Annotated in this window: 52 protein-coding genes and 4 pseudogenes (1 of these 56 running past the window's edge); 26 read left to right on the top strand and 30 right to left on the bottom strand. The window is 69.1% G+C overall.

The features are described 5' to 3' along the window. Together NB3_RS13160 and NB3_RS13165 are read right to left on the bottom strand one after the other, a co-directional pair. A pseudogene (locus NB3_RS13160) lies at positions 1–813 on the bottom strand (NlpC/P60 family protein); the annotation flags it as partial. A gap of 386 nt (positions 814–1,199) precedes the next feature. Further along, complete coding sequence (locus NB3_RS13165) at positions 1,200–1,793, bottom strand: Rv1476 family membrane protein (protein ID WP_067801752.1); 594 nt, start codon at positions 1,791–1,793, stop codon at positions 1,200–1,202. A 286-nt stretch (positions 1,794–2,079) separates the two neighbouring features. On the opposite strand from NB3_RS13165, the gene NB3_RS13170 reads away from it, so the two are divergent. Both NB3_RS13170 and NB3_RS13175 read left to right on the top strand, forming a co-directional pair. After that, entirely contained in the window at positions 2,080–4,899 is a 2,820-nt protein-coding gene (locus NB3_RS13170; protein ID WP_067801753.1) for an aconitate hydratase, read from the top strand. Positions 4,900–5,104: 205 nt separating this feature from the next. Further along, on the top strand, positions 5,105–5,671 hold the full coding sequence (locus NB3_RS13175) for a TetR/AcrR family transcriptional regulator (RefSeq protein WP_067801764.1): 567 nt from the start codon (positions 5,105–5,107) through the stop codon (positions 5,669–5,671). Positions 5,672–5,683: 12 nt separating this feature from the next. Here NB3_RS13175 and NB3_RS13180 read toward each other — a convergent pair whose 3' ends face one another. Further along, the gene (locus NB3_RS13180; protein ID WP_067802243.1) at positions 5,684–6,478 is read right to left on the bottom strand and encodes a hypothetical protein; all 795 of its coding nucleotides are present in this window, start codon (positions 6,476–6,478) and stop codon (positions 5,684–5,686) included. A 159-nt stretch (positions 6,479–6,637) separates the two neighbouring features. Then, positions 6,638–7,144, bottom strand: a complete 507-nt coding sequence (locus NB3_RS13185; protein WP_174553197.1) for a MarR family winged helix-turn-helix transcriptional regulator — start codon at positions 7,142–7,144, stop codon at positions 6,638–6,640. A 71-nt stretch (positions 7,145–7,215) separates the two neighbouring features. Here NB3_RS13185 and NB3_RS13190 point away from each other — a divergent pair, with 71 nt between their 5' ends. From NB3_RS13190 to NB3_RS13200, 3 genes are all read left to right on the top strand, one after another. Next, positions 7,216–7,719: a cupin domain-containing protein gene (locus NB3_RS13190; RefSeq protein WP_067801770.1), complete on the top strand. Its 504-nt coding sequence runs from the start codon at positions 7,216–7,218 to the stop codon at positions 7,717–7,719. A 370-nt stretch (positions 7,720–8,089) separates the two neighbouring features. Next, positions 8,090–8,545, top strand: a complete 456-nt coding sequence (locus tag NB3_RS13195) for a hypothetical protein (protein ID WP_067801773.1) — start codon at positions 8,090–8,092, stop codon at positions 8,543–8,545. A gap of 44 nt (positions 8,546–8,589) precedes the next feature. Next, positions 8,590–9,519, top strand: coding sequence for an MvdC/MvdD family ATP grasp protein (locus NB3_RS13200; RefSeq protein WP_244891888.1), 930 nt, complete (start codon positions 8,590–8,592; stop codon positions 9,517–9,519). 401 nt (positions 9,520–9,920) lie between these two features. Here NB3_RS13200 and NB3_RS13205 read toward each other — a convergent pair whose 3' ends face one another. After that, complete coding sequence (locus NB3_RS13205) at positions 9,921–10,151, bottom strand: helix-turn-helix domain-containing protein (protein ID WP_067801778.1); 231 nt, start codon at positions 10,149–10,151, stop codon at positions 9,921–9,923. 81 nt (positions 10,152–10,232) lie between these two features. Beyond that, positions 10,233–11,864: an ABC-F family ATP-binding cassette domain-containing protein gene (locus NB3_RS13210; protein ID WP_067801780.1), complete on the bottom strand. Its 1,632-nt coding sequence runs from the start codon at positions 11,862–11,864 to the stop codon at positions 10,233–10,235. Between the two features lie 167 nt (positions 11,865–12,031). Here NB3_RS13210 and NB3_RS13215 point away from each other — a divergent pair, with 167 nt between their 5' ends. Continuing rightward, positions 12,032–12,796, top strand: coding sequence for an SDR family oxidoreductase (locus NB3_RS13215; protein ID WP_067801782.1), 765 nt, complete (start codon positions 12,032–12,034; stop codon positions 12,794–12,796). 22 nt (positions 12,797–12,818) lie between these two features. Here the strand turns inward: NB3_RS13215 and NB3_RS13220 are convergent, their stop codons facing one another. After that, complete coding sequence (locus NB3_RS13220) at positions 12,819–13,628, bottom strand: hypothetical protein (protein ID WP_067801787.1); 810 nt, start codon at positions 13,626–13,628, stop codon at positions 12,819–12,821. Between the two features lie 104 nt (positions 13,629–13,732). Continuing rightward, complete coding sequence (locus tag NB3_RS13225) at positions 13,733–15,943, bottom strand: MMPL family transporter (RefSeq protein WP_067801792.1); 2,211 nt, start codon at positions 15,941–15,943, stop codon at positions 13,733–13,735. Between the two features lie 388 nt (positions 15,944–16,331). Between NB3_RS13225 and NB3_RS13230 the strand changes: the two genes are divergently transcribed. Both NB3_RS13230 and ku read left to right on the top strand, forming a co-directional pair. Further along, positions 16,332–17,444, top strand: a complete 1,113-nt coding sequence (locus NB3_RS13230) for a lycopene cyclase family protein (protein WP_067801794.1) — start codon at positions 16,332–16,334, stop codon at positions 17,442–17,444. Then, entirely contained in the window at positions 17,441–18,409 is a 969-nt protein-coding gene (gene ku, locus NB3_RS13235; RefSeq protein WP_067801796.1) for a non-homologous end joining protein Ku, read from the top strand. The genes NB3_RS13230 and ku overlap by 4 nt, the downstream gene beginning before the upstream one ends. Before the next feature lie 25 nt (positions 18,410–18,434). Here the strand turns inward: ku and NB3_RS13240 are convergent, their stop codons facing one another. Further along, positions 18,435–19,046, bottom strand: a complete 612-nt coding sequence (locus NB3_RS13240) for a hypothetical protein (protein ID WP_067802247.1) — start codon at positions 19,044–19,046, stop codon at positions 18,435–18,437. Between the two features lie 107 nt (positions 19,047–19,153). Then, positions 19,154–20,485 (bottom strand): NAD(P)/FAD-dependent oxidoreductase, encoded by a 1,332-nt coding sequence (locus NB3_RS13245; protein WP_244891889.1) that lies wholly within the window; start codon positions 20,483–20,485, stop codon positions 19,154–19,156. A 150-nt stretch (positions 20,486–20,635) separates the two neighbouring features. Between NB3_RS13245 and NB3_RS13250 the strand changes: the two are divergent. Then, positions 20,636–21,070 (top strand): annotated as a pseudogene (locus NB3_RS13250) (methionine ABC transporter permease); the annotation flags it as partial. A gap of 1 nt (position 21,071) precedes the next feature. Here the strand turns inward: NB3_RS13250 and NB3_RS13255 are convergent. The 10 genes from NB3_RS13255 to NB3_RS13300 all read right to left on the bottom strand — a co-directional run bounded on the left by NB3_RS13255 (position 21,072) and on the right by NB3_RS13300 (position 30,219). Continuing rightward, on the bottom strand, positions 21,072–21,500 hold the full coding sequence (locus NB3_RS13255; protein ID WP_067801798.1) for a DUF4189 domain-containing protein: 429 nt from the start codon (positions 21,498–21,500) through the stop codon (positions 21,072–21,074). A 311-nt stretch (positions 21,501–21,811) separates the two neighbouring features. Next, entirely contained in the window at positions 21,812–22,150 is a 339-nt protein-coding gene (locus NB3_RS13260; RefSeq protein WP_084486224.1) for a metal-sulfur cluster assembly factor, read from the bottom strand. Between the two features lie 72 nt (positions 22,151–22,222). Next, entirely contained in the window at positions 22,223–22,690 is a 468-nt protein-coding gene (sufU, locus tag NB3_RS13265; RefSeq protein ID WP_067801801.1) for a Fe-S cluster assembly sulfur transfer protein SufU, read from the bottom strand. A gap of 3 nt (positions 22,691–22,693) precedes the next feature. Beyond that, positions 22,694–23,947, bottom strand: a complete 1,254-nt coding sequence (locus NB3_RS13270; RefSeq protein WP_067801803.1) for a cysteine desulfurase — start codon at positions 23,945–23,947, stop codon at positions 22,694–22,696. A gap of 1 nt (position 23,948) precedes the next feature. After that, entirely contained in the window at positions 23,949–24,725 is a 777-nt protein-coding gene (sufC, locus tag NB3_RS13275) for a Fe-S cluster assembly ATPase SufC (protein WP_067801806.1), read from the bottom strand. 37 nt (positions 24,726–24,762) lie between these two features. After that, entirely contained in the window at positions 24,763–25,941 is a 1,179-nt protein-coding gene (gene sufD / locus NB3_RS13280; RefSeq protein WP_067801809.1) for a Fe-S cluster assembly protein SufD, read from the bottom strand. Next, positions 25,941–27,377, bottom strand: a complete 1,437-nt coding sequence (gene sufB, locus NB3_RS13285) for a Fe-S cluster assembly protein SufB (protein ID WP_067801810.1) — start codon at positions 27,375–27,377, stop codon at positions 25,941–25,943. The genes sufD and sufB overlap by 1 nt, the downstream gene beginning before the upstream one ends. Further along, positions 27,374–28,183, bottom strand: a complete 810-nt coding sequence (locus NB3_RS13290; RefSeq protein ID WP_067801812.1) for a helix-turn-helix transcriptional regulator — start codon at positions 28,181–28,183, stop codon at positions 27,374–27,376. The genes sufB and NB3_RS13290 overlap by 4 nt, the downstream gene beginning before the upstream one ends. 296 nt (positions 28,184–28,479) lie before the next feature. Beyond that, positions 28,480–29,499, bottom strand: a complete 1,020-nt coding sequence (locus tag NB3_RS13295) for a zinc-dependent alcohol dehydrogenase (protein WP_067801816.1) — start codon at positions 29,497–29,499, stop codon at positions 28,480–28,482. A 27-nt stretch (positions 29,500–29,526) separates the two neighbouring features. Beyond that, positions 29,527–30,219, bottom strand: a complete 693-nt coding sequence (locus NB3_RS13300) for a TetR/AcrR family transcriptional regulator (RefSeq protein WP_084486203.1) — start codon at positions 30,217–30,219, stop codon at positions 29,527–29,529. 94 nt (positions 30,220–30,313) lie between these two features. Here NB3_RS13300 and mptB point away from each other — a divergent pair, with 94 nt between their 5' ends. From mptB to tsaA, 8 genes are all read left to right on the top strand, one after another. Then, positions 30,314–31,996: a polyprenol phosphomannose-dependent alpha 1,6 mannosyltransferase MptB gene (gene mptB, locus NB3_RS13305; RefSeq protein ID WP_067801820.1), complete on the top strand. Its 1,683-nt coding sequence runs from the start codon at positions 30,314–30,316 to the stop codon at positions 31,994–31,996. Then, on the top strand, positions 31,993–32,925 hold the full coding sequence (locus NB3_RS13310) for an ABC transporter ATP-binding protein (RefSeq protein ID WP_067801822.1): 933 nt from the start codon (positions 31,993–31,995) through the stop codon (positions 32,923–32,925). Before mptB ends, NB3_RS13310 begins: the two co-directional genes overlap by 4 nt. Next, positions 32,922–33,713, top strand: coding sequence for an ABC transporter permease (locus NB3_RS13315; protein ID WP_067801825.1), 792 nt, complete (start codon positions 32,922–32,924; stop codon positions 33,711–33,713). Before NB3_RS13310 ends, NB3_RS13315 begins: the two co-directional genes overlap by 4 nt. 66 nt (positions 33,714–33,779) lie before the next feature. Then, on the top strand, positions 33,780–34,754 hold the full coding sequence (locus NB3_RS13320; RefSeq protein ID WP_067801827.1) for a COX15/CtaA family protein: 975 nt from the start codon (positions 33,780–33,782) through the stop codon (positions 34,752–34,754). 232 nt (positions 34,755–34,986) lie between these two features. After that, a complete protein-coding gene (locus NB3_RS13325) occupies positions 34,987–36,168 on the top strand; it encodes an NAD(P)/FAD-dependent oxidoreductase (protein ID WP_067801829.1) in 1,182 nt (393 codons plus the stop codon). Further along, positions 36,165–37,082, top strand: a complete 918-nt coding sequence (sigJ, locus tag NB3_RS13330) for an RNA polymerase sigma factor SigJ (RefSeq protein ID WP_067801832.1) — start codon at positions 36,165–36,167, stop codon at positions 37,080–37,082. Before NB3_RS13325 ends, sigJ begins: the two co-directional genes overlap by 4 nt. 77 nt (positions 37,083–37,159) lie before the next feature. Then, positions 37,160–37,702 carry a YceI family protein gene (locus tag NB3_RS13335; protein ID WP_067802253.1) on the top strand — a complete coding sequence of 181 codons (543 nt, stop codon included), beginning with the start codon at positions 37,160–37,162 and terminating at the stop codon, positions 37,700–37,702. A 95-nt stretch (positions 37,703–37,797) separates the two neighbouring features. Beyond that, positions 37,798–38,202, top strand: a complete 405-nt coding sequence (gene tsaA / locus NB3_RS13340) for a tRNA (N6-threonylcarbamoyladenosine(37)-N6)-methyltransferase TrmO (RefSeq protein ID WP_067802256.1) — start codon at positions 37,798–37,800, stop codon at positions 38,200–38,202. A 51-nt stretch (positions 38,203–38,253) separates the two neighbouring features. On the opposite strand, the gene NB3_RS13345 is transcribed toward tsaA, so the two are convergent. Then, on the bottom strand, positions 38,254–38,601 hold the full coding sequence (locus NB3_RS13345; protein WP_067801835.1) for an alpha/beta fold hydrolase: 348 nt from the start codon (positions 38,599–38,601) through the stop codon (positions 38,254–38,256). 337 nt (positions 38,602–38,938) lie between these two features. Next, positions 38,939–39,631 (bottom strand): annotated as a pseudogene (locus NB3_RS36160) (SDR family NAD(P)-dependent oxidoreductase); the annotation flags it as partial. Positions 39,632–39,866: 235 nt separating this feature from the next. On the opposite strand from NB3_RS36160, the pseudogene NB3_RS13355 reads away from it, so the two are divergent. Both NB3_RS13355 and NB3_RS13360 read left to right on the top strand, forming a co-directional pair. Then, positions 39,867–40,103: pseudogene (locus NB3_RS13355) on the top strand (prolyl aminopeptidase); the annotation flags it as partial. 138 nt (positions 40,104–40,241) lie between these two features. Further along, a complete protein-coding gene (locus NB3_RS13360) occupies positions 40,242–41,126 on the top strand; it encodes a universal stress protein (protein WP_067801841.1) in 885 nt (294 codons plus the stop codon). Positions 41,127–41,172: 46 nt separating this feature from the next. Here the strand turns inward: NB3_RS13360 and NB3_RS13365 are convergent, their stop codons facing one another. From NB3_RS13365 to NB3_RS13375, 3 genes are all read right to left on the bottom strand, one after another. Next, on the bottom strand, positions 41,173–43,407 hold the full coding sequence (locus tag NB3_RS13365) for a serine/threonine-protein kinase (RefSeq protein ID WP_067801844.1): 2,235 nt from the start codon (positions 43,405–43,407) through the stop codon (positions 41,173–41,175). A gap of 784 nt (positions 43,408–44,191) precedes the next feature. Further along, positions 44,192–44,344 (bottom strand): hypothetical protein, encoded by a 153-nt coding sequence (locus NB3_RS13370; protein ID WP_157111780.1) that lies wholly within the window; start codon positions 44,342–44,344, stop codon positions 44,192–44,194. 68 nt (positions 44,345–44,412) lie between these two features. Further along, positions 44,413–44,871: a DNA-directed RNA polymerase subunit beta gene (locus NB3_RS13375; protein WP_067801851.1), complete on the bottom strand. Its 459-nt coding sequence runs from the start codon at positions 44,869–44,871 to the stop codon at positions 44,413–44,415. Positions 44,872–45,317: 446 nt separating this feature from the next. On the opposite strand from NB3_RS13375, the gene NB3_RS13380 reads away from it, so the two are divergent. Continuing rightward, a complete protein-coding gene (locus NB3_RS13380) occupies positions 45,318–46,658 on the top strand; it encodes a helix-turn-helix domain-containing protein (protein WP_157111781.1) in 1,341 nt (446 codons plus the stop codon). A gap of 138 nt (positions 46,659–46,796) precedes the next feature. On the opposite strand, the gene NB3_RS13385 is transcribed toward NB3_RS13380, so the two are convergent. Further along, the gene (locus tag NB3_RS13385) at positions 46,797–47,429 is read right to left on the bottom strand and encodes a TetR/AcrR family transcriptional regulator (protein WP_067801856.1); all 633 of its coding nucleotides are present in this window, start codon (positions 47,427–47,429) and stop codon (positions 46,797–46,799) included. 75 nt (positions 47,430–47,504) lie between these two features. Here NB3_RS13385 and NB3_RS13390 point away from each other — a divergent pair, with 75 nt between their 5' ends. The 3 genes from NB3_RS13390 (at position 47,505) to NB3_RS13400 (ending at position 50,614) form a co-directional block, all read left to right on the top strand. After that, positions 47,505–48,392, top strand: coding sequence for an alpha/beta hydrolase (locus NB3_RS13390; RefSeq protein ID WP_067801859.1), 888 nt, complete (start codon positions 47,505–47,507; stop codon positions 48,390–48,392). A gap of 16 nt (positions 48,393–48,408) precedes the next feature. After that, positions 48,409–49,971 carry a class I adenylate-forming enzyme family protein gene (locus tag NB3_RS13395; protein ID WP_067801862.1) on the top strand — a complete coding sequence of 521 codons (1,563 nt, stop codon included), beginning with the start codon at positions 48,409–48,411 and terminating at the stop codon, positions 49,969–49,971. A 73-nt stretch (positions 49,972–50,044) separates the two neighbouring features. After that, positions 50,045–50,614, top strand: coding sequence for a flavoprotein (locus tag NB3_RS13400; RefSeq protein ID WP_195042683.1), 570 nt, complete (start codon positions 50,045–50,047; stop codon positions 50,612–50,614). Between the two features lie 13 nt (positions 50,615–50,627). On the opposite strand, the gene NB3_RS13405 is transcribed toward NB3_RS13400, so the two are convergent. Together NB3_RS13405 and NB3_RS13410 are read right to left on the bottom strand one after the other, a co-directional pair. Further along, positions 50,628–51,419, bottom strand: coding sequence for a transporter substrate-binding domain-containing protein (locus NB3_RS13405; RefSeq protein ID WP_067801867.1), 792 nt, complete (start codon positions 51,417–51,419; stop codon positions 50,628–50,630). 3 nt (positions 51,420–51,422) lie between these two features. Further along, positions 51,423–51,773, bottom strand: coding sequence for a hypothetical protein (locus NB3_RS13410; protein ID WP_067801870.1), 351 nt, complete (start codon positions 51,771–51,773; stop codon positions 51,423–51,425). A gap of 61 nt (positions 51,774–51,834) precedes the next feature. On the opposite strand from NB3_RS13410, the gene NB3_RS13415 reads away from it, so the two are divergent. Continuing rightward, entirely contained in the window at positions 51,835–52,800 is a 966-nt protein-coding gene (locus NB3_RS13415; protein WP_067801874.1) for a quinone oxidoreductase family protein, read from the top strand. 42 nt (positions 52,801–52,842) lie between these two features. Here NB3_RS13415 and NB3_RS13420 read toward each other — a convergent pair whose 3' ends face one another. Continuing rightward, entirely contained in the window at positions 52,843–53,439 is a 597-nt protein-coding gene (locus NB3_RS13420; RefSeq protein WP_067801877.1) for a TetR/AcrR family transcriptional regulator, read from the bottom strand. A 90-nt stretch (positions 53,440–53,529) separates the two neighbouring features. Between NB3_RS13420 and NB3_RS13425 the strand changes: the two genes are divergently transcribed. After that, positions 53,530–54,945 carry an FAD-dependent monooxygenase gene (locus NB3_RS13425; RefSeq protein ID WP_067801878.1) on the top strand — a complete coding sequence of 472 codons (1,416 nt, stop codon included), beginning with the start codon at positions 53,530–53,532 and terminating at the stop codon, positions 54,943–54,945. Here NB3_RS13425 and NB3_RS13430 read toward each other — a convergent pair. Beyond that, positions 54,938–55,927, bottom strand: coding sequence for a heme o synthase (locus NB3_RS13430; RefSeq protein WP_067801881.1), 990 nt, complete (start codon positions 55,925–55,927; stop codon positions 54,938–54,940). The two genes, NB3_RS13425 and NB3_RS13430, sit on opposite strands and share 8 nt — an antisense overlap. A gap of 867 nt (positions 55,928–56,794) precedes the next feature. Between NB3_RS13430 and tkt the strand changes: the two genes are divergently transcribed. Beyond that, positions 56,795–57,671, top strand: partial view of a transketolase gene (gene tkt, locus NB3_RS13435; RefSeq protein WP_067801884.1) — the 5' end (the start) only. 1,265 nt of this gene lie beyond the right edge of the window; only the first 877 of its 2,142 coding nucleotides appear in the window; its start codon is at positions 56,795–56,797; its stop codon lies beyond the right edge, outside the window.

Here is a 57,671-nt window from a genome sequence, read left to right on the forward strand (position 1 = left end):
GCGCATGGCGTCCCAGGCCAGGTACGCCTCGCGCTGGTCCTGCAGGCCCGCCACGTTCTGCCGCGCTTGATCCAAGCGGCCCTGCGCGTCCTGGCGCCGGCGCAGCAGGTCGTCGCGCTGGGCGGTCTGCCGGTCGAGTTCGGCCTTGGCCGCGGCGACCGCGTGCTCGGCATCGGCCTTGCGCGCGGCGGCGACGGCGGCGGCCGCGTCGGCGTCCGCTTTCGCCCGCCGCGCGGTCGAGTTCTGGTTGCCTTGGTCGATCTGCGCGCGCCGCAGGCCGTCCAGCACCTGCTGGCGGTTCTTGGAGACCAGCGCGAGGAGCTGGGCGCGGTCCAGTGCGACCGCGGGGGTGGCCGCGGCGAGGTAGGTGACCATCGAGTCGGAGCCCGGGTTGGTATAGGCCTGGGTGGCGAACTGGTCGAAGTTGCGCCGCGCCTGGCCCACCTTGGCCGCGGCATCGGACAGGGCCAGCTGGGTGTCCACCACCCCGACGGCGGCCGCGTCGGCGGCGTCGCGCGCGGTCTGCAGGTCCACCAGCGCTCTGTTGACGTCCTCCCGGCGCTGCGCCACGGCGTCGTCGAGCTGCCCCAGCTGCTGATCGACCACGGCCACCTGATTGATCAGGGTGCCGACCTCGGCGACACCGGCGTCGACCTGCGCGCCCGCCTGCGCGATCTGGCCGTCGCTGGGATTCGGCGGAGGAGGCGGCACAGCGACTACCGGCCCAGCTGTGACCACTACAGCGACCGAGATCAGCAAACCAACAGCGACCGATAGTCGGCGCCGAGCGATCAGCCCGCCGTCGTTGCGCATCGCACCTCCAAGGGACCGGATACCGGCAATCCTCAAGGCATCAGACGAACCATCTCGCACTTTGGTCGACAGATGGCCTCTGAAGACACATATTCCCCATCAGGGACGAATCGAACCGTATGCCACTTACGTCACTCTCGCGCGCATTTTCTTCATTGCCCGAAATTTGCCAAACCTTGAACTATCTTTTCGTGGCAGAAGCAGACCAACCGTCCGGAAAAGTAGCGCTATGGATGCTGCCGCCCCGGTAGAGCCCTAGGTGACCCATCGGGTGCCTTCGCATCCAGCGAAGGCCGCCGGGGCGCGCTCGGAACCGCCCGGCGATGAGCGACCGCCGCGAGACAACCCAGCCGAGGCAGGCCGGGTGAAGTTCGGCGCCGCAGCGCTCAGCGAGTACGGGCCTCCGGCGACCGCTGCTCGGCGGCATCCCGATCGACCGCCACCCGCTCCGGCTCCGTGTCGTTCGCCCCCCGCCGCGCCTTGACCCAGTACAGTCCGGCGATGACCGCCACCGTCCCGGCCAGCAGCACGCAGGTGATCGCGGTCCAGGACATCGACTCCGGGGTCTCCAGGCGACCGGCGAAGATGCTCGCGGCCTCCCCGCTCTTGCCCTGCGTGCCCTTGGCGGCATCCTCGGCCCACTCCAGCCGCACGCGGCTGATCGTGTCGCTGTAGGTGCCCACCCAGTCGTCACTGAAGACGACAACGGTGCCGTGCTGCGTCTTGCCCACTTCGGTGGCCAGGTCCCGTAGGCTCGAGTCGTGTCCTGGATTGCCGGGGACGACCACGATGCTCAGCGGGATTCCGTGCGATCGCGCCTCCGCGGCGATGGCGGCCAGTTCGGTCTTGTCCTTCCCCGTCAGCGTTGCCACGTGATCGTCGGCCAGATCGGCGTTGAGCGTGCGCACGGTATCGGCGGTGACATTGGGCGGCAATTCGGCGGCCATAGGGGTGAAAACCGAGTTGAGCGGGGCGGTCATCTTCCATCCGGTCTGTCGAGCCGCATCGGCAACCGAAGCGACGGGCATCCAACACTGCAGGGCGAGCAAGATCCCCCTTGCTGGCTCGAATGCACAGTACGCGACGGAGTGTCGCATCCCGCGCGCACGGCACGCCGAACCGCCCCCTGGTGTTTCACAGGACAAGCGTACTGTTAAGGTCGTAGCCGCGAGGAACCGGCGCCCGAGCGGCGCAGGAGCACCTCCGAAGACTCGGCCGCCGGCACAGCCCCGCCGGTGGCCGCCCTCACAGACGAGTGGAGCTGACGTGACGACAAGTATCGATACTTTCGGCGCCAAGGGCACCCTCGAGGTGGGAAGCAACTCCTACGAGATCTTCCGCCTCTCCGCCGTGCCCGGCACCGAGAAACTCCCCTACGCACTGAAGGTCCTCGCGGAGAACCTGCTCCGCACCGAGGACGGCGCCAACATCACCGCCGATCACATCCGCGCCATCGCGAACTGGGATCCGACGGCGCAGCCGAACACCGAGATCCAGTTCACGCCGGCCCGCGTCATCATGCAGGACTTCACCGGCGTGCCGTGCATCGTCGACCTCGCCACCATGCGCGAGGCCGTGGCCACCCTCGGCGGCGACCCGGACAAGGTGAACCCGCTCGCGCCCGCCGAGATGGTCATCGACCACTCCGTCATCATCGACGTCTTCGGCCGCGCCGACGCTTTCGAGCGCAACGTCGACATCGAATACCAGCGCAACGGTGAGCGCTACCAGTTCCTGCGCTGGGGCCAGACCGCGTTCGACGACTTCAAGGTCGTCCCGCCGAGCACCGGCATCGTGCACCAGGTCAACATCGAGCACCTGGCCCGCGTCGTCATGGTCCGCAACGGCCAGGCCTACCCCGACACCTGCGTCGGCACCGACTCGCACACCACCATGGTCAACGGCCTCGGCGTCCTCGGCTGGGGCGTCGGCGGCATCGAGGCCGAGGCGGCCATGCTCGGCCAGCCCGTCTCGATGCTGATCCCGCGCGTCGTCGGCTTCAAGCTGACCGGTGAGATCCAGCCGGGCGTGACCGCCACCGACGTGGTGCTCACCGTCACCGACATGCTGCGCAAGCACGGTGTGGTCGGCAAGTTCGTCGAGTTCTACGGCAAGGGCGTCGCCGAGGTGCCGCTGGCCAACCGCGCCACCCTGGGCAACATGAGCCCCGAATTCGGTTCCACCGCGGCGATCTTCCCGATCGACGACGTGACCGTCGACTACCTGCGCCTGACCGGCCGCTCCGACGAGCAGGTCGCGCTGGTCGAGGCGTACGCCAAGGAGCAGGGCCTCTGGCACGACCCCGACACCGAGCCCGCCTACTCCGAGTACCTCGAGCTGGATCTGAGCACCGTGGTGCCGTCCATCGCGGGCCCGAAGCGCCCGCAGGACCGAATCCTGTTGTCGGAGTCGAAGATCGCGTTCCGCAAGGACATCCACAACTACACCAACGACGCGGAGAGCGGCCCCGCCGCCGACACCCCGCACAGCAAGCTGGACGAGGCCGTCGAGGAGTCCTTCCCGGCCAGCGACCCGGCCGTGCTGTCCTTCGCCGACGACGGCGCCGAGTCGGTTGCGTCGGCCGCCAACGGCGCCGAGGGCCGTCCGTCCAAGCCGGTGCGGGTGCGCAGCGAGGAGTACGGCGACTTCGTGCTCGACCACGGCGCCGTCGTGGTCGCCTCGATCACCTCCTGCACCAACACCTCCAACCCGTCGGTCATGCTGGGCGCCGCCCTGCTGGCGCGCAACGCGGTGGAGAAGGGCCTCACCCGCAAGCCGTGGGTCAAGACCTCCATGGCCCCGGGCTCGCAGGTCGTCAACGGTTACTACGAGAAGGCCGGCCTGTGGCCGTACCTGGACAAGCTGGGCTTCAACCTGGTCGCGTTCGGTTGCGCCACCTGCATCGGCAACACCGGCCCGCTGCCGGAGGAGATCTCCAAAGCGGTCAACGACAACGACCTCACCGTCACCGCGGTGCTGTCGGGCAACCGTAACTTCGAAGGCCGCATCTCCCCCGACGTGAAGATGAACTACCTGGCCTCCCCGCCGCTGGTCATCGCGTACGCGCTCGCGGGAACCATGGACTTCGACTTCGAGAACGACCCGCTCGGCAAGGACACCGAGGGCAACGACGTCTTCCTGAAGGACATCTGGCCCTCGCCGCAGGAGATCCAGGACACCATCGACCGGGTCATCAGCCGCGACATGTTCCTCGAGGACTACAAGGACGTGTTCCGGGGCGACGAGCGCTGGCGCAGCCTGCCCACGCCGGAGGGCAAGACCTTCGAGTGGGACGCCGAGTCGACCTACGTGCGTAAGCCCCCGTACTTCGAGGGCATGCCGCAGACGCCGGAGCCGGTCACCGACATCAAGGGCGCCAGGGTGCTCGCGCTGCTGGGCGACTCGGTCACCACCGACCACATCTCCCCTGCGGGCAACATCAAGCCGGGCACCCCGGCCGCGCAGTACCTGGAGGCCAACGGCGTCGAGCGCAAGGACTACAACTCCTACGGCTCGCGTCGCGGCAACCACGAGGTGATGATCCGCGGCACCTTCGCCAACATCCGGCTGCGCAACCAGCTGCTCGACGACGTCTCCGGCGGTTACACCCGCGACTTCACCCAGCCCGGTGGTCCGCAGGCGTTCATCTACGACGCCTCGCAGAACTACCAGGCCGCGGGCATCCCGCTGGTCGTGCTCGGCGGCAAGGAGTACGGTTCGGGCTCTTCGCGCGACTGGGCCGCCAAGGGCACCAGCCTGCTGGGCGTGAAGGCGGTCATCACCGAGTCGTTCGAGCGCATCCACCGCTCCAACCTCATCGGTATGGGCGTCATCCCGCTGCAGTTCCCGGCCGGCGAGTCGGCCGCGTCGCTGAAGCTGGACGGCACCGAGACCTTCGACATCGAGGGCATCACCCAGCTGAACGAGGGTGTCACCCCGAAGACCCTGAAGGTCACCGCCACCAAGGAGAACGGTGACAAGATCACCTTCGACGCGGTGGTTCGCATCGACACCCCCGGTGAGGCCGACTACTACCGCAACGGCGGCATCCTGCAGTACGTGCTGCGCAACATGATCCGGGCCTGATAGCTCCGCTTCGACGGCGCGTGTTCGTAAGACTCGCTCCCGGCGAAGAGTTGCGATCGCGCAAGCGACGACGGCTCCATGAGCGCCAGTGCTCCGGATCCGTTGTCGCGTCGCTCGGATCACGCTCGCCTCGCTCGTACTGTGAGAACCCCCGCATCGGTGGACCGCCGATGCGGGGGTCCGTGTTTCCCCGCTGGAGGATTCCGTGCCCAAGGTCAGTGACGATCACCTCGCCGCCAGGCGCAGCCAGATCCTCGACGGAGCGCGCCGCTGCTTCGCCGAGTACGGCTACGACGGCGCCACCGTGCGCCGGCTCGAGGAGGAGATCGGGCTGTCCAGGGGCGCCATCTTCCACCACTTCCGGGACAAGGACGCGCTGTTCTTCGCCCTCGCCCAGGAGGACGCCGAGCGCATGGCCGACGTGGCGGCCAACCAGGGCATCGTGCAGGTGATGCGCGACATGCTCGCCCACCCCGAGCAGTTCAACTGGCTCGGAACGCGTTTGGAGATCGCGCGGCGGCTGCGCACCGATCCCGAGTTCCGGGCCGGATGGACCCAGCGTTCGGCCGAACTCACCGCGGCGACCCTGGCCCGCCTGGAACGGCGGAAGGCCGCGGGCGCGCTGCGCGACGACGTGCCCACCGACGTGCTGCTCGGTTACCTCGACCTCGTGCTCGACGGGTTGATCGCCCGCATCGCCTCCGGTCACACCAACGAGAACCTCTCCGCCGTCCTGGATCTGGTCGAAGCCTCCGTCCGCCGCAAGCAGTGACGACTGGTCCGGCTAGTACGTCGCGTTGAGGTACTCCGCGGCGTGGGTGGTCCACAGGACGTTCGTGCCCGGCATGTTGTGCCCGGAATAGAGCACGTGCTGTCCGTCGGGCCACGGCGTCAGATAGCCGACGACACCGCGCACGGCGGTCGTGTAGCGCCCGAGGTTCGCGATCGGGTCGCGCAGCAGGATCTCGAGCAGTTCGGCGAAGATCAGCGGCGCGACGTTGCCGATCCGGGCGCCTTCCACGAAGGAGAACGGCGAGATGCCCACGTCGATGATGCGCAACGGCGAATCCGCAGGCGACGCGGTGATGATGTCGCCGGGGTTGGCGTACTCGCGGACGTCGACCGAGGCGGGCCACGCTCCCCGCTGCCCGTGCAGGCCGAAGGTGTTCGGCGGGCAGAGGTTCGCGACCGACTGCCCGGCCCGGCGCAACGGATTGGCGATGTTCACCACGAAGGCGATCTCCAGCGGCGAGCCGTCGGTGTTCTTGTACTTTCCCGACCGGACGCCCTCCAGGATCCGGCTGGCGCAGATGCCGCCGAGCGAATAGCTCAGCAAGCCGCAGACATTCGGCGAGTCCTGGATCGCCCGCACTCCGGCGGCGACGCCGAGCCGCACCGAGGTCTCCAGCGAAGAACCCCAGACCTCGGGCACGGGGCCGACGGAAGCGGGCCAATCCGGTTCGAAGCAACTGAACTTGCCGGTGTCGAGTAGTTTCGCGACGTCGTGCAGCATGCCCGCGGGCGTTCCGTCGGAGTTGCGCGGCTCCCCGGTGCCGCGGAGAGTGATGATGTCGATCATCGTGGCCTCCTTGCCCACCGCACCGACCCCTTCGGCGCGGAATCTCAAGGTAGAGCAGGGACGCCGTCTCGGCACGAGTATCGGGCTACCTCATCGCGGCACGAGTTCTCGCATGTAGAGCGCGATTCGGCGACCCGAAGGGTGCGTGAGCTACCGCGGCTACGCGTCCGGCTCCATGCTGCTGAGCAGGATGCGCGCGAGCCGGTCCAGTTCCTGCCGTTCCCCCGCGGTGAGCACCGACAGCATCCGCGTCTCGTTGGCGGTGTGCTCGGTGACCACGGTGTCGACCAGTTCCCGCCCCGCGTCGGTGAGCCCGACGCGCACCGCCCTGCGGTCCCGCGCGTCCGCGACGCGCCGTACCAGCCCCGCGGACTCCAGCCGGTCCAGCCGTCCGGTCATGCCCGCCCTCGACAACATCAGCGTGTCGGCGAGCACCGACGGATTCAGTTCGAACGGCGCGCCCGAACGCCGTAGCGCGGCAAGCACGTCGAACTCGCCGCGCTGCAAGCCGTGCTTGCCGAACACCGCCTCGATCTCCCGCTGGGCCACCAGCAACAGCCTGCCCAGCCGTCCGGCCACGGCCATCGCCTCGAGATCGAGGTCGGGTCGTTCCCGCTTCCACTGCGCCACGATCGCGTCTACGGCGTCCGTTTTCCGCTCGGTCATGGACAGGATCTTATTCGTCAGGATATAGTTTGGCAGCGAATTATCAATCACCGAATCAATTGGAGGCTCCGATGACCATCCCCGCAGCGCGTAAGGACGTCGCGATCCGTCAGCCACAGGACGCGGAGACGCTGCGCACCACCTCGGTCACCATGCGCCTGCTGATCGACGCCGAGGAGGCGGGCGGTGGGCTGAGCACGCTCGAGGTCGCGATGGATCGCGGAGCGGACGGCGCGGCGCCGCACTACCACACGCTGTCCGACGAGTTGTTCTATGTCGCGGAAGGCGAACTGCAACTGCTCGCGGGCGACCGCATCGTCACCGTCGGCGCGGGCGGTTCGATCGTGGTACCGAAATTCATGCCGCACGCCTTCGGCGCCGCACCCGACAGCACGGCGCGAATCCTCATCGCGCTCACCCCGGGCGTACAGCGCTTCGAGTACTTCCGGCTGCTGGAACGAATCGCCGCGGGCGAATCCCCGATGACCGATCTCGCCGCCGCGCAGGACGAGTTCGACAATCACTTCGTGGACGCCCCCGCGTGGTGGGCCGAGCGCAACGCGAACCGGAACTGAAGTCGGCGCGCGATTCGGATCCGGCTCGCCCGCAGGCGATTTCGCGCGAGCCGGGCACGACATCGGGCGGCCGGGCGCATGCGGCCACCCCACGCCGGGTGCGCCGAGCAGGACGAAAGCACAGATGCACAGCCGCCAATACCGGGCTATGAGCAGCGTCCACGCATTGCCGGAGATCAGCTTCGCGCTTGCTCCGTAAGTATTTCCAGGCTACCGGAAAACTTTCGACAGCTGGCCGGTATAGATCGGAATTCCGTTTGCCACGAGCCGCAAAATATCGCGATCCGAGCCGATCACACCACATATCGCGATATGATCGCTCACACGCTTGGGGGTCGTGGCAAATCGTGAGCAGATCGGAGAAACGGCTATGACCGACGCAATCCACCTTCCCGGGACGACGCCGAAAGCCGACCGCGTTCCTCCGCTCCAGGGCCTCCTGGTCGCGGAATCGGACCGGCAGATCAGCGTGCGCGTCGCCGAGGGAACGTGGACCTTCAGTCGGTCCGATGTGCTGCGCGTGGTCGATTCCGCCGCGCCGCACGCCGAGCAGGACGGGCGTCCGGTACTGGTGGACATTCGCGCGGGCGCCACCGCCGATTTCACTCGCAGGCTGCGGATCGACCTGGTCGATCGGCCGATGACCATTCCGGAGTCGCCGTCGGAGGCGCTCGGCGACGAGCAGTTGCGTCAGCTCACCGAAACCTGGGCCGACCGGCTGCAACTCGTCGACTGCCCGGGTGCGGGCGGAGCGACGTTCACCTACTGCCAGACCAAGTCGATGAACGGCAGCGACGACGGCACCAACTGCGACAGCCTCGACTGAGCGGCAGGCGGATGGCCGCACGCCTACGCGGTTCGGTCCTGATCGTGTCCGAATCCGATGATCTACACGCCACCGCGATGGCGGCGACGCTGCGAGAACACCACGGGCTCGCCCCGATCCACCTCGACCTGCGCGACTTCCCCCGGGAGTCCGGCAGCTTCCGGCTGGACCGGCTCGGCACCGCGCGTTCCCTGTCGCACCTGATCGGCCTCGACGACGTGCGGTCGGTCTGGTGGCGGCGCCCGCACCACGCGCAGGTGCCCGCGGGTGTCCGTGCCTCGGACAACGATTTTCGCCAGGCCGAGTGCGACGGATTCATCCAAGGAATGCTGTGGTCCATCCCCGCCTTCTGGGTCAACGACCCGGGCGCCGACCGCACCGCGGCACGCAAGATCGTCCAGCTGGAGACGGCGCTGCGCGCCGGGTTCGCGGTGCCGGAGACGTTGATCACCAACGATCCGGACGAGGCGCGCAGCTTCGTCGAATCCCGGCCGGGCCCGGTGGTTTACAAGCGCACCGGCACCAGCAGGGCGGAGTTCGCCGAGACCAGGATCATCTCCAGGGACGATTTCGGCAGGCTGGCCGCGATACGTTCGGCGCCGACCACCTTCCAGGATTACGTCGACGCCACCTGCGATCTGCGCGTGGTGTGGGTGGACGGCGTCGAATGGACCGTGCGCATCGACTCGCAGGCGGGCGTCGGCAAGGTCGACTCCCGCCTGGACACGTCGGTCGATTTCGTCCACGATCATCTGCCCGCCTCGGTGAGCAAGTCACTGGCCACGCTGATGGGCGCGCTCGGATTGTCCTTCGGCGTGCTCGACATTCGGCTCGGCCGCGACGGCGAGTACTACTTCCTCGAGGTCAACCCGCAGGGGCAGTTCGCCTACTTGGAGATCAAGACCGGGCTGCCGATCTTTCGCAGCTTGGCCAACCTGCTGGTGGACGGCGACGGCACGGTCGAGGGCTACTGAGCCCGGCCGCCGGAACGCCACGCCGCGGCGCACAGTGGTGGTCCGCGCACCCAGCCGCACCGGGACAGCAGCCGCCGAATCTCCGTCGGCGGAGGGGTTTCACCGCCTGCGAAGACCCACGAGTTCGCCGAGAGCATCGCGACCTCGGCGGGCAAGTGCGCGCCGATCCGTCCGGCCCGACAGCACCCGGTTCGGCGCGACGACCAGCGGAGCCAGGCGCCCGGATTGCCTTGCGGCGCGGCTCGATCGGCCGGTGGACGTGCGCCCGGCAAGCCGGGCATCGACGCCGCCGTGCGGCTCGGCGAGGTAGGTGTCCGGTTCACGGCGTCGACGTCGATCCGGTCGAGCGCTCGCCCGGGCGGCCGCGTAGCCGCCCGGCGTCGGGTCACGCCGTTACGGCGCTATTGGCTCTTGCGGCGATTGGCTCCGCCGCGGCTGCGGAGCTGCACATGCGACTCCACCAGCACGTTGTGGATGAAGCCGTAGGAGCGGCCGGTGGACCGCGCCAGTGACCGGATGCTCGCACCCGCCTCGTACTGCTTCTTCAGCTGGGTTTGTAGGCGATCGCGTGACTTCCCGGTGACGCGTGTGCCCTTACCCAATGGGGCCTTGCTCTGTGGCCTGTCGCTCATGGCTTCCTCCGAGTCGCCGAGCAGCGTCTTTCCAGGCTAAGCACTCAGCAGGCCGTGATCAACGGGTACCTGTGATGAATCTCACGCGAGCTGAATAAGTTCCAGGTATTCGGCCGACCAATGGTCTTCCGTCCCGTCCGGGAGCAGGATCACGCGTTCCGGAGACAACGCCTCCGCTGCGCCCGGATCGTGCGTCACCAGCACCACCGCGCCCGCATAGGTGCGCAAGGCGTCGAGCACCTGTTCCCGCGACACCGGGTCGAGATTGTTCGTCGGCTCGTCCAGCAGCAACACGTTCGCCGCCGAGGAGACCAGTCCGGCCAGCGCGAGCCGGGTCTTCTCACCGCCCGACAGCGTTCCCGCGGGCTGGTCGAGCTGCGGACCGGAGAACATGAACGCGCCGAGCAGGCCGCGCAGATCCTGCTCACCCGCGTCCGGCGCGGCGTGGCGGATGTTCTCCCACACGGTGGCGTTGTCGTCGAGAGTGTCGTGCTCCTGGGCGAAGTAACCGATCTTCAGACCGTGCCCTGGCACCAGACCGCCCGCCGTCGGCTGCTCGACTCCGGCCAGCAGCCGCAGCAGCGTCGTCTTGCCCGCGCCGTTGAGCCCGAGCACCACCACCCGGCTACCGCGGTCGATCGCGAGGTCGACGCCGGTGAAGATCTCCAGCGAGCCGTAGACCTTGGTCAGGTTCTCCGCCATCAGCGGCGTCTTACCGCAGGCCGCGGGCTCGGGGAACTTGATCCTGGCGACCTTGTCGGCGACGCGCACGTCATCGAGTTCGGCCAGCAGGCGATCGGCGCGCTTGGCCATGTTCTGTGCCGCAGTGGCTTTCGTGGCCTTGGCGCCGAGCTTGGCCGCCTGGGCGCGCAGCGCGCTCGCCTTCTTCTCGGCGTTCGCGCGTTCCCTTCGCCTGCGCTGCTCATCGGTGGCGCGCGCGTCCAGGTACTTCTTCCACCCCATGTTGTAGACGTCGGCCTCGCCACGCACCGCGTCCAGGAACCACACCTTGTTCACCACGTCGGCGAGCAGATCCACGTCGTGACTGATGACGATCAGGCCGCCGTCGTGGTTCTGCAGGAAACCACGCAGCCAGGTGATCGAGTCGGCGTCGAGGTGGTTGGTCGGTTCGTCGAGCAGCAAGATGGTGTCGGAGCGGCCGCCGCTTCCGTCGGAAGCGGCGAACAGGATGCGCGCCAATTCGATTCGGCGCCGCTGACCACCGGAGAGGGTGCGCAGCGGCTGGCCGAGCACCCGGTCGGGCAGACCGAGGCTGTGGCAGATGCGCGCGGCCTCGCTCTCGGCGACGTAGCCGCCCAGCGCGGAGAAACGTTCCTCGAGGCGGCCGTACTTGCGCACCGCCTTCTCGCGCTCCTTGTCGTCGGCGACCTCGGCCATCAGGGCCTGTTGCTTCTCCATCTCCCGGATCAGCGTGTCCAGGCCACGCGCGGACAACACCCGGTCGCGAGCCAGCACGTCCAGGTTGCCCTCGCGCGGGTCCTGCGGCAGATAGCCGATGTCGCTGGAGCGCAGAATCTTGCCCGCGTACGGCTCGCCCTCGCCGGCCAGGATGCGCAACGTGGTGGTCTTCCCCGCGCCGTTGCGCCCGACCAACCCGATCCGGTCGCCCGCCTGCACCCGCAGCGCCGGCCCGGGAGCGGACAGCAGGGTGCGGACTCCGGCCCGGACCTCCAGGTCGGTCGCGGTGATCACAAACTTCTCCTCGGGGGATCGTGGTGCTGGACGCGTGCTCGATTGTGCGAGCCGACGCGCACGAGAACCACCGATTTTACCCGGGACGGCGACAGCGCCCGCATATCAGCACCCGCATGTGACGGCGATAACGGCCGCCGCGATCGCCTACGTTACCGTGCGATGCCATGAGTACCGATCTATTGGGCAAGAGCGCACTGGTCACGGGGGCCAGCCGTGGCATCGGCAAGGCGGTCGCGGCGGAGTTGCTCGGCCGCGGCGCGAACGTGCTGATCACCGCGCGGAAGAAGGATCCGCTGGAGGAAGCCGCCGCGGAGCTGCGCGAGCTGGGCCACCAGGGGCAGGTCGTCGCCTTGGCGGGCAACTCGGGCGTCCCCGAGGATCGGGCCGCCGCCGTCCAGCGCGCGGTCGCGGAGTTCGGTTCGCTGGACGTGCTGATCAACAACACCGGCATCAACCCGGTCTTCGGTTCCCTGATGGAGGCCGACCTCGACGCCGTGCGCAAGATCTTCGACGTGAACGTGGTCGCGGCTCTCGGCTACATCCAGGAGGCGTACAAGGCGTGGATGCGCGACCACGGCGGCGCCGTGGTCAACGTGGCCAGCGTCGCAGGCATCCGCTCGACGGGCGTGATCGCCGCCTACGGCGCGTCCAAGTCCGCGCTGATCCATCTCACCGGTGAGCTCGCCTGGCAGCTCGGCCCGAAGATCAGGGTGAACGCGGTGGCGCCCGGCGTGATCAAGACGAAATTCGCTGACGCGCTGTACTCGGCCGACGAGGAGCGCGCCGCGAGCGTGTACCCGATGAAGCGGCTCGGCAGCCCGGAGGACGTGGCGCGCCTGATCGGATTCCTGGTCTCCGACGAGGCGGCGTGGATCACCGGCGAGACGGTCCGGGTGGACGGCGGGCTGCTCTCCACCGGCGGGATCTGAGCGCGCACGCCGGACGCCTGCGCTAGCGGAACGCCAGTGCCCCGAGCGTGTCGGCGTGCCGATAGCGCAGGTACTTCTCGACGGTCGCGGCATCGAGCGCTCCGGTGGCCGTCGCCAGCGTCACCACCACGAATTCCTTCTCGTCGCCGTCCTTCCACTTGCCGGTGGCGTAGCCCTTGATATAGCTACCGGGGCGCAGCCTCAGGTCCGCGTCGGTGAACCGGTCCTTCGCCGCGGCGGCCCGGCCCTCGTCGGCCATGCCGAGCACGAACTGGGTGAGCATGAGGGCGCCGCCCTCGGCGCGATACACCAGCTCCGCCGCGTAGACACAGCCGAGATCGGTGAGTTTGCCCGCCGCCTCGATGGGATGGCAGTCGGCGTGATCGCGGCCGTCGACCCACTCGGCGTGCAGTTCGACGCGATCGAACCGGAAGTCCCAGTCCTTGGCGTATTCGGTGTAACTCAGCCTGCCCGGCGAGGGGCGCGCACCACGCGACGAAGGGCTCGCGGGTCGCGTGCCGGTAGCGCCGCCGGCGCGAGTGGTCGCTTCGGCCGACGTGATCGCGGCTTGCGCGTGCCCCTGCTCGCGGGGCGACAGCGCCACGCCGATACCGACCGCGACCAGCACGGCGACGACGCCTGACACCAGCGCGACGATCACCCCGGCGCGGGACTTGGGCGACGGGGGCGGCAGCGGCGGCGCCTCCCACGCCTGGATCGGATACGCGCTCGGCGGGGACATCGTTCCCCAGTCCGGCGCGTACCGAGCCTCCTCCGGTTTCCCGTGATTCGATGGGCCACCGCCGAATCCGGAGCCGGACGGATAGGTCATCGCGATCGCCCTCCCACTCTGCCCGCGGCCGTCCCACCCGTGTGGGCCTCCCCGAAGCCGCCCGAGCGACCCTACCCGATCGGGCCTGTTCGGGCGCTCCGGAATCAGAGCCGGACCGGCTGAAGCCAGTCCTCGCGCCCGGCGGCCGTCGGGGCGGAAGGAGCCTCTTCGATCCCGAACCGCTCGTGCAGCCTGCGCAGCGGTCCGGGCGCGTACCAGTTCCAGTGACCGAGCAACTCCATCGCGGCGGGCAGCAGGAAGCCGCGCACCAGGGTCGCGTCCACCAGCACGGCGAGCGGAAGCCCGATGCCGAACGCCTTCATGAAGGTGATGTCGGAGGCGAGGAAGCCGAGGAAGACCAGTGAGATCAGGACCGCGGCGGCGGTGACGATCCGGCCGATCCGCTCCAGCCCGGAGGTGACGGCCAGCGCGTTCGACCTGGTGCGCCGGTACTCCTCGCGGATGCGGGCCAGCAGGAACACCTGGTAGTCCATGGCGAGACCGAACGCGACGCCGAACAGCATGACCGGGACGGTCGGCGGCAGGTCGCCGGTGACGGTGAAGCCGAGCAGCCCGGACAGGTGCCCGTCCTGGAAGATCCACACCAGCGCGCCGAAGGTCGCGGTGAGGCTCAGGAAGCTGAGCACGACGGCCAGCAGCGGCAGCACGACGCTCCCGGTGAGCAGGAACAGCACCACCACCATGATCAGCACGACGAAGGCCAGCGCGTAGGGCAGCGCCGAGACCACCGAGCCGATCGCGTCCGCGTTGGCCGCCGCAACGCCGCCGACCAGCACCGGCGAGGCGGCGGGCGCCGCACGCACGTCGGCGGCGATGCGGTCGAGCACGGTGGGATCGGTGCTGTCGGGGACGACCGTCAGGTAGGCGGCGTTCGCGGCGCGGAAGCGGTCATCGGCCGCGGTGGGCGGGGCGAGCAGGCCGCCGTGGCTGTAGCTGCCGGTGGCGGTGTCGACCCGGCGGACGTCATCGATCTCCGACAGTTCCCTGGCGTAGGCGTCCAATCCGGCCGCGCTGTAGGCGCTTTCGGGCAGCACCACGAACAGCCCGTTCTGTTCGGTGGCGGCGAAGTCGCGCTGGATGGTCTCGGTGACCTGCCGGTTGTTCATCGACTCCGGCAACGACCGCTCGTCGGGGAAGCCGAGTTTCACACCGAGGAACGGCGCGCCGAGCACGAGCAGCAGGACGGTCACCGCCAAGCCGATCGGCACCGGCCGCATCATCACGAACCGCGCCAAGCGGTGCCAAGCGCCCTCGCCCGGCGCGGGACGGGCCGCGCGCAGGAACCACCACAGCTGACCGTTGTCGATCTTGGTGCCGAGCAGGAACAGGATCGCGGGCAGCACGGTCAGCGACACCGTCGCGGCGATCACCGCGACGGCCAGACCGGCGTATCCCATCGACCGCACGGCCAACAGCGGGAAGAACAGCAGGCCGGACAGCGCGACAGCGACGGTGACGGCGGAGAACAGGACGGTCCGGCCGGCCGAGCGCATGGTCGCGGACACCGCGGCGGCGGGCTGCTGTCCGGCGACCAGTTCGTCACGGTAGCGGCTGATGATGAGCAGGCTGTAGTCGATCGCCAGGCCGAGGCCGAGCAGGGTGGCGACGTTGGTCGCGGTGGCCGCCAGGTCGGTGACGCTCGCGATCAGCCACAGCGCGCCCATGGTGATCATCACCGTGATCATGGCGACCACCAGCGGCAGGCTGGCCGCGACCAGACCGCCGAACACCAGCAGCAGCGCGATCAGCGTGATCGGGAACGCGATGGACTCGCCCAACACGACGTCCTTCTCGCTCTGCTGCACGGTTTCGTGCAGCAGCATCGCGTAGCCGCCGACCCGCACCTCCAGCGGGCCGTGGGCGCCGCCGAATCGGTCGGCCAGATCGCCGACCCGCTTGTCGACCTCCGCCTCCTCGCCGAGGATGCTCGCGACGATCAGGCCCTTGGTCCCGTCGGTGCTGCGCAGCGCGGGCGATTTGTCGGTCCAGTACGAGGTCACGCCCGCGACGCCGGATTCCGACTTCAGCTCGGTGACCAGATTCGTCGCCGCGGTGGCCGCGGCGTCGTCGTCCACCGACCGGCGGGTCTGCACCAGCAGCACGAAGTTCGGGGTGGCCTGGCCGAAGGTGTCGCGCAGCACCTCGGTCGCCCGGCTCGATTCGCTGTCGGGGTCGATGTACCCACCGCCCTGCACTTTGTCGAACAGCGTCGCGCTCAGTGTGCCCATCGCCAGCGCGAGCACCGCGAACACGGCCAGGATCCACCGGCTGCGCCGCCTGGTCAGTTCGAACACTGCGTCTACCCCTAACTCGTTCCGGTCGTACCGCTTTCGCGCTCTGCTCCAGCGGTCGCCGGTCGGCAACCTGCCCGGCGCGCCATCCGCGGCGCGCCGGTGCGCCGACACCTGACACTCGGCACCGGAGCCGGATGCGTGCGCCAGCGCCACGGCATCCTAGCAACGCGGGACAAACTCCGGTGAGCCCGAACACATTCCGTCGGTGCGCCGAGTCGGGTCACCGGCCTGCGAGCGACTCCGCTCCCCGGCGTGGGAAGGCGAGGAACCGGCCGGTCCTCCGAGCGGGAACGTAGTCGACGCCACGGCTGCGCGACGATCCAGCGAACGGATGAGAGGCTCGACCCATGCATCGCAACGCACTCCCGCGGCTCCGGACGAGCGCGGCGTGAAGCCGGACCTGGTCGTCTGCGGTCTCGGCCCGGCCGGACGCGCCCTCGCCCACCGCGCCGGGCTGCGCGGGCTCACGGTCACCGCGATCGATCCCGCGCCGGAGCGCCGGTGGACGGCCACCTACGGGATGTGGGCCGACGAACTGCCGGGTTGGCTGTCGCCTCAGGTCGTCGCGGCGACGGTGGCCCGGCCGATGGCCTGGGGAACGCGCGCCCACCGGGTGGACCGCCCGTACGTCGTGCTCGACACCGCAGGATTGCAGTCCGCGCTGCACCTGGGCGACGCGAACGTGGTGTCCGATCGCGTGGTCCGGGTCGGCCCCCGCCAGGTGACCTCGGCGTCCGGCGCGACGATCACAGCCGCCCGGGTGGTCGACGCGCGTGGACTCGCCCGCTCACCCGCCCGTGCCGAGCAGACCGCATACGGCCTCGTCGTGGACGTGGGCCGCTGCGCCGGGCTCGACCCGCTGTTCATGGACTGGCGTCCGGACAACGGCGCCGACCCCGGCGACCCGCCCTCGTTCCTCTACGCCGTTCCGCTGGACGACGAGCGGATGCTGCTCGAGGAGACCTGCTTGGCGGGCCGCCCAGCCCTGACGGGTGCGCAACTGCGCACCCGCTTGCTGGCACGGCTGCGCGCCAGAGACGTCCGGCTCACCGGAGACGAGCCCGTGGAGCACGTTCGTTTCCCGGTCCAGGGCGGCCGTCCCGGGTCGCGCAGGTTCGGTGCGGCGGGCGGGTTCCTGCATCCGGCGACCGGGTACAGCGTCGGCTCCGCGCTGGCCGCCGCCGACGCGGTCGCCGCGGGCCGGGACGTATGGCCCGCCACGGCACGCGTCGTCCACCGGTTGCGCGGCGCCGGGCTGCGCGCGCTGCTGGCGTTGCCGCCGGGCGATCTCCCGCTGTTCTTCGACACGTTCTTCGGGCTGTCCCCGGACGCGCAACGCGCGTATCTGTCCGGCCGCACCGACCTGGCGGGCACGGTGAGGGCGATGAGCGCACTGTTCGCCGCGCTGCCCGGACCGCTGCGCCGCCGTGTCGCGGCCGCGACACTCGGAGTCGCGGTTCCCTCGCGAGGTCGGCGGGCTTCGGCCATGATGGGAGCATGAGATCGATCTGGAAGGGCTCGATCGCATTCGGGCTGGTGAACGTTCCGGTGAAGGTGTACACCGCCACCGAGGACCACGACATCCGGTTCCATCAGGTGCACGCCAAGGATGGAGGACGGATCAAATACGACCGCGTCTGCACCGTGTGCGGCGAATCGGTCCAGTTCACCGAGATCGACAAAGCCTACGAGTCGCCCGACGGCGACAAGGTGATCCTCAGCGACGAGGACTTCGCGAAACTGCCCGTAGCGGAGAAACACGAGATCCCGGTGCTGCAGTTCGTGCCGTCGGAGCAGATCGATCCGATCCTGTTCGAGAAGAGCTACTACCTGGAGCCGGACTCCAGCACGCCGAAGGCCTACGTCCTGCTGGCCCGGACGCTGGAGAAGATCGAACGCACCGCCCTGGTGTACTTCACGCTGCGGCAGAAGACCCGGCTGGCCGCCCTGCGCGTGCGCGAGGGCATTCTGGTGGTCCAGACGCTGCTGTGGCCGGACGAAGTGCGCTCGGTGGACTTCGAATCCCTCGACGGTGTCGCCGAGCCCCGGCCGCAGGAGATCAAGATGGCCGAGACGCTCGTCGAGGCCATGTCCGACGACTTCGATCCGGAGCAGTTCACCGACGAGTACCAGATCGAATTGAAACGCGTGCTCGACGAGGCGATCGCCAGCGGCACCGGCAAAGTGCCCGAGCAGCCGGAACTCGCCCCGAGCGGGATGGATGCCGAGGTGGTCGATCTGGTCGCCGCACTGCAACGCAGCCTGGAGGCCAGTGGTCGCAGGACGGCGGGCGGCGACGGGGGCGAGCCGAAGAAGACCGCGAAGAAGGCCGCCGCCAAGAGCGCAGGCGGCAAGAGCGGCGCCGCCAAGAGCAGCGCGGCGAAGTCCGGCGCGTCCAAGAGCGCGGCGAAGAAGACACCGGCGAAGAAGGCGGCCAAGAAGGCTCCGGCTCGCAAGGGCGCCTGATCGTCCTCTACGCGAGCCGACGACGTCAGTCCCGCGCCGCGCGCCGCCTGCCCTCTTCGAAGAACTCCAGCAGGGCCGCGACGGTGTGCACGGCGGTGCGGGGCCGGAGCGCGCCGAACGGCGCGTTCCAGAAGTCGCCGCCGCGCGGACGCCACGGCCCGATGTAGGCGTAGGGCCCGGGGTGGGCGTCGTCCCCGGGCGAGACCCCGTAGTTCACCTCATCGACGGTGCTCGCCAGATCGAAATGTTCCGGCCACAGCACGGGCGTCGTATCGGACGCCAGGCAGCGTAACGCCTTGTCCCCGAGAGCGAACCAGTCTTCGATCAACCCGGCCGCCGACGGGTCCACTTCGATCGCCGCGTCGGGATCCACGCCGGTGGTGGCGGAGTAGACGCCCTCCGGCGCCACCGGTTCGAAGCCTGCGGCCGCGGCGAGCTCCCGATAGGTCCCCGCCAGCCGGGCCCGCCCTGCCGGCCAGACCAGCTCGTCCCCGGCAACCGACACCGGCCACCGCACGCCGCCGAAACCTCGCGGCACGACTCCCAACCGAATGGTGCCGAACTCCCGGTACTGCGGCCCGGCGATCAACAACTCGGCGACCGCGTGCAATCCGACTCGTGAGCGCCGATACGTCATCTCGTCCACCCACGCATCATCTCCGCTGCCGCTACCCCTGCGCACAGGTTCGGCGGGAGAGCTGCCGTCTCGCTGCCACGAGGGCTCGTCCGGCGCGGGTGCTCCGCTCACCCCGGCTGCGCGGGAATGCCCTCGCTGGAGCCGAAGCTGGCTTCCTCGCCGCTGACGAGTCCGAGTAGCGCGAGCGGCCGTGGCGTCACCGCGATGGTCAGGTAGGAGACCGTGATCGCCCAGCGGTTCACCGCCCTCGGCACGGCGAAGGTGTGATAGGCGCGCGTCACCGCCTTGGCCGGCAGGCCGGACAGGCGGATGCCCATCGGGTTGGCGACCGCGAAGCGCGGCCCGAGGTCGACGACCAGCCCCAGGTCGCGGTGCTTGTAGTCGGCGGCCGTGCCGATGCCGAGGCTGGCCGCGACGTTCCTGGCGAGCGTCTTGCCCTGCCGCCCGGCGTGCTGCGCCGTCGGCGGGGTGATCCGGCCCGGCTTGGTGAGGTCGGGCACCGCGGCCGCGTCACCGCCCGCGAAGACGTCCGGATGGCCGGGCACGGTCAGTTTCGCGTCGACGACCAGGCGGCCCTTCTCCAGCGGCAGGCCGAGCGTGCCGAGCACCGGTGCGCCGGTCACACCGGTGACCCACGCGACGGTGTGGGTCGGCACCACCGTGCCGTCGGTGAGCACGACCGAGTTCTCGTCGAGTTTCGTCAGCGAGGTCTCCAGCCGGATCTCGATGCCGCGTTTGCGCAGCACCTTCAGCACCTTGTCGCTGAGCCGCTCCCCGACCTCCGGCATCACCCTCGGGGCCATGTCGAGCAGGAGGAAACGCACTTCCGCGGGGTCGAATCCGCGACGTGCGGCGTAGGCGTCGGCGAGGGCGCGCAATTGCGCGACGAGTTCGGTCCCCGCGTAGGAGGCCCCCACGACCACCACCGTGCGGCGTGCCCGGCGTACTTCGGGGTCCTGCTCGTCGTCGGCGAGTTCGAGCTGCCGCAACAACTGCTCGCGCAGGTAGAGCGCCTCAGCGACGGTCTTGAGCCCCCGAGCGTGCTCGGCCAGACCCGGTATGTCGAACAGCCGGGTGACCGATCCGGGGGTGAGCACCAGGCGATCCCAGGACAGCTCCCGTGGCGGGTAATGCTCGCCGGAAACGGTGATCGTCTTGTTCCGCAGATCGACCGACCGGGCGTTGGCGACCACCAACCGGACCCGCGGCAGCGAATCGGCCAGCGAGATGGCGACGAACCGAGGGTCGATCAGGCCGCCGGCCACGTCCGGCAGCAGCGGCGTGTAGAGCATGTAGTCGTTGGGCGTGACGAGCACGATCTCGATGTCCCGATTCGCCTTGGCCACGATGCGGCAGAGTTTCTGGGCGCAGGTGAATCCCGCGAACCCGCTACCGACGATCACGACCCTTTCCGGGCGCGCGGTGTTCCCATCCGGCACGGATACCTCCTCGGCGTCGACTCCCCGACGCGATTCCCGCCCAGGGACATCTGAAACCGCCCCTGCCGCGCCGGGACCGGCCGTGGTTTGGCCTGCCGAGGGGGTGGTAGTGCGTCGGTGTCCGCTGACCGGACCTACGACGGTCCCAACGCGCTCGGCCCGGTGACGCTGGAGGTGGTCGGCACCACGATCGGCACCGACGCGGCGGCGTTCGTGATGATCGTCGCGGCGTCGTTCGGCATCGCGCGCATCGTCGAACAGAATCTGGTCACCGTCGATCCCGGCGTGATCGAGGCGGCCCGCGCGGTGGGCGCGGGACCGCTGCGCATCATCCTGACGCTGCTGATCCCCGAGGCGCTCGGACCGCTGATCCTCGGCTACACCTTCGTGGTGATCGCGATCGTGGACATGTCCGCGATGGCGGGCACCGTCGGCGGCGGCGGTCTCGGCGATTTCGCCCTCGTCTACGGCTACCAGCGCTTCGACTGGCAGGTCACGCTCGTCGCGACGCTGATCATCATCGCGGGTGTGCAGGGCATCCAGTTCTTCGGCAACTGGCTGGCCCGGAAAGTACTGCGGCGCTGAGCTACCCGGCGCCCGACGTGCAGGCGGTCAACCGGACCTGCCCCGGCCGGGGGATGGCGCTGCCGAGATCGGGGAACGGCGGGGCGCTCGGGCCCAGGGTTTCGATGGCCCGGCGTTCGGCTTCGGCACGAGTGGCGCCCCACGCCGATCCGTGCTTGCCATCCGCGCCGCGCGCGACCGACCCGCAGGCGTTCCAGAACTGCACGACCGTCCGGCAGTCGGGAGCGCCGCAGTGGGCGCGAGCCGCGGAGTCGGCGGCGGCCGCGCTCGTGTAGTCCACCGCCGAAGTGACAACGCCCGTGCTGGACGAAAGCGCCAGGGCGCCATAGTAGGTTGCCGCCCGCGCTTCACCCGCGGGAGCGCCGACAATCGCGCAAGCGGCGGCCGAGACCGCCGCAAGCCCGATGGCAGCCTTGTGCGGCACCGACATCTGAGGATCCTCCCCGTTCCGACCGATTCGAAGCTCAGATCATCGTCCGGCCGTGCCGCTTTGTCGAAGTGCGGACTTCCCACTATCGGCGGGTGCGCCACATCGACATCCGGCGCGCCGGTTCGCTGTCGAGCATCCGTCCTCGCCGAGCGCGGAGCATGGGCCGTGCGCGCCAGGGCTGGACCAGAGCGGTGCAGAAGCGTCATCGACCGTCGCCCGACCGCACTGCCGGGAATGTCCGCGGCGGAAACGAATCAGCCGCCGGGCACCTTGTTCCAGGCGCTACCGGCGGCTGCTCTCCGTTTCGGCGATCACACCGTGAAGCCGAGTGCGCGCAGCTGCTCGCGGCCGTCCTCGGTGATCTTGTCCGGACCCCACGGCGGCATCCAGACCCAGTTGATCTTCAGGTCCTCCACCAGGCCGCTGCGCACCAGCGCGTTGCGGGACTGGTCCTCGATGACGTCGGTCAGCGGGCAGGCCGCCGAGGTCAGCGTCATGTCGAGGACCGCGATATTGTCCTCCTCGACGCGCAACCCGTAGACCAAGCCGAGATCGACGACGTTGATGCCGAGTTCCGGGTCGACGACGTCACGCATCGCCTCTTCGATGTCCTCGAGCAGTTTGATGTCCTCGGCGGACAGCTCGGGCACGTCGGCGGCCGGTTCGGCCTGCTCGGTGGTCGGTGTGTCAGTCATGACGCTTTCCCGTTTCCCTCGGACGGTTCAGTTCTCTTCCGCGGCGGGCGCGGGCTGCTCGGGGCCGATCCGCAGGACCGCGTCCTTGAACGCCATCCACCCGAGCAGCGCGCACTTCACTCGCGCTGGGTACTTCGACACTCCCGCCAGAGCGATGCCGTCGCCGATCACGTCCTCGTCGCCCTCGATGGTGCCGCGGCTGGAGATCATCTCGCTGTAGGAGTCGACCACCTTCAGCGCCTGCTGCACCGGGAGCCCGATCACCTGGTCGGTGAGGATCGAGGTGGCGGCCTGGCTGATCGAGCAGCCCTGCCCGTCGTAGGAGACGTCGGTGACGTCACCCTTGCCGTCGAGCTGCACGCGCAGGGTCACCTCGTCGCCGCAGGTCGGGTTCACGTGGTGCACCTCGGCCCCGAACGGCTCGCGCAGGCCCCGATTGTGCGGGTGCTTGTAGTGGTCCAGGATCACTTCCTGGTACATCTGCTCCATGCGCATGACTTATGCAACTCCGAAGAAGCTCTGAGCCTTCCGCACCGCGGCGACCAGCGCGTCCACCTCGGCGAGAGTGTTGTAGACCGCGAACGACGCGCGCGCGGTGGCGGCGACGCCGAAACGCCGGTGCAGCGGCCACGCGCAGTGGTGGCCCACCCGGATGGCGACGCCCTCGTCGTCCAGGATCTGCCCGACGTCGTGGGCGTGGATGCCGTCCACCACGAACGCCACCGCGCCGCCGCGATCGATGTTCTCGGTGGGCCCGATGACGCGCACGCCGTCGATCCCGGCCAGCCCTTCCAGCGCCGCGCCGACCAGCGTGTGCTCGTGCGCCGCGACCGCGTCCATGCCGATCTGCTCGAGATACCGCACGGCCGCGCCCAATCCGATCACCTGGGAGGTCATCGGCACACCGGCCTCGAAGCGCTGCGGCGGCGGGGCGTAGGTGCTGTGGTCCATGAAGACCGTCTCGATCATCGACCCGCCGGTGATGAACGGCGGCAGCTCCTCCAGCAGCGAGCGGCGGCCGAAGAGCACGCCGACGCCGGAGGGTCCGAGCATCTTGTGCCCGGAGAACGCGGCGAAATCGACGCCGAGCGCGCGGAAGTCGACCGGCATGTGCGGCACCGACTGGCAGGCGTCGAGCACGACCAGCGCGCCCACCGCCTTCGCCCGGCGGACCAGTTCCTCGACGGGAGCGACGGCGCCGGTGACGTTGGACTGGTGGGTGAACGCGACCACCTTCGTGGCAGGCGACAGTTCCAGCGAGTCCAGGTCGATCCGGCCGTCGTCGGTCACGCCGTACCACTTCAGGGTGGCGCCGGTGCGGCGCGCCAGTTCCTGCCATGGCACCAGGTTCGCGTGGTGTTCCAGCTCGGTGATGACGATCTCGTCGCCGGGGCGGAGGTGGTGCGGGAACCGGTCGTCGGCGAACGCGTAGGTCACCAGGTTCAGCGACTCGGTGGCGTTCTTGGTGAAGACGATCTCGCCCGCGTCGACGCCGACGAACCGCGCGATGTCGGCCCGCGCGCCCTCGTAGGCGTCGGTCGCCTCCTCGGCCAGCTGGTGCGCGCCGCGGTGCACCGCGGAGTTGCTGGTGATCAGGAAGTCGCGCTCGGCTTCGAGCACCTCGATCGGCCGCTGCGCGGTCGCGCCGGAGTCCAGGTACACCAACGGTTTCCCGTCCCGGACCGTGCGGTTCAGGATCGGGAAGTCGGCCCGGATACGGGCGACGTCGAGGGTGCGGACCGTAGCGGTCATGTCAGGCTCCAGCGATAGCGGTCTGAGTGAAGCGGACGTAGCCGTTGGCGTCGAGTTCCTCGGCGAGTTCCGGGCCGCCCTCGGCGACGATCCGTCCGCCGACGAAGACGTGCACGAACTCCGGCTGGATGTAGCGCAGGATGCGGGTGTAGTGCGTGATCAGCAGCACGCCGCCGTTCTCGCGGTCCTTGTAGCGGTTGACGCCCTCGGAGACGATGCGCAACGCGTCCACGTCCAGGCCCGAGTCGGTCTCGTCGAGGATGGCGATCTTCGGCTTGAGCAGGCCGAGCTGGAGGATCTCGTGGCGCTTCTTCTCACCGCCGGAGAAGCCCTCGTTCACGCTGCGCTCGGCGAAGGCGGCGTCGATCTCCAGCTCGCTCATCGACTCCTTCACCTCCTTGACCCAGTGCCGCAGCTTGGGGGCCTCGCCGCGCACGGCGGTGGCGGCGGTGCGCAGGAAGTTCGACATCGAGACGCCGGGAACCTCGACCGGGTACTGCATGGCGAGGAACAGGCCCGCCCGGGCGCGCTCGTCCACCGACATCGCCAGCACGTCCTCGCCGTCGAGCGTGATCGAGCCGGAGGTCACCGTGTACTTGGGGTGACCGGCGATCGCGTAGGACAGCGTGGACTTGCCGGAGCCGTTCGGGCCCATGATGGCGTGCGTCTCACCGGATTTCACCGTGAGGTTCACGCCCTTGAGGATCTTGATGGGCTCGCCGGACTCGTCGGGGTTGGCGACCTCGACGTGCAGGTCCTTGATTTCCAGGGTGGTCATCGAATTCGAATTCCTTTGCCAGGTATGGGGTCGTTGATCAGGCGCCGATGGCGGCGAGTTCGGCCTCGATGGCCGCCTCCAGCCGCTCCCGGACCTCGGGCACCGCGATCTTCTGGATGATCTCGTGGAAGAAGCCGCGCACCACCAGGCGACGGGCGGCGTCCTCCGGGATGCCGCGGGCGCGCAGGTAGAACAGTTGCTCGTCGTCGAAGCGGCCGGTCGCGGACGCGTGCCCGGCGCCGACGATCTCGCCGGTCTCGATCTCCAGGTTCGGCACCGAGTCCGCCCGCGCGCCGTCGGTGAGCACCAGGTTGCGGTTCACCTCGAAGGTGTCGGTGCCCTCGGCGGCGGCGCGGATGAGCACGTCGCCCACCCACACGGTGCGGGCGTCGCCCTTGGGCGAATGCGGGTCGCCTTGCAGCGCTCCCTTGTACAGGACGTTCGACTTGCAGTTGGGCACCGCGTGGTCGACCAGCAGGCGCTGCTCGAAATGCTGGCCCGCGTCGGCGAAGTAGAGGCCGAGCAGTTCGGCATCGCCGCCGGGGCCGTCGTAGCGGACGTTTCCGGTCAGGCGCACCAAGTCGCCGCCGAGGGTGACCGAGGTGTGCCGCAGGGTCGCGTCGCGGCCGAGCTTCGCGTGGTGCGCGGTGGCGTGCACCGCGTCGTCGGCCCAGTCCTGCACGGCGACGACGGTGAGCTTGGCCGAATCGCCGAGCACGAATTCCACGTTCTCCGCGTAGGTTCCGCTGCCGCGCTGGTCGATGACCACGGTCGCCTTGGCGAAGGCTTCCAGGCGGATCTGCAGGTGGCCGTAGGCGGTCTTGCCCTCGCCGGGGCCGGTGATCGTGACGGTCACCGGCTCGGCGACCTCGACCTCCTTGCCCACCGAAACGACGGTGGCCTGCTCGAAACCCGAATACGCCTGCGCGGCGACGCGATCGGACGGCACGCCGCCCTGGCCGAGCCGCGCGTCGGAACGGTCGACCGTCTCGACGGTGACGCCATCGGCCGCGTCGACCTCGACCCTCGCGCGGCCGTCGCGCACCGCGGTGCCGTCCTGCAACCCGCGCAGGCGGCGCAGCGGGGTGAACCGCCACGCCTCGTCCTTGGCGGAGGGCACCTCGAAGGCGTTCACGTCGAACGACGTGAAGACCTCGCCTTTGTTGATCGCTGGGGTACGAGCCTCGGCGGCTTCGGCGATGTTCTCCACGGCCATCAGCCGACGGCTCCTTCCATCTGCAGTTCGATCAGGCGGTTGAGTTCGAGCGCGTATTCCATCGGCAGTTCCTTGGCGATCGGCTCGACGAAGCCGCGCACCACCATGGCCATCGCCTCGTCCTCGGTGAGGCCGCGGCTCATCAGGTAGAACAGCTGGTCCTCGGAGACCTTCGATACGGTCGCCTCGTGCCCCATGGTCACGTCGTCCTCGCGGATGTCGACGTAGGGGTAGGTGTCGGAGCGGCTGATCGTGTCGACCAGCAGCGCGTCGCACTTCACCGTCGACTTCGAGCCGTGCGCGCCCTTGTTCACCTGCACCAGGCCGCGGTAGGAGGCCCGGCCGCCGCCGCGCGCCACCGACTTCGACACGATGGTCGAGGAGGTGTGCGGCGCGAGGTGCAGCATCTTCGCGCCGGTGTCCTGGTGCTGGCCCTCGCCGGCGAACGCCACCGACAGCACCTCGCCCTTGGCGTACTCGCCGGTCATCCAGACCGCCGGGTACTTCATGGTGACCTTGGAACCGATGTTGCCGTCGATCCACTCCATGGTCGCGCCCGCCTCGGCCTTGGCCCGCTTGGTGACCAGGTTGTAGACGTTGTTCGACCAGTTCTGGATGGTGGTGTAGCGGCAGCGGCCGCCCTTCTTCACGATGATCTCCACCACCGCGGAGTGCAGCGAGTCCGACTTGTAGATCGGCGCGGTGCAGCCCTCGACGTAGTGCACGTAGGCGCCCTCGTCGACGATGATCAGGGTCCGCTCGAACTGGCCCATGTTCTCGGTGTTGATCCGGAAGTAGGCCTGCAGCGGAATGTCGACGTGCACGCCCGGCGGCACGTAGATGAACGAGCCGCCCGACCACACGGCGGTGTTCAGCGCGGAGAACTTGTTGTCGCCCGCGGGGATCACCGAGCCGAAGTACTGCTGGAAGATCTCCGGGTGCTCCTTGAGGCCGGTGTCGGTGTCGAGGAAGATCACGCCCTGGGCCTCCAGGTCCTCACGGATCTGGTGGTAGACGACCTCGGACTCGTACTGCGCGGCGACGCCGGCGACCAGCCGCTGCTTCTCCGCCTCGGGGATGCCCAGCTTGTCGTAGGTGTTCTTGATGTCCTCGGGCAGCTCGTCCCAGGACGCGGCCTGCTTCTCGGTCGAGCGCACGAAGTACTTGATGTTGTCGAAGTCGATGCCGTCGAGGTTGGAGCCCCAGATCGGCATGGGCTTGCGATCGAAGATCCGCAGGGCCTTCAGCCGCTGTTCGAGCATCCATTCCGGCTCGTTCTTCTTCGCCGAGATGTCGCGGACAACCGCCTCGGACAGACCTCGTTGCGCGCTGGCGCCGGCCACATCCGAATCGGCCCAGCCGTAACCGTATTTACCCAGCGAGGCGATGGCCTCTTCCTGGGTGAGCGGTTGCACCTGGTCGGTGGTCGTCGTCATTCGGCACTCCTTCCGGAGTCGTTCGTTCGTACCGCTGCGGGCTGTGCAGCGGTTGGTGTTGAAGTTCCGGTCCGTTCGGCGGGCAGGACGAGCAGCGGCACGTGCGTGGTGCACGCGCAGTCGCCGTTGGCGATCGTGGCCAGCCGCTGCACGTGGGTGCCCAGCAGCTCCCGGAACGCCTCGAGCTCCGCCGCGCACAGCTGCGGGAACTCCTCGGCGACGTGCGCCACGGGGCAGTGGTGCTGGCAGATCTGCACGCCCGCGCCCACCTTGCGGGTGGTGGCGGCGAACCCGGCGTCGGTGAACGCCTCGGCGATCTCCTCGGCCTTGGCCGTGGTCTGTTCGGTGGTGTGCTCGCCGACCGGTTCGATCCCGGCCACGATAGTGCGTGCTCGTTTGCGGGCGAACTCGGTGATGGCTTGTTCGCCGCCGATCTCCCCGAGCTGCCGGATGGCGGCTCCGGCCAGATCGTCGTAGGCGTGGCCGAGTTTGCCGCGTCCGGCCGCGGTGAGCTGGTATTGCTTGGCCGGGCGGCCCCGGCCCTTCTGCTGCCAGGGCGCCGATCGGCTGGCGCGCGCCTGACCGGAGTCGATCAGGGCGTCCAAATGCCTGCGCACGCCCGCCGGGGCCAGGCCGAGCCGGTTCCCGATGGCGGTGGCGGTGATCGGTCCTTCCTCCAGCAGCAGCTGGACGATGGCCGCGCGGGTGTGCCCTTCGCCGCCGACCGTGGCGGGCGCAGCGACCGACCCGGCGTCGGCCCTGCGACCGGCTCCTTCGTCGTTCCTCCGCAAACCCACGGTTTTCACAACATCAGTGTGGCGGAATTCGTTCCCGAAATCTAATAAGGGTGCCCTGAGTCAGCGGGCCGGTCGAGCTGCGTGGATACGGGCGCAGCGGGGCGCCGCCCGCCGGCGTTCCGGACAGGTGTCCACCCGGCGCGACGCCCGGTCGCGGCGCCACTCCACCGCTTGACCTGCGCAGAGGAAACGCCGATCGGAGCCGGTAGAGCCGAGTACGCGCGGCCGGGAGGGCGGAGCGGCCCGCGCACCGCACCCGGTGTCCGGTGCGGCGAATACGCGCAGTGCGATTCGTCACAGGCGCTTCAGCGCACGGCGACCAGCTTCATCGGCGTCTCCAGCAGCGCGTCCACCGCCTCGTCCCACGCGGCCGTCGCCGTGGTGACCAGGGACGGATCGAAACGGCCCGCCGCGACCAGATCGAGCACCTCGGGAATGACGGGGCGGACGTGCGCGCGGCCGGTGTGGAAGGTGCAGCAGCGGGTGTACATGTCCAGGATCGGCAGGGCGACGTCCTGTGCTTGCACGCTGACGCTCGTGCACCAGCCGTCGTACGCCGCCGCATCGATGGCCGCGCGCAGCGCTTTCGCCCCGCCCGCCGCCTCCACCACGATCGGGAACCGTCCGACCCGCGCGTCACGCGGGCCTTCGATCGCCTCCGCGCCGAGCGATCGCGCGATCTCGAGCCGCTGGACCGAGTCGTCGAGATAGACCACACGGGCTGAGCCGAGGGCGGCCGCGAGCCCGGCGGCGTACAGGCCGATCGACGGCGCGGCGGGGCCGCCGATCACCAGCACCTCGGCGGCCGGATCAGCGGCCAGCTGCGGGCCGATCGATCGATAGGCGTCGGGAATGTTGTCGCTGGCGCTGGCCACCGCGACCGGGTCGACACCGGACGGCAGACGCACCAGCATGGCGTCGGCATGGGGCACGAGCGCGAGGTCGGCCCACAATCCGCCCCAGTCCAGCCCGCCCATGGCGCCGAGCCCGAAGGTCGACAGCCGCGGATGGCTCGTGCAGTTCCCGGTCCGCCCGCGCGCACAGGCCCGGCAGGCGCCGCACGAGATCTGGAAGGGCACCACCACCAGGTCGCCCACCGCGACCTCGCGTACCTCCGGCCCCACCTCGACCACTTCCGCGACGCCCTCGTGCCCGAACGGATACGGCCCCGGCAGCGGGAACGCGCCGCGCAGGACGGCCGGATCGATGTCGCAGGTAGCCAGCGCTACCGGCCGCACGAGCGCCTGGCCGGGTCCGCTCAGGACTGGGTCGGGGTGTTCTTCCCAGCGCATCGCACCGGGGCCGGTCAGCATCAGACGCTTCATCGTCCGAGTGTCGCTAGAACGTTCTTTCTAGTCAACGGTTTCCCCCGCCTCGTCCTGCTGCGGGGGCATTTCCGGAAAAAATCCGGACGAGGTCGCCCCGCCGGGCTCGGCACCGGACGAACCGTCCTGCGCTGCGACGCCGCCGCCGCTCCCCGCCGCCGCGAAACTCGCCCGGATCAGCCGCTCCATGGACTTCGCCACCGTGCGCAGTGGTGCGTCCGACTGGCGGATCCGGGCCAGGATGGTGGCGCCCTCGTAGGCGGCGACCACCGTGGCGGCCAGTTCGGCCGCGTCCTCCCCGCCGAGGCCGAGTTCGGCGAGCAGACCGGCGAACGCCTGCTCCATCGTGTCGAAGGCGCGCACACAGGCCGAGCGCACCGCCGCCACGTCGCTGCCGCCGTCCAGCGCGGGCGTGCCGATCGGACACCCGTCGGTCCATTCCGAGTCCGCGAGCTTGCCTGCCATGAATTCGAACAGCGTGGCCAAGGTGGCGAACACGTCGGTCGGCGCCTGCCGGATCATCCGGCCGGTCAGCACGCCGGTCCCGGTGATCGCCGCGACCGCGATCTCCTCCTTGCCGCCGGGAAAATGGTGGTAGATCGAGCCGTACGGCAGTTCGGCCGCCTCGCTCAACGCCTTCAGACCGAACCCGTGATACCCGTGCCGCGCCAGCAGCCCGGAGGCGGCCACCTCGATCCGCCGCCTGGACTCCGAAACCATGCGTCGATTGTGCCGCCTGAGCCGGGCGGGTCCGGGCGGAACGGACCGGGTCCGTTCGCGGTGGGCGATCGCGGTTCGAACTAGGCTTCGTTGCGTGGCGGTACTGGACGGCGCGCGGCGCAGGACACTGGCGTTCGGGCGCCGGGCACTCGGACTCGACGTGCCCGCGGCCGATCACACGATCGCGGTGCTGCACCGCGACGAGTCCGAGGTGCCCGGTCTCGATCGCAAGGAGCTGGCGCAGCTCGACCGCATCCGCCTGATGGGCGCGACCGGCACGGTGCTGATGGCGATCAGCGCGCTGGGCATCGGGGCGCAGCCGGTGCACCAGAACCCCACGTCCGGCGTGCGTGTGCTCGGCATCTTCGCCCGTGCCCACACCGGCTCGCTGGCCATGTGCATGACCGGCACCGTCGTGGTCGTCCTGGCCTGGCTGCTGCTGGGCCGGTTCGCGGTGGGTGGCATCGGCGGCTCCCCCGTCCACCGGCTGACCCGCTCGCAGATGGATCGCACACTGCTGCTGTGGCTCATCCCGCTCAGCGTCGCTCCCCCGCTGTTCAGCAACGACGTCTATTCCTATCTGGCGCAGAGCGAGATCGCCGCGCGCGGCATCGATCCCTACGAGGAAGGGCCGGTCGCGGGCCTGGGCATCGACAACGTGCTCACCAACAACGTCCCGACCATCTGGCGCGATACCCCCGCGCCCTACGGTCCGCTGTTCCTCTGGATCGGCCGGGGCATCGCGGAACTGACCGGGGACAACATCATCGCGGGCGTCTGGGTGCACCGGGTGCTCGCGCTGGGCGGCGTCGCGCTGATCGTCTGGGCGCTGCCCCGGCTGTCGGCGCGCTGCGGCGTCGCATCGGTGAGTGCGCTGTGGCTCGGCGCGGCGAACCCCTTGGTGCTGTTCCATCTCGTGGGCGGCGTGCACAACGACGCGCTCATGCTCGGCCTGATGCTGGCCGGACTGGAGTTCTGCCTGCGCGCCATCGAGGACACCCATCCGTTCGACGGCCGCGCCTACGCGTGGCTGATCGGCGGCGCGATCATCATCACCCTGTCGTCGTCGATCAAATTCACCTCCATCATCGTGCTCGGGTTCGTCGGGATGGCGCTGGCGCGGCGGTGGGGGGCTTCACTGCGCACGGTCGCCATCGCGGCCGCCATGCTCGGCGCGATCGCCATCGGCACCACGCTGTTCATCAGTTCGGTGAGCGGACTCGGCTTCGGCTGGATCTACACGCTGAACACCGCCAACGCGGTGCGCAGCTGGATGTCGCTGCCGACCGCGCTGGGCATCATCACCGGATTCGGCGGCGTGCTGCTGGGGCTGGGCGATCACACCACCGCGCTGCTGAGCATCACCCGCCCGATCGCGGCGGTGGTCGCGGGCTTCTTCACGGTGCGCATGCTGGTAGCCACCGGCACCGGTCGCCTGCATCCGGTCGGCGCGCTGGGCGTGGCGCTGGGCGCGATCGTGCTGTTGTTCCCGGTGGTGCAGCCCTGGTATCTGCTCTGGGCGATCGTGCCGATGGCGGCCTGGGCGACCCGGCCGGTGTTCCGGGTGCCCGCGGTGGCGTTCTCCGGGATCGTCAGCGTGATCCTCATGCCGCGCGGCGCCGATCTCGAGGTGTTCCAGATCGTGGGCGCCGCGATCGCCACCGTGATCGTCGGGGTGCTGTTCATCGTGATCACGCGCAACTCCCTGCCGTGGCGCGGGCAGCCGGGGGTGTCGGCTCCGTCACAGGTGCCCACCTCCTACGGTGTGACATCGTGAACGCACCCTCCGGACCCGCCGTCAGCGTGGACGGCGTCGTCAAGCGTTACGGCGACACCACGGCCGTGGACGGCCTGACGTTCGAGGTGGAACCGGCGCGGGTGCTCGCGCTGCTCGGCCCGAACGGCGCGGGCAAGACCACGACGGTGGAGATGTGCGAGGGATTCGCCGCGCCGGACGCGGGCACGGTGCGCGTACTCGGCCTGGACCCGGTCGCCGATTCCGAACGGCTGCGGCCACGCATCGGCGTCATGCTGCAAGGCGGCGGCGCTTATCCCGGCGCGCGGGCGGGCGAGATGCTCGACCTGGTCGCCGCCTACTCCGCGGACCCGCTCGACCCCGACTGGTTGCTGCGCACCCTCGGCCTCCAGGACAACCGCCGCACTCCCTACCGCCGCCTCTCCGGCGGCCAGCAACAGCGGCTCGCCCTCGCCTGCGCGCTGGTGGGCAAGCCGGAGATCGTGTTCCTCGACGAGCCGACCGCGGGCCTGGACGCCCAGGCCCGGCTGATCGTCTGGGAGCTGATCGACGCCCTGCGCCGCGACGGGGTGACCGTGGTGCTGACCACGCACATGATGGACGAGGCCGAGCAGCTCGCCGACCAGCTCGTGATCATCGATCACGGCCGCATCGTCGCCTCCGGCACTCCGGCCGAGGTCACCGCGCACGGCGCGGCCGGCCAGCTGCGCTTCTGCGCGCCGCCCAAACTGAACTTGGAATTGCTGGCCAACGCCCTGCCCGAGGGGTTCGCGCCCAGGGAGACCACGCCGGGCACCTATCTGGTGGAAGGCGAGATCAATCCGCAAGTGCTCGCGACCGTCACCGCGTGGTGCGCGCGCATGAACGTGCTGGCCACCGACATCCGGATCGACCAGCGCCGCCTCGAGGACGTCTTCCTCGAACTGACCGGACGGGACCTGCGCGGATGAGCGAGCACGACCGGACCGCCAACCGCTTCGCGCCGGGCACCTTCGCCCCCGCCCCGCGCCCGAGCAGCCGCGCCGCGATGCTGTTCGCGCAGACCAGGCTGGAGCTGATCCTGTTGCTGCGCAACGGCGAACAGCTCCTGCTGACGATGTTCATCCCGATCACCCTGCTGGTCGGCCTGAGCCTGCTGCCGTTCGGCGACCTCGGCACGCACCGGGTGGACAAGATCGTGCCCGCCGTGATGATGGTCGCGGTCATGTCCACCGCGTTCACCGGTCAGGCCATCGCGGTCGGTTTCGACCGGCGCTACGGCGCGCTCAAGCGCCTGGGCGCGACGGCGTTGCCGCGCTGGGGCGTCATCGCGGGCAAGAGCGCGGCAGTGCTCATCGTGGTCGTGCTGCAAGCCGTTTTGCTCGGTCTCATCGGTTTCGCGCTGGGCTGGCGGCCCGAACCGCTCGGCCTGCTGCTGGGCGCGGCGGTGATCGCGCTCGGCACCGCGACATTCGCGGCCATGGGCCTGCTGCTGGGCGGCACCCTCAAGGCCGAAGTGGTGCTCGCGCTGGCGAACATCCTGTGGTTCGTCATGCTCGGCGTCGCCAGCATCGTGTTCGCCGCCGACGACCTGCCCGCGGCGGTGAGCGTGCCGGCCCGGCTGGTGCCGTCGGGGGCGTTGGCCGAAGCGCTGGAAAGCGCGATGCACACCAGCGTCGACTGGTTCGGGATCATCGTGCTGGCGGTGTGGGGCGGGGTGGCGGGCGTCGCGGCCACCCGACTGTTCCGCTTCCACTGAGCCTCAACGACGAAATGTAGTAGACCGGGTGCGGCCGCCGGATCGGGCCCGGCTACCATTTTCGACGTGCTGTATCGCGCGTTCTTGCGACTCGTCGACAAGCTGCCGCTGCCCTCGTCGCGGGTGCAGCGCTTGATCGCGCTCGCGGTCATCCTCTCCCAGGCGGGCATCTCGGTGACCGGCGCCGTCGTGCGGGTCACCGCGTCGGGTCTCGGCTGCCCGACCTGGCCGCAGTGCTTCCCCGGTAGCTTCACGCCGGTCGCGGTGTCGGAGGTCCCTGCGCTCCATCAGGCGGTCGAGTTCTCCAACCGGCTGCTCACCTTCGTGGTGACGCTGTGCGCGGCCGCGATCGTGCTGGCCGTGACCCGCGCGCGCCGCCGCCGTGAAGTGCTGGTGTACGCGTGGCTGATGCCGGGCGGCACCGTCGTGCAGGCGATCATCGGCGGCATCACGGTGCGCACCGGGCTGCTCTGGTGGACCGTCTCCACGCACCTGCTCGCCTCCATGGTGATGGTGTGGCTGGCGGTGGTGCTGTACGCGAAGATCGGCGAACCCGACGACGGCATCGACACCGTGCAGGCTCCCGCGCCGCTGCGCTGGCTCACCGCGCTGGCCGGAGTCGCGCTCGCCGCGGTCCTGATCGCGGGCACTTTGGTGACCGCCGCGGGCCCGCACGCGGGCGACAAGAGCATCGAACGTCCCGTGGAACGGTTGCAGGTCGAGATCGTCACCTTGGTGCATCTGCACTCGCAGCTGCTGGTGGGCTACCTCGCACTGCTGATCGGCCTGGCGTTCGGCCTGTTCGCGGTCGGCATCACACCCGCAGTGCGCACCCGCTTGTTCGTGCTGCTCGGCCTGGTGTGCGCGCAAGGGCTGGTCGGCGTCGTGCAGTACTTCACCGACGTCCCCGCGGCGCTGGTCGTCGTGCATGTCGGCGGGGCCGCGGCGTGCACTGCCGCCACCGCCGCGCTGTGGGCATCCCTGCGCACCCGAGAACGAGTGGCCGCGCCGAAGCCCGACCCGGCGGCACAGGCCGCCTGACGAACACTGCGCGAACGGTGATCATCCAGTGGGGAGCGAGCCGGGTGATTGGGGGGTGACCTCGGACGTCGCCCACTCCGCGGACCGTCCGGCGAGACCGGCCGCGCGCTGGACGCCGCACCACAACCGCGACTGCGAGCGGTGAGTTCGACGAGTTCGCTGGCGGGCCTGACGGTTCAGTGAACTGCGTCACCTACTGTTATTTCTCGGTGGTCGGCAGCGTCTCGTAGGCATGACGGAGCACAACAACACCAGCTTCAAGGTCGTGGTCATCGGCGGCGGCTATGCCGGCACCGTGGCGGCCAATCGCCTGCGGCAGCGCGACGACGTCGAGATCACCGTGGTCAACCCTCGCCCGAGGTTCGTCGAACGACTGCGGCTGCATCAATTCGTGGCCGGTACCGGACAGGCCGAGGCGGACTACGGCCCGCTGCTCGGCGACGGTGTGCACCTGGCCGTGGATGAGGCCACACGTATCGATACCGCCGCACGGACCGTGGAGCTGGCATCGGGCCGCACACTGGACTACGACTATGTCGTCTACGCGGTCGGCAGCACCGCGGCACCACCCACAGCAGTGCCGGGAGCGATCGAATTCGCCTACCCCATAGCCGAACTGGAGCACGCTCACCGCCTGCGGGCCGCCATCGAAGAACTGCCGCCGCAGGCCCCGATCACCGTTGTCGGTGGCGGGCTCACCGGGATCGAAACAGCGGCTGAACTGGCCGAACAGGGGCACGCCGTCACACTGATATGCGGCGATCGATTGGCTCCGAGTTTCTCGCAGCGGGCGCGACGGGTGGTGGCTCGGTGGATGGCCCGCAACAGCGTCGAGGTGCTCGAGAATGTGCGGGTTTCCGAGGTCCTGCAGGAATCGATCGTCTTATCCGACGGCCGCGTGGTGCCGAGCGCGGTCACCATCTGGACCGCCGGGTTCGGTGTGCCCGAGCTGGCCGCGCGCAGCGGCCTGCACACCGACGCTCTCGGTCGACTCCTGACCGACGAAACCCTGACCAGCGTCGACGACAACCGTATCGTCGCGGCCGGGGACGCCGCCGCCCCGTCGAACCAGCCGCTGCGCATGAGCTGCCAAGCCGCCGGGCCGCTCGGCGCTCACGCCGCCGACACGCTGCTGGCCCGCGTCGCGGGCGCCGCGCCCGCGGTGCTGGACATGGCGTTCCTCGGATCCAACGTCAGCCTCGGTCGTCGCGCAGGCATCGTGCAGCTCGCGCACAAGGACGACACACCCATGAACGCCCACATCTCCGGCCGCATCGGCGCGCCGATCAAAGAGACGGCTACCAAGTGGACACTGTGGGGAATCCGGTGGGAAGCCCGTAACCCCGGCTCGCTGTTCTGGGTCAAGGGCGGCAGGCGGCTCGTGTCCGATCCGGCGACGGTGGCCGGCTCGTGAGCAGCACCGACGAGCATGCCGAGCGGTTCATCCTCTTGCGCCCGCTGCTGTTCACGATCGCCTACGAAATCCTCGGCTCGGCGACCGAATCCGACGACGTGCTGCAGGACAGCTACCTGCGGTGGGCCCAGGTGGACCTGGCGACAGTGCGGGACACCAAGTCGTATCTCGCGCAAGTGGTGACCCGGCAGGCGCTCAGCGCGATGCGGCTGCGTGCCCGCCGCCGCGAGGAATACATCGGACCGTGGTTGCCCGAGCCGCTGCTGCTCACCGAGCACGATGCCGCGGCCGATCTCGTTCTCGCCGAGTCGGTTTCGATGGGAATGCTGGTGCTGCTGGAATCGCTCACCCCGGATGAACGCGCGGTGTTCGTGCTGCGCGAAGTATTCGCCTTCGGTTACGACGACATCGCCGCATCCGTCGGCAAGTCCGCGGCGGCGGTGCGTCAAATGGCCTACCGCGCCCGCGAATACGTCCGGTCGCGACGCCACCGGTTCGGACCCTACGACAGCGCCCGCATCGCCGAACTCACCGAGAAATTCATGACGGCGGCGACCACCGGTGACCTGGCGGGCCTGCTGTCGATGCTCGCGCCGAATGTCACTTGGACCACCGACAGCGGCGGCAAAACCACCGCGGTGCGCCAGTTGGTGATGACCGGCGCCGAACAGGTGGCCACGATTCTGCTGAACCTGCTGCGAGCGGTGAACCGCAGGCCCGGCATGCGAATCGAGCCGGTGAACTGCAACAGCGCACCCGCGGTCGCCATCTACACCGGCGACCACCTCGAGGCCGTGCTCGTCCTGGACATGGTCGACGACGTGATCGTCAACGGCTACGGCATCCGTAACCCCGACAAACTCGCCGCCCTCGCCATCGCGCGCACCATCACCCGCGATCCCGACCGCGCGTGAGATCCGCACTACCGCACGCTTCGAGCGGCCGGCTCCTCGTCTCGCCCGACACCCCACCCTCGCCAGGAGTGACCACCATGTCCACCACCATCGAATTCAATGACCTGACCGGCGACTTCGTCATCGATACCGCCCGCACACGGATCGGCTTCATCGCCCGCCACACCATGGCCACCCGGGTGCGCGGGAATTTCCGGGAAATCGGAGGCAGCGCGCAGCTGCGTCTCGACGAACCATCGAAGTCCAGCGGCCTGCTGCGGATCCAGGCCACGAGCATCGACACCCGCAACCGGCGGCGCGACGATCTGCTGGCCAGGAAGTTCCTCGGCGCCGATGCCCACCCGACCATCACCTTCGCCCTGACCGGGGCTGCGCGGGTCGACGAGACCACAGTCGAGGTCACCGGCGACCTGACCATCCGCGGTGTCACCAGGCCGGTGACCGTCGGCTTCGAACTGACCAGCGTGCAGAACGACCCGAACGGCGCCCTCCGAGTCGGCTTCACCGGAGCCACCACGATCAACCGCAAGGACTGGGGAGTGCACTGGAAGGCGGCCGCGGGCATGGTCGCTCCGAGGGTGACGCTGGAGTTCGACCTCGCGGCGATCCGGCAGTCCTGACTCGGCAATATTCTGAAAGCCGAGCCCGTCGCTCTCGGGTGTTCGACGCCCGAGGGCAACGGGCTCTGATCTTTCGCGAGAACGGCAAGGACATCATGACCGATTACACGCTGCGCCCGATCGGGCACGTCGAATCCGTGCTGACCGACCCCGCCACCGCTCCCCGACAACCCGATGAAGGAGCCCCGCCGGCCTGGCTGGTCATCGATGACCGATATGCCCGCGCCCTCGACGGACTCACCGCAGGCATGGACATCCTGGTACTGACCTGGCTCGATCGTGCCGACCGCGAAACTCTCACCATCCGACCGCGTGGTGACGCGGCTCGCGCGATCACCGGCGTCTTCGCCACCCGCGCCCCGCACCGGCCCAATCCGATCGGTCTGCACAGCGTCCACGTTCTTGCCGTCACCGGTACTCGCATCCACGTCCGCAACCTCGAAGCTGTGCACGGCACGCCCATCCTCGATCTCAAACCTGTTCTCACCCAGGACCGTTGACCGCTGCGGACGAGCAGTGCCGGGCCGCGGCCGGCCCGGCACTGGTGCGAGCTAGCGCGGTCCGAGGAATCCGGTCAGTTCGAGCGCGACCGCGGCGGGATCGTCCTCATGGACATTGTGTCCGGCGCCCGGAATCATCCGCAGTGTCGAGTGGGGGATCAGCTGGGCGAGCGGCCGAGCCTGTGACGGGTCGACGACGTGGTCGTTCTCGCCCCACAGGATCAGCGTGTCGGCTTCGATCGCGCTCGATTCTCGCTGTACTGCTGCCAGATCGAGATCGCGTGGCTGCTTCCACATCGCGGTCCGGTTCTCCGCGCGACTGAGCGGAGTCCAATACGTGTCCGCCAGTTCATCGGTGAGAATCTCGGGGTGCGCGTAGGCCCCGCGCAGGCCCGCCACATAGATCTCCTCGGTCAGGACGGAGGCGGCGAGCTCGCCCGCACCGGGTTGGCGCATCAGCCGCAGGTTCATGTTTGCGGCGGTTCATGTCCGCGGTCGGCATCGCCCGCGCGTCCGTCGTCGCACACTCGCTGAACGGTTCGGTCGCGGTGGATTTCGCCGCACGGCACCCGCTTTCCGGTAATGGAAACGTGCCGTCGCGGTCTCGACGTACTGCCCCTCCGCGAGAAACGTCGAATCGGGCGCTCGGGCTCCGCTCGGTTCGGCCCCGGCCGGTGCCGCCACGTTCACCAGCAGCAGAGCTGGCACGATTACGAGCATCCGCCACCGTCGAAACCGCTGACGCGGGGTCGAGCAGCGCCCGGCCCGCGGCGGACGGGTCGCCGGAATCCAGGCTCTGCGCGTAGGCGGCGAACGCCGCGCGGAGGCCGTCATAGCGCGGATCGGCCTCGGCGTGGACCGCTCCGGCGGCGCCGTCGGTCGCGTAGGAGCCGGGTTCGACCAAGGTCACCTTGACCCCGAAGCCGGCGACCTCCTGAGCGAGGGATTCACTCAGGCCTTCCAGTGCCCACTTGGAAGCGTGGTACGCACCACCGAGCGGCCAGGCGGCGAGACCACCCACCGAGGAGATCTGGATGATGTGCCCTCCCCCTTGCTCGCGCAGATACGGCAGCGCGGCCTGGACGACCCATACCGTGCCGAAGAAGTTGGTCTCCAACTGATCTCGCAGTTGCTGCTCGGTCAGTTCCTCGACCGCGCCGAGCAGCCCGTAACCCGCGTTGTTCACGATGACGTCCAACCGGCCGAAATGCGCGTGGGCATGCTTCACGCTCTCGAAGACGCCTGCCCTGTCGGTCACATCCAGCGCGAGCGGGAGCACCGCGTCGCCGTAGGCGGTGACCAATTCCGCGAGATGTTCGGTACTGCGAGCGGTCGCGGCCACCTTGTCGCCGCGAGACAGCGCGGCCGCGACGAAGTTTCGGCCCAGACCGCGAGAGGAGCCGGTGACGAACCAGACCTTGCTCATGATGTCCTTCCGTTCTTTCCGCAGTGGCGAGCGCAGCGAGGAGGCCCCCTCACTGCCGATGTCCCGTGCTGCGGCACTGGACGAACACAAGATGTCGCCGACCCGCTCTTCGTAACGAAACCGCGGGGTGACGTGCGTCACCGCTGCCTGTTGCGGGCCGGACCGAAAGGCGGCCTCGCTCACCGATTCAGCGAACCGCAGGGCCGTGGATCGTCCGGCCGGGTCCGACACGATTCCGCACTACTTCGCCAACGCGGCCTGGCTGGAGGACGGCCAGTTGCTGCGCGATGCGCACCGGCTGACGGGCATTCCGGGCGTGCTCATCCACGGCAGACTCGATCTGAGCGCCCCGCTGTATACCGCCCGGCAGCTGGCCCAGGCGTGGCCCGACGCGGAACTACAGGTGATCGACGATTCCGGGCACACCGGCAGCCCGGCCATGGGCGCGGCGGTCCTGCGGGCGATCGCTCGGTAGCCCCGCTCCGGCTTCGACCGGAGCCCACCCGGTGAAGGTCTTAGGTCCCCATCATCGAGGGCAACCGGCTCCGGTGCGGCCGGTGGCGGCGCTGCGAAGGTGAAAGCCGACCCTGTCGCAGCCGCCATCGGAGACGAAATGACCACACCAGCCGACCGTCGGTCCATCATCGTCGGAATCGACGGCAGCCCGACCGCTGTGGGGGCAGCGCGCTGGGCCGGGGCCATCGCGAACCGGCAGCACGCCACCTTGGTGTTGCTGAGTGTCGTTCCCGCGTCGGATTACCATCTGACCGCCTACTCCCGCGCCGAGGTCAATCTGCTACCCGAACTCCGAGCGGTGGCGAAGCAGAAGATCGAGCAGGCGTGCGCTGCCGTGCGCGACGAGCAGCCGGAGCTGGAGATCCGCAAAATCGTGGAGGACGGCAAGCCCGCGCGCGAGCTGATCGCGCACAGCACGGACGCGCGCATGGTCGTCGTCGCGGCCAAATCCCGCGACCGGCTCGCCACGCTGCTGCTGGGTTCCACCGCGCTCACGGTCGCGAAGAAGGCGGCCTGCCCGGTGACGGTCTGGCGCGGCAGGCTCGACCGGCCCCAGCCGGACGCGCGACCGGTGCTCGTCGGCGTCGACGGCAGTCCGGGCGGGTCCGCCGCCGTCGGCGAGGCGTTCGAGCTGGCGTCCGCGCTGGGCGTCGAAGTGACCGCCTTGCACGCGTGGAACGACCCGGACCTGCTGCAATGGACTCCGGTGCCCGACACCTGGAGCGCACTGGCCCAGCAAGAGGAGCAGCTGCTGTCCGAGCGGCTGGCCGGATGGTGCGAGAAGTACCCGGACGTCACGGTCACCAAAGTGGTCGAGAAGGCCACGCCCGCGCAGGCACTGCTCGAACACGCCGAGAAGGCGCAGCTGGTGGTGACCGGCAGTCGTGGACAGAACCGCCTCACCGGGCTCCTGCTCGGATCGACGAGCCAGAATCTGCTACATCATGCGTCGAGCCCGGTGGTGATCTGCCGTGAACGGTAGGTGGCTATTTCTCTGAGGTCACTCGGGCCGTGGGCGTGCGCGCGGATCAGTCCACATCCGCCGCTGACGCCTGGACCACCCGCTGGAGCGCGCGCAGGTCCGCGTCCAGCGTGCGGTACAGCCAGTACACGGCGACGAACGCGAGTCCGCCCACCGCGCACAAGCCCAGCACCGAATCGCGCACCAGCGGAAGTTCCTCGGGTTCGAGCAAGCTGAATCCGGCCAGCACGCCGACCAGCGGCACCGACGCCGTGACCGCGAGATAGATCGTGGTTCTGCGGCGCAGCGTGCGGATGACGCCGGAGTCGTGCGCCGTCGTGCGGCTGTAGCGCAGATAGATCGGATAGACACACCGGACGATGTAGAAGGTCGATAGGAAGAACGTGTAGGCGACGGAGATGACAGCCGCCATCAGAACGGTCGTCGCCGCGTGGATCACCAGCCGCGCCGGGAGGTCGGTGAGCCACAGGCACAGGAACACCCCGGTCACCGTGGCCGTGATCCCGGTCTGGAAGGTGTTCAGCGCACACATGTCTCCCCAGAACAAGGTTCGCGACCGCACCCGCGCGAGCAGCGCGTCGTCGTAGCGTCTGCCCTCACGTAAACCGCGAGGAACCGCCAGCAGATCACGCGACATGAACGCGTAGATGACGATGGACAGCGGCGCCGCGATGAGGACGAAGACGAACACGCCCATATTGAGCTGCCAATTCGTGTGATCGGACAGCCGCTCTCTGATCAAGTCCTGCACGTGCACCGCCATGTAGATCGTCGCCAGGCCGACGCCGACCAGCGAGGACAACCACAGGATGGGAGTGGGCCTGCGCGCGAGCCGGGCGCGCCAGCTGCCGGGGGGCGGATAGACGAGATCGCGGGCGCGCTGCTCCAGGCACAGGTCCAGCTGTTGCGCCAACTCCGAACCGGACGAGTAGCGGTCCGCGCGGTCGGGCGACAGACACTTCAGCAGCACGCGGCGCAGCGCCATCGGGCAATCGGGGGGCAGCTGCGACAGGAATGCCGGATCGACGGGTTTGCGGCGCAGTTCGATCATGCGGGCCAGCGACGTCTGCGAATCGCCCGCCGAGGTCTCGTCCGCGAAGGGGCGTCGTCCGGTGAGCAACTCCCACAGCATGACGGCCAGCGCGAAGATGTCGCTTCGCGTATCCAGGTCCGCGGCGGTCGCGGGCAGGCCGGGATGGCAGGCTTCGAGTTGCTCGGGCGACATGTACGCCAGCGATCCGCCGAAGTACGCCAGGGGGCTGGTGCCACGGACGCGTTTGCTGAAGCTGACGTTGAAGTCGGCCAGCTTCGGGATTCCCTCGGCGCTCAGCAGCACGTTCGCGGGTTTGATGTCGCGATGCAGCACCCCGCGCTCGGACGCGTGCTGCAGCGCGTCCGCGAGCCTGCGCCCCAGCCACACCACGGTCTCCGGCCAGGTCAGGCCGGCGATCCGGAGCCGGACCGCCGATTCCGTCGGCCGCACCTCGCCCTTGTCGGCGAGTACCTGGTCGATGGCGTCGAGCAACAGTTGCCCGCCGCGTCGCTCCTGCGGCGCGGCGCGCGACAAACGCAGCACGTCGAGCAGCGTTCCGCCGGGCAGGTACTGCATGTAGAGCAGCTTCAGCTCGCCGTCGGCGATGAGTCGCTGGTCGAAGATGCGCACGATGTATTCGTGGTCGAGCTGGGCGAGCGTCTGCGGCTCGTTGCCGTGGTTGTGCGAGATCTTGACCGCGACCAGTCGCTGCATCGACTGCTGCCGCGCCAGGTACACCTGGGCGAAGGCGCCGACCCCGATGCGCATCAGGAGGTCGAAATCGTCGACTCGATCGCCGACGTCGATGGCGTCGAGCGCGACCTGGGCGCTGGGACGAGCGATCATCGTGCTGCGGTAGTCGCTGGTGATCCGGTCGAGCTCCGGATCGGCCGCCGTCGCGGTGGCGGTGCCGTCCGAATCGGCGGCGTCGCGGCGGCCGCTGCGGCGCATGGCGTGGAATTCCTCGTAGACCAGATCGGCCGGGAACGGAGCGCTGCGCAGCTCGGGGAATTCCGCGCGGTAGTCGATCAGCCGTTTGGGGAAGTGGTAGCGAAGCCAGCGGAACTCGAGGTCCACCTTGATCAATTCGATCAGCATCGTGTGCCGATCGGCCGGTTCGCGGGGCAGATAGGAGGACAGATCGGGCGGGAATCCCGACGCCCAGGCCTCGGAGAATCGCGCCACGGCGGCGGCGAGCGCCGCACGGGTCCGTTCCGCCGAATCGGCGAGATCGATCGGTTCGCGCATCGGTAGCTCGGAGTCAGCCGTTGCGGGTCAGACGGCGGCTACACACGATGCGCCCTTGCCTCGCAGGTGTTCCACATCAGCTCCTTGACGTCGAATTACCCTGCTCAAGGGTATCGCTCCGCGCGTGGGTGTCGCGGCATCCGCGCAAACGCCGCCGATGGATTGCTCAGCGGGCACTCGGGCCCCGCGCTCGACTCGGTTCGGTCGCCGTCCGATCGTCCGAACTGCCGGGAATGGCATCGCCGGGGTGGTGCTCGAGACCACTGGTATCCGCTCATCCGGCCGGAACGGGCGACGAAAACCTCCCACGAGTAGAACGCGCGCCGCGACACCTGGGACACCGCCCCGCACATCTGCACGGCGGCCGATATGCCCGGCAAACCTCGACTTCCTAGGTGCGGCGGGGCCAGCGCTCGACCTGGACACCACGATCCGTCTCCGAGTACACCGGGGCGGTCGACGGAAGACCGGCCGACAGATCGGACGCCGGGCAGCGCCGAGAACACCGGAAGCACCGCGAGCATGCCCACCCCTGTCGACCCGGTGAACGTAGCGCTGAGGAGCAGCTAACCGGGACCTCCCAGAGCGGACAAGGTGACGCGACGAGTTGGGCCAGGACGGGAACCGGACCGCAGGACCTGCGTCAGCGCCTTCGCATCCTGGCCCAGCCGAGCGGGCACGACGATGCGGCCGGGTTCCGGTTGCACGGGCAGCGCGACTTCCCGTCGAGCCCGTCTCGGCGCTCGGACACGCGGCCGCGTCCACTCCCCGGCCGACCCACTGCTCACGGGTCGAGGAACAACCGCTCGTTCGGCAGGCGGGGCAGGCCCGTCGGATCGCCGGGGAGCACCGTGGCCGCGTCCTCGTAGTGGCGGGCGCGCCACTCCTGGACGAACAGCGCGGCAGCGCTCGCACAGGCCACGAAGTTCAGACGCACGTCGTGGAATTGGACCGACACATGGACATCGGGCTCTTCCGGGCGCGGCGACCGCTGCTGCGGCCCGGTCACCACCGGCGTCCCGCGCGTACCCGGATCGCCGCGACGACGACCGAACCCGACGGCCGGAACGTATCGCGCGGCGGTTCCACCCACACGCGGAAGCACGGTGACCGGTCGGCGGGCGACGGCAGGGCGATCTGCGCGCCGCAGCGTGCGACCGACACGTCCAGCCGGAACAGCTCGGCGAACAAGCCGACTTCGTCGGGCAGGTCCGGCCGCACCAGATAGGTCCAGCGCTTCGAGCGTGGATGCGAGATGATCGGCCCGAGCGCGGACCGCCGGACCTGCAGCAGCGCCTTCACCTCCTGGCCGAGCCGAGCGGGCATGGTGATCGCGCCGACTCGGCCCGCAGGCACGACGATGCGGCCGAGTTCCGGTTGCACGGCCGCCGGGAGCCCGCACTGCCGGTAGAAACGGCACCGGCTGGCCGGGGTGTCGGCCGCCGGATCGCACAGGTCGCTCACCGCGTGCCCTCCCGCCCCGCCGCGCCGGGATCACCGACGCGGTGCGAGGCCGTCGCGCGCCGATCGTGTCCGCGCAGCGGTCGCGACGGCATCACGTCGAGGCGCGGTCGGTTGCTATCGGTGCGTCGCGGGCGGCGACGGTGGAGTCGATGTGCGTGGCACTGGACGGGTCGCGCCCGGAAACCGTTGCGACCCAGGTGTTCCGCTAGGGATAGCGTGGAGCCGGGCGTAAACGACGACACTGCGCGAATCGCACCGAATTCGTTTCGATCACCGGTCGCCATCGTCGCGATCGCGTCACCATGCCGCTTCACGAACGCGTTCCACGCGAAATCGACTGCCACTCCCCGCATCACGTTTGCCTTCCCCTGCTCATCGTGTTGTGAGCACCCGCGCCTGGAGCGCAACCGTTGTCGCGCGCACCGACGTGCCCGTCCCGAGGGCGAGTGCTCGCGACAGCTTGGCGGGCTGCCGGATCGGCGTTGTCCCGGTGCGGGACACCTGGCGGCGCGTCTAGCATGAGGTTTCGATCAGCATCCGGCGAGGGAGAGCCGATGAGCGAGGGTCAGGGGAACGACGAGGGCCGGTACATCGGCCGACAGGTGCGTGCCATTCGCGCGCGCCGTGGAATCTCGCAGCAAGTGCTGGCCGATCGGGTCGGCGTCAGCCGGGGCGCGATCGCCAAATACGAGAACGGCGAGCGCCCCATCGATTCGCGGCGGACCCTGCACGCCCTCGCCCAAGCGCTCGGCGTCGCGGTCGGTGATCTGACCGGCGATCAGAACGATCGGTTCGACCCGTCGTCGGCCGGGTTCCACGCCGCGGTGCCCGCCATCGAAACCGCGTTGTGGACCCGGGGCGACACCACTCCGACTGCACCACCCCGCAGCCTTACCGAACTCGCGGCGGCAGCACGTCATGCTGCCCATCTGCGACGCGCGTGCGACTACGCGGCACTCGGTCCGATGTTGCCTGCTCTACTCACCGACTGCTATCGACACGCTCGTGATTCGGCCGGAGCCGATCGCGACCTTGCCTGGGATGTGCTTGCGGCGGCGGCATACACGACAGCCGCGTCCTTGAAGGCCAGAGGGTACTCAGCGTTGGCTTGGACAGCAGCACAAGAGATCGAGCACGCCACCGCGAACATCGGTGGCACCTCCGGTTCGGCTACCGCAACCTTCACTCGAAGCCAGATCCTGCTGTCGCGCCCCGGCTCATTGACTGCCGCGCTCGACGGCGCGACGAACGCTGCCGAGCGCCTCGGCCCGGAGGTGCGAAGCCGCGGCGAGATCGAAACCTACGGCATGCTGCACTTGCAGGCCGCGCTCGTTACCGCAGCGCTCGGCGGCGACCCTGGCGGCCATCTGGACGAAGCGAGCGAGCAAGTCACCAGGCTCGACCAGGCTCCCCCCGAAACCGCGACTCTCCGCAACCCGACATTCGATGCCGCGAACGTGATCCTCTGGCGCATGTCAGCGGCGATGGAGAAACGCGAACCAGGCCAAGTCCTCGAACTCGCCCCCACCCTCGACCCGCAAACCATCCCCGCCGAAGGCCGCAGAGCCCAATACTTCGTCGAGATCGGCCGAGCCCACGCCCTGCGCCGCGACTACCACAACTCCCTGCACGCCCTCCTGCGCGCCGAACACATCGCCCCCCAGCAAGTGCGCGGCATGACCCACGTCCGCGAACTCGTCGGTCACATGATGCGCACCGCCCACCGCAACCTCACCACCGGCGACCCCGGCCGCCTCGCCAAACGCATCGGCGCGGTCCCCTCCTGACCCATACCCCGGGCAACATATGCATCGGCCACAACAGGTTTCAGGTACCACGCGTCCGGCCTCGGCGGACCGGAGATGGGCGACATCCGAACGCAGGTCCGGCGGCATCCGATGCCGCAACCGTTGGCTGGCGGACGTCTAGGTCTCGAGTCCTGCCAGGATTATGCGCATCCCCGCCCGGAATTCGGCTGTCGGGTCGCTCGATGCGGCGGCGTACGCGATCTCGATGAGCTTGGGGAACTGCTCGGGCGGCAAGGCCGCGATCCGGTCGGTGATCGTCGTGAGGTCCTCGTCGCGCGCCACGGATAGCGGGCCGACGAGTTCGGCTTGCGCGTATCCGGTGATGAAGCCGGACACCGCGCGGAACGCCACCAGCAACGCGGTTCCTGATCTGCCGCTACGCGCGAGCGCCTGCAACAGGGCTTCGGTCGGCCGCAGGGTCGCCAGGTCGAGGCTGCGCCGAGTGAGAATCAGTGGGATCGCATGGGGATGTGCGCGCACGGCGCGCCACATTCCCTCGGCGACGGCGAGTACCTCGTCCTCCCAGTCCATGGACGGCGTGGCGTCCCAGTGCGCTTCGGCCATGACGGCCTCGGTGACGAGCTGCTCCAAACCTTCCCGTCCATCGACGTAGTTGTAGATCGTCATCGCACCGGTGCCCAGCGCCGACGCGAGACTGCGCATGGTCAACCCGGCCAGGCCATGGTCGTCGACCAAGGCCAGTGCCGCGGCTTGCAGCTGCTCGCGCGCGAATTTCCTGGGGGCGGGCATACTTCTCCTTGTTTAAGTACAACGTACGTGTTTAACTGAGCATGTTCACGTACAACGTACCTATATCGAGGTGTCATGACCATTCGCACCACCTTCCCTTCCGGCCGCGACGAATGCGCGGTGTGGCTGACGCTTCCGGACGGCCCAGGTCCGCATCCGGCCGTGGTGCTCGTCCACGGCGGTGGCGCAACGCACGACATGATGCTGACCCAGTACGAGAAGTGGTTCTCCGACGCGGGTCTTGCCGTGGTGGCCTTCGACTTCCGCCACCTCGGAGAATCAGGCGGCATGCCGCGCCAGCTGGTGAGTCAGCGCCGTTACGCCGAGGATGTCGACGCCGCGGTGGCTTTCGCCCGCTCCCGCCCCGAACTGGACGCTCACCGGATCGCGTTGTGGGGCACGTCGTTCGGCGCCAGCCACGTGCTGGCCGCAGCCGCACGCCACGACGACCTTCGTGCCGCGGTGGTTCAGTGTCCGGTCTTCAGTGGGCGTGCCGTGGTGTCACGGGCGGGGGTGCGGCATCTGTTGCGGTTCACGGTTCCGATCGCGTCCGACCTGGTGCGTGCCGTACTCGGTCGGTCGCGCCGTTACGTCCCCTTGGTCGGAAAGCCTGGGGACCTGGCGTTCGTGAACCAGCCCGGCGCTCTCGAGGGGTGGCAGTCGGTGACGCCACCGGGTTACGACTTCGACAACCGGATCACGGCGGCCTCGGGACTGGGCATGTTGTTCTACAACGCCGCGTCCGCCGCGCCGCGCGTGCGCTGCCCGCTGTTGGTGTGCGCCTGCGATCGAGAAAATCTCATCGACCCCGCCATCGCGGGGCGGGTGGCCGCCACCGCACCACGGGCAACCCTGAAGCATTACGACGCCGACCACTTCACCGTCTACCATCCGCCGGCTGTCGATCGGATCGTTGCCGATCAGATCGAGTTTCTCACCACGCATCTCGCGTCGAACGCGTAACGAGAGGAGTACACCGGTGCAGCGTATTCACGACGTCCTCCATGGGGCGGCCACTACTGCCGCAGATGCTGTCGGCTGGATCGCAGACGACCGGAAGATCCGGTTCGCTGAGATGGACGCATGGTCGGACCGGGTCGCCGGCGGATTGCTGCGGCTGGGCATCCGGCGGGGTGATCGCGTCGCCGTCAACGGGCCCAACACACCCGAGTGGCTAGCGGTGTACTTCGCAGCGGCCAAAATCGGTGCGGTGGTGGTCGGGCTCAGCGTCCGATACCGGGAGACCGAGTTCGCGCGCATCCTCGGCGATTCCGGGTCCCGAGCGGTGGTCACCGTGCCGTCCAGTGAGGGAATCGACTTTCTGCAGATGCTGGCCGGCCTGCGAAATCGTCTTCCGCGGCTGGAAGCCGTAGTGACCTTCGGCGCCGACGGCGACCACCCGCTCGATGAGCTCTGGTCGGCATCGGCGGACACCGTGGCGCTCGCTGAAGCCAAGGACGCGGTCCGCGAGGACGATCCGGTCATGATCATCTATACGTCCGGGACAACCGGCCGGCCCAAAGGCGCGGTGCAGACGCATCGCGGCCAACTCGCAGCCGCTACCGCACAAGCGGAGCACATGCGGCTCGGACCTGGCGACACGCTACCGGTCGCCGTGCCGCTCAACCATGTCAGCGGCATCACCTGTTGCGTACTCGCCGCGCTGGTCACCTGCGCCCGCACCGTGCTGCTGCCGACGTTCCAGCCCGCGGCCGTCGCCGACCTGTTCCACTCAGCGGACCTCACGATCTGGGTCGGGGTACCGACCATGCACATTCTGCTACTCGACCGGTCTCGGTTCACCACGGTGGACACAGCCGCGGTTCGGCTCGTGGTCACCGGCGGCGCCAACGCCGAACCAGCCTTGCTGGAACGTTTGACCAGATTCTTTCCGAACGCCACCGTGATGAACCTCTACGGGCTCAGTGAGTCCTCGGGTGCGGTTGTGATGACCCCGTGGGGCAGTGACATGGAGTCGACCGTGCGCGCGATCGGCCGACCGCTTCCGAACGTGCAGATCAAGATCGCCGATGCCGACGGGACCGAAGTCGCCATCGGCGAAACCGGCGAACTCCTGCTCCGAACCCCTTCTATCATGGCGGGCTACCACAACATGCCCGCGGAAACGGCCGACGCGATCGGTAGCGACGGCTGGCTGCGCACGGGCGACATAGCCTGGACCGACAACGACGGCTTGATCACCCTGCACGGCCGGGCCAAGGACATGTTCGTCCAAGGCGGATACAACATCTACCCGATCGAAGTCGAGAACATACTGGCGGAGCACCCCCAGGTCCTCATGGCGGCCGGTATCGGTGTACCCGATCCGGTGCTCGGCGAGATCGGCCGCTACTACGTTGTCCTCACGCCGGACGCTCGGCTCGCCGAAGGCGACCTCGAACGATTCTGCGCGGACAGAATCGCGGATTACAAGGTCCCCAAGGAAATCATCATCAGGCCCAACCTTCCCTTGACTCCATCCGGCAAGGTGCACAAGGCCATACTTCGCAACGAATCAGCGCAACCGGGCGCCGCGAGCTGACCGGTCCACCGGCGATGGAGTGATGCTTCCCGTGCCATCCAACCGCTCCCGTCGGCATGGCACCATGAAAGTCGTGGACGCCAACGGAAATCCCGTGCTGTACGCCCTCGTCACCGGTTCGCCCCCCGCCCGCGATGTCGGCAAGTTGATCGCCCTGGCCCAGGCCGACGGCTGGGAGGTGTGCGTCATCGCCTCCCCGTCGGGCACCGGGTTCATCGACGTCGACGCGCTGCGCGCGCAGACCGGTTATCCCGTGCGCAGCCAGTACAAGGAACCCGGCACGCCGGATGTGCTGCCACCCGCCGACGGCATCATCGCCGCACCGCTCACCGGCAATTCGATCGCGAAATGGGCTGCGGGGATCTCGGATACGCTCCTGCTCGGTCTGCTGGTCGAAGGGCTCGGCAAGGGCCTGCCCATCGTCGGCGTGCCGTACTCGAACCGAGCGCAGATCAGCTTTCCCGCGATCCAGGAGGGGATGCGCAAACTGTCCGAGTGGGGCGTCACCATCGTGATCGGCGAGGGCGAGCCGCACGAGCGGGGCACCGGGGAGGCGCGCCTGCCCCTCTTCCCCTGGCAGGCGGCCTGGAAAGCGCTCCTCGAGCACCCACGCCGGGACGGGGCCGCACCGAACCGGCCGTAGACAGCGACCCTACTCAGCCCACCGGGGCGTTCGGCCCGATCCACTGGTCGAACAACCGATCCACCGCGCCGGTCGCGAGCTGGGTGGTCAAGTACGCGTCCAGCAAGGCCGCCAGAACGGGGTCGTCCTTGCGCACCAGCAGCACTTTCCCGAACGAGTCGAACGGCGCTTCGGGATGCAGCACTTGCAGATCCGGATGCTGACGAACGCGGTAGCGGCCCTCGACCGAATCGGTGACGAACACGTCGGCGCGGCCCTGCTCGATCTCACCGAAGATCGTCAGATTGTCCGGCCACAAGGTGAGTTGCGCGTCGGGGAAATTCTTGCGCGCGAAATCCTCGTTCGTCCCACCCCGATTGGCGATCACGCGAACACCGGGACGGTTGATCTCCGCGACGGTCGAGTACGCCGCGCCGTTCGCGCGGTGGGTGATCGGGGCCTTGCCGTCGGTGCCGTAGGTGATCGAGAAGTCCGCGAACGCGCGCCGCGACGGCAGGTCGGAGATACCTCCGACCGCGAGGTCGCAATTCCGTTCGGCGAAGTCGGTTTTCAGCGTCGCCCAGGTGACGGGCACGAACTCGATCGGACGGCCGAGCAGCGCGGCGAAACCCCGCGCGAGATCGACGTCCACCCCGCGGTGCTCGCCCGCCTCGTCCCTGATCGAGTACGGCGGATAGTCGCCGGGCGTGCAGGCGCGCACCGCGTTCGGGGCCTGCGCGGCCGCCGGAGTCGCCACGGCGGCGAGCACCGTCCACCCGGCGATCAGCACCGCGCCGATCCGGCCGGGCAGCGTCGGACTACGCAACGATCACTTCTCGTTGCGCGCCTTGGGGAAGCGGGCCTGCTTGGCGACCCAGCCCGCCATCTTGGCCCAGTGGCCCTTGCGCGGGGTGACGACCGAGGTGAGCTCACGATCCCATTCGTCGGCCTCGGTGAGACCGTCGATCGTGGCGACCAGGTCCTTGGCCGTCTCCAAGTCCGGGACCACCCGGTCACCGAGCACACCGTCGGCGCCGACCAGGGTGACTCGCACACCCGCGCGACCGATCGGCTGGAGCACGGCCGTGGCGGAACGTCCGTGATCGGCGACGAACCCCTTGACGGACTCGACGAGGGCACCCGACAGCTTCTGCGGCGCCGTGGCGGTTTCAGCACTCATGGCACGCAGTTTACCGACCGGTAGGCACCGCGCCCGCCGCTCGGGTGTAGAACTGGATCTCATGCACGCCATTCAGGTTTCCGAACACGGTGGTCCCGAGGTCCTGAAGTACGTGGAGGTGCCCGATCCGCGGATCGCGCCGGATCAGCTCCTGGTGGACACCCAGGCGATCGGCATCAACTTCATCGACACCTACATCCGCACCGGGCGCTATCCGCAGGCGGTCCCCTACATCCCCGGCTCGGAGGGCACCGGCGTCGTCACCGACGTCGGCTCGGAGGTCACCGAGTTCGCGGTCGGCGACCGGGTGGCCTGGGCCGCCGCGCCGGGCAGCTACGCCCCGAAGGTGGCGGTCCCCGCCGCCGTCGCCATCCGGGTGCCGGACGGCGTCGAGCCTCCCGTCGCCGCGTCGGCCCTCTTGCAGGGCATGACCGCGCACTATCTGATCGAGTCCATCTACCGCCCGGAGCCAGGGGAGGCGGTGCTCGTGCACGCGGGCGCGGGCGGCGTGGGGCTGATCCTGACCCAGCTGCTCACCGCCCGCGGCGTCCGGGTGATCACGACGGTGTCCTCCGACGAGAAGGAGACGCTGTCGCGCGCGGCGGGAGCCGACGAGGTGCTGCGCTACGGCGACGGACTCGCCGACCAGGTGCGCGAACTCACCGACGGCGTCGGCGTGGCGGCGGTCTACGACGGCGTCGGCGCGGCGACCTTCGAGTCCAGCCTCGCCGCGCTGCGCGTGCGCGGCATGCTCGCCCTCTTCGGGGGCGCGAGCGGTCCGGTGCCGCCGTTCGACCTGCAACGCCTCAGCGCGGGCGGGTCGTTGTTCGTCACCCGCCCGACGCTGGCGCACTACACCAGGGACCGCGCCGAGCTCACCTGGCGCGCGGGCGACGTGCTCGACGCCATCGCCAAGGGCACGCTGAACATCAGAATCGGCGCCACCTATCCACTCGCCGACGCCGAGCGGGCCCACCGCGACCTGGAAGGCCGCAAGACCACGGGTTCCATCGTCCTGCTGCCGTGAGCCGACGGCGGTGGGCGATCCGGCGGATCGTCCACCGCCGGATCAGTAGTCGCGGCCGGTGAGACCGCGATAGACGAAACGGGTCAGGCCATCCACGGCCTGCTCGTCGGTCAGTTCGACGTTCCCTTCCTCCACCGCAGCGAGCAGGCTCTGCGTGAGCAGGAACATCATCGCGAGGCTGGCATCCGGCGTGCTCGGCAGCCGCAGTCCCCGGTCGGCGAATCCCTCCACGTGATCGGCGATGTCCGCGCGCTGCTGGACGCCGAACCGCGCGACCATCCGCGCGAATTCCTCGTTGACCAGCGCCGCCTGATTCACCGCTCGCAGCACGGGCGCGTGCTCTCGCGCGAAGGTCCAGTACCCGGCGATGTGATAGCGCACCGCGTCGGGGTCGCTGAAATCCGGATTGTGGCCGGGACCTTCCGCGCGCTCGTCTCCCGCCGCCGCCAGATCGTTCAGCAGCGCCTGCAGCAGTTCTTCCTTGCTCGCGAAGTGGTTGTAGAACGACCCGGCCGCCCGTCCGGCGGCGCTCGTGATGTCGGTGATCTTGGTGTTCAGGTAGCCGCGCTCGGCGAACAACCGCAACGCCGCGGCCTTCAACGCCTGCTCGGTTTCGGCCGACTTCTCCTTGCGACTCATCGACACCCGCCTCACCTCCTTGACAACGCAACGTACCAAGCATGACACTGAACCTGCATTCACTGAATTTTAATTCATCAGGAGTACGCCATGACACAGCTCGTCCTCGTCGCGGGCGCAGGACCCACCGGCCTCACCCTCGCCCTCGATCTCGCGCGCCGGGACATCCCGGTCCGGATCGTGGACAAGGCGGCCATGTTCTTCGCGGGCTCGCGCGGCGACGGCATCCAGCCGCGCACCCTCGAAGTGTTCGACGACCTGGGAGTACTGGACGCGGTCCTGGCGGAAGGAATGCCGACGCCGGTGATGCGCGTGCATCTGGGCGGCGAGTTCGTCACCGAACGGCGGATGAGCGAGCCCGTCGAGCCGACGCCCGCGGTCCCCTACCCGAACCTGTGGGTGCTCGGCCAGTCCCGCACCGAGGCCGTCCTGCGCGAGCGGCTGGCCGAGTTCGGCGTGCGAGTGGAACTCGGCACCGCGCTCACCGGCTTCACCCAGGACCACGACGGCGTCACCGCGACGCTGGAACGCGACGGCACGCGGGAGACCGTGCGCGCCGCCTACCTGATCGGCGCGGACGGCGGCAAGAGCACCGTCCGCAGGACACTCGGCATCCCGTTCGAGGGCAGCACCGACGAATCGCTGCGCATGCTGCTCGGCGACGTGCGCGCCGACGCGCTCGACCACGAGTTCGGCTACTGGTTCGCCGACGCCGAGGAGCCGATGCAGGGCATCGCGTTGTCCCCGCTGCCGGGTGGACGCCAGTTCCAATTCGCCGCGCCGTTGACCGGCGACGCCGAGCCGAGCCTCGAGTTGCTACAGGAGTACGTGGACCGCTACTGCGGGCGCGACGACGTCACCCTCACCGACCTGACCTGGGTGACCGTGTGGCGCCCGAACATCCGCCTCGCGCGGCGTTTCCGCGACGGCCGGGTGTTCCTGGCGGGCGACGCCGCGCACGCGCATCCGCCCACCGGCGGCCAGGGCATGAACACCGGCATCCAGGACGCCTACAACCTCGGCTGGAAGCTGGCCGCAGCGCTCGCCGGTGACGACACGCTGCTGGACAGCTACGAAGCCGAGCGCAGGACCGTGGCCGCCGATGTGCTCGGGCTCAGCTCCGAACTGCTGGACAAACTGGTCGAGGGCGAGGAGGACGCGATGGAGCGCGGACCGGAGACCCAGCAGTTGAACATCAGCTACCGCGACCCGTCCGAGCGCGCCCCGCTGGCAGTCGGCGATCGCGCCCCGGACGCACCGGTGAAGGACGAGACCGGGCGGCCCGTCCGGTTGTTCGACCTGTTCCGGGGGCCACACGCGACGGTGCTGTCATTCGGCGCGCGAGCGGAGGCAGGGCCGCACGCGTACGCGGTGGTGCGCCCTGGGCAGCAGGTGGCGGGACCGCACGTGGTGGACGTCGACGGGCACGCCCACGCGGCCTACGCCGCGACCGAGGGCACCCGGGTGCTCGTGCGGCCGGACGGCTACCTCGGCGCGCTCAGCTGAAGAAGCTGCCGACGGTGTCCCAGCCGAGCACCGAGTCCACGGCGAGGCCGCAGAACACCACGGCCAGGTAGTTGTTCGACTGGAGGAACAGCCGCAGCGGCTTCACCGACTCGCCGCGCCGCACGCCCGCGTACAGCTGGTGCGCCATGAGCAGGAACCACGCTCCGGCCACCAGCGCCACGGCCGCGTAGATCACGCCGGTGGCGGGGACCAGGGCGAGCGTGGTGAGCACGGTCAGCCAGGTGTAGACGACGATCTGCTTGGTGACGGTGCGCTCGGTGGCCACCACCGGCAGCATCGGCACGCCCGCCGCGCGGTAGTCCTCCTTGTAGCGCATCGCCAGCGCCCAGGTGTGCGGCGGGGTCCAGAAGAAGATGACGCCGAACAGCGCGATCGCGGGCCAGCCGATGCCGCCGGTCACCGCCGACCAGCCAACCAGCGCGGGCATGCAGCCGGCCGCGCCGCCCCACACCACGTTCTGCGAGGTGCGGCGCTTGAGGCCCAGCGTGTAGACGAAGACGTAGAACAGGATCGTTGCGACGACGAGCACGCCGCTGAGCAGGTTGGCCTGCCACCACAGCCAGGCGAACGAGCCCGCGCCGAGCGCGACGCCGAACACGAAGGCGTTGCGGGTGGGCACCGCCTCCCGGGCCAGCGGCCGCTTGGCGGTGCGCTTCATGACCTTGTCGATATCGGCGTCGGCGACGCAGTTGAGCGTGTTCGCGCTCGCCGCGCCCATCCATCCGCCGAACAGGGTCGCGAGGATCAGCCGGATGTCCACGGTGCCGCGGTCGGCCAGCAGCATGGTCGGGATGGTGGCGACGAGCAGCAGCTCGATGACCCTGGGCTTGGTGAGCGCGATGTAGGCCAGCACCCGCCGCATCAGCCGGGACGGTAGGCCGGGACCAGTGAACCGGTCGGCCAGCGCCGTCGCGGAGGAGCCGTGCGCACCATCGCCACCCGGCTGTTGCCCAATCCGCACTGTCTCTCCTCGCACGCTGTGCATCGCATCCGGCATCGACCAGCAGTGCACTCCTCCCGATGGTTACGGGTGTGCCCGCGCCGGACTTCCGTCCGCCCCGGCGCCCCCTCCGACCGGTGCGGCGCGACTACTACTACAAAGGATGGTAGACCCCCGCCGCGCTCCCCCCTCCCGTCGCCCCCGCGCTACAACCCCGAAATGCGACGGCCCCACAGCTCCTCCCACACCGCCGCGACGGCTTCGCTCGGGCGGCCCGCCCACGCCGCCACCGTCCCGGCGCTCGGACAGATCACTCCCCGCCCTCGCCCCGCATCGGACTCACGAGTGGCACACGACGGAGGCGAATCGCGAGTAGGCGCTCGATCATGTGCCTCTCACGCACGCACGCCCCGCAGCGGGAGCCGGTGGAAATTTTATTGGGACGCACGGGCCGGGCGAATTCGCCGCGCGCTGAGGGCGGCGTTTTCCAGCAACTCTTGCCACCGCACCGGTGGAGGTTCGAAGCAGTCGCTTGCTCAGGGGCCTCCTTCCCTGTCGAACGCGCTTTCTACCAGGGTGTTCGCGGCGCGGCCAAGGCTGCGCGCAGCTGCCGCGCATAGCGTCGTCGGGACCGGTTCCGCTCGCCCGACCGCCCGTCGCGCAAGGCCGCCAACACGCCGCCGCGGCGATCGCGGGCTGCCGAATCCCACCTGCGAACATGCAGCGCAATGGGCATCGCCGAACCAACACAGGGTTAATGGTGTGCCGGTCAGTGGGCACATCTAGGGTAGGTGGGTATACCCGGTTAGCACGCCGTAGCTGCCGCGCGATCCTCGCCGTCAGAAACCCACCCGCCGTCGACGAACCAATGTCAGGAGAACCTCGGTCGTGTCGATCACAGACGACATCCGCGCCCTCACTCAGCCGAACCACCCGGACGACTGGACGGATCTGGACACCAAGGCTGTCGACACCATCCGGGTCCTGGCCGCCGAGGCGGTGCAGAACGCCGGAAACGGCCATCCCGGCACCGCGATGAGCCTGGCGCCGCTGGCGTACACCCTCTACCAGCGCACCATGCGCATCGATCCGAGCGATCCGAGCTGGGTCGGCCGCGACCGGTTCGTGCTGTCGGCCGGTCACTCCAGCCTGACCCAGTACATCCAGCTGTACCTGGCGGGTTACGGCCTGGAACTGGACGACCTGAAGAACCTGCGCAAGTGGGGCTCGCTCACCCCGGGCCACCCCGAGTTCCGGCACACCGACGGCGTCGAGATCACCACCGGCCCGCTCGGCCAGGGCCTGGCCTCGTCGGTCGGCATGGCGATGGCGGCGCGTCGCGAGCGCGGCCTGTTCGATCCCGCCGCCGCGCCGGGCACCAGCCCGTTCGACCACTTCATCTACGTCATCGCCTCCGACGGCGACCTCGAGGAGGGCGTCACCTCCGAGGCGTCGTCGCTCGCGGGCACCCAGCAGCTGGGCAACCTCGTCGTGATCTACGACGACAACAAGATCTCCATCGAGGACGACACCACCATCGCGTTCACCGAGGACGTCGCCAAGCGCTACGAGGCCTACGGCTGGCACGTGCAGGTGGTCGAGGGCGGCGAAGACGTCGTCGCCATCGAGGCCGCGCTGGAAGCGGCCAAGGCCGAGACCGGCAAGCCCTCGATCATCGTGCTGCGCACCATCATCGGCTACCCCGCCCCCAGCAAGATGAACACCGGCACCGCCCACGGCGCGGCGCTGGGCGCCGACGAGGTGG

The sequence above is a fragment of the Nocardia beijingensis NBRC 16342 genome (assembly GCF_001612785.1).
GTDB lineage: Bacteria > Actinomycetota > Actinomycetes > Mycobacteriales > Mycobacteriaceae > Nocardia > Nocardia beijingensis.

What these genes read in the sequence shown, in the direction of transcription:
- NB3_RS13315 (WP_067801825.1), top strand. Translation starts at nt 32,922, where the DNA reads ATGAGCGAGCACGACCGGACCGCCAACCGCTTCGCGCCGGGCACCTTC.
- NB3_RS13300 (WP_084486203.1), bottom strand. Translation starts at nt 30,219, where the DNA reads ATGGTTTCGGAGTCCAGGCGGCGGATCGAGGTGGCCGCCTCCGGGCTG.
- sufB (WP_067801810.1), bottom strand. Translation starts at nt 27,377, where the DNA reads ATGACGACGACCACCGACCAGGTGCAACCGCTCACCCAGGAAGAGGCC.
- sufC (WP_067801806.1), bottom strand. Translation starts at nt 24,725, where the DNA reads ATGACCACCCTGGAAATCAAGGACCTGCACGTCGAGGTCGCCAACCCC.
- NB3_RS13185 (WP_174553197.1), bottom strand. Translation starts at nt 7,144, where the DNA reads ATGACCGAGCGGAAAACGGACGCCGTAGACGCGATCGTGGCGCAGTGG.
- ku (WP_067801796.1), top strand. Translation starts at nt 17,441, where the DNA reads ATGAGATCGATCTGGAAGGGCTCGATCGCATTCGGGCTGGTGAACGTT.
- NB3_RS13410 (WP_067801870.1), bottom strand. Translation starts at nt 51,773, where the DNA reads ATGAGTGCTGAAACCGCCACGGCGCCGCAGAAGCTGTCGGGTGCCCTC.
- NB3_RS13390 (WP_067801859.1), top strand. Translation starts at nt 47,505, where the DNA reads ATGACCATTCGCACCACCTTCCCTTCCGGCCGCGACGAATGCGCGGTG.
- NB3_RS13295 (WP_067801816.1), bottom strand. Translation starts at nt 29,499, where the DNA reads ATGAAGCGTCTGATGCTGACCGGCCCCGGTGCGATGCGCTGGGAAGAA.
- NB3_RS13190 (WP_067801770.1), top strand. Translation starts at nt 7,216, where the DNA reads ATGACCATCCCCGCAGCGCGTAAGGACGTCGCGATCCGTCAGCCACAG.
- NB3_RS13165 (WP_067801752.1), bottom strand. Translation starts at nt 1,793, where the DNA reads ATGACCGCCCCGCTCAACTCGGTTTTCACCCCTATGGCCGCCGAATTG.
- NB3_RS13270 (WP_067801803.1), bottom strand. Translation starts at nt 23,947, where the DNA reads ATGACCGCTACGGTCCGCACCCTCGACGTCGCCCGTATCCGGGCCGAC.
- NB3_RS13335 (WP_067802253.1), top strand. Translation starts at nt 37,160, where the DNA reads ATGTCCACCACCATCGAATTCAATGACCTGACCGGCGACTTCGTCATC.
- NB3_RS13255 (WP_067801798.1), bottom strand. Translation starts at nt 21,500, where the DNA reads ATGTCGGTGCCGCACAAGGCTGCCATCGGGCTTGCGGCGGTCTCGGCC.
- NB3_RS13415 (WP_067801874.1), top strand. Translation starts at nt 51,835, where the DNA reads ATGCACGCCATTCAGGTTTCCGAACACGGTGGTCCCGAGGTCCTGAAG.
- NB3_RS13425 (WP_067801878.1), top strand. Translation starts at nt 53,530, where the DNA reads ATGACACAGCTCGTCCTCGTCGCGGGCGCAGGACCCACCGGCCTCACC.
- NB3_RS13180 (WP_067802243.1), bottom strand. Translation starts at nt 6,478, where the DNA reads ATGATCGACATCATCACTCTCCGCGGCACCGGGGAGCCGCGCAACTCC.
- NB3_RS13240 (WP_067802247.1), bottom strand. Translation starts at nt 19,046, where the DNA reads ATGACGTATCGGCGCTCACGAGTCGGATTGCACGCGGTCGCCGAGTTG.
- NB3_RS13215 (WP_067801782.1), top strand. Translation starts at nt 12,032, where the DNA reads ATGAGTACCGATCTATTGGGCAAGAGCGCACTGGTCACGGGGGCCAGC.
- NB3_RS13220 (WP_067801787.1), bottom strand. Translation starts at nt 13,628, where the DNA reads ATGACCTATCCGTCCGGCTCCGGATTCGGCGGTGGCCCATCGAATCAC.
- sufU (WP_067801801.1), bottom strand. Translation starts at nt 22,690, where the DNA reads ATGCGCATGGAGCAGATGTACCAGGAAGTGATCCTGGACCACTACAAG.
- NB3_RS13205 (WP_067801778.1), bottom strand. Translation starts at nt 10,151, where the DNA reads ATGAGCGACAGGCCACAGAGCAAGGCCCCATTGGGTAAGGGCACACGC.
- NB3_RS13325 (WP_067801829.1), top strand. Translation starts at nt 34,987, where the DNA reads ATGACGGAGCACAACAACACCAGCTTCAAGGTCGTGGTCATCGGCGGC.
- NB3_RS13365 (WP_067801844.1), bottom strand. Translation starts at nt 43,407, where the DNA reads ATGCGCGAACCGATCGATCTCGCCGATTCGGCGGAACGGACCCGTGCG.
- sufD (WP_067801809.1), bottom strand. Translation starts at nt 25,941, where the DNA reads ATGGCCGTGGAGAACATCGCCGAAGCCGCCGAGGCTCGTACCCCAGCG.
- tsaA (WP_067802256.1), top strand. Translation starts at nt 37,798, where the DNA reads ATGACCGATTACACGCTGCGCCCGATCGGGCACGTCGAATCCGTGCTG.
- NB3_RS13385 (WP_067801856.1), bottom strand. Translation starts at nt 47,429, where the DNA reads ATGCCCGCCCCCAGGAAATTCGCGCGCGAGCAGCTGCAAGCCGCGGCA.
- NB3_RS13420 (WP_067801877.1), bottom strand. Translation starts at nt 53,439, where the DNA reads ATGAGTCGCAAGGAGAAGTCGGCCGAAACCGAGCAGGCGTTGAAGGCC.
- NB3_RS13195 (WP_067801773.1), top strand. Translation starts at nt 8,090, where the DNA reads ATGACCGACGCAATCCACCTTCCCGGGACGACGCCGAAAGCCGACCGC.
- NB3_RS13360 (WP_067801841.1), top strand. Translation starts at nt 40,242, where the DNA reads ATGACCACACCAGCCGACCGTCGGTCCATCATCGTCGGAATCGACGGC.